43 protein-coding genes and 2 pseudogenes (1 of these 45 running past the window's edge) are annotated in these 57,671 nt (G+C 60.8%); 17 read left to right on the top strand and 28 right to left on the bottom strand.

The annotated features are described in order from the left end of the window. Both AC3WWR_RS10580 and AC3WWR_RS10575 read right to left on the bottom strand, forming a co-directional pair. Positions 1-492: the 5' portion of a hypothetical protein gene (locus AC3WWR_RS10580; RefSeq protein ID WP_033044955.1), read on the bottom strand. It extends 90 nt beyond the left edge of the window; only the first 492 of its 582 coding nucleotides appear in the window; its start codon is at positions 490-492; its stop codon lies beyond the left edge, outside the window. A 76-nt stretch (positions 493-568) separates the two neighbouring features. After that, positions 569-1,309: a Mut7-C RNAse domain-containing protein gene (locus tag AC3WWR_RS10575; protein WP_020798134.1), complete on the bottom strand. Its 741-nt coding sequence runs from the start codon at positions 1,307-1,309 to the stop codon at positions 569-571. 641 nt (positions 1,310-1,950) lie between these two features. On the opposite strand from AC3WWR_RS10575, the gene AC3WWR_RS10570 reads away from it, so the two are divergent. After that, a complete protein-coding gene (locus tag AC3WWR_RS10570; protein WP_020798135.1) occupies positions 1,951-2,883 on the top strand; it encodes a universal stress protein in 933 nt (310 codons plus the stop codon). Between the two features lie 24 nt (positions 2,884-2,907). Here AC3WWR_RS10570 and AC3WWR_RS10565 read toward each other — a convergent pair whose 3' ends face one another. The 4 genes and pseudogenes from AC3WWR_RS10565 to AC3WWR_RS10550 form a co-directional block, all read right to left on the bottom strand. Continuing rightward, complete coding sequence (locus AC3WWR_RS10565; RefSeq protein ID WP_033043536.1) at positions 2,908-4,308, bottom strand: amino acid permease; 1,401 nt, start codon at positions 4,306-4,308, stop codon at positions 2,908-2,910. A 228-nt stretch (positions 4,309-4,536) separates the two neighbouring features. After that, entirely contained in the window at positions 4,537-5,322 is a 786-nt protein-coding gene (locus tag AC3WWR_RS10560; RefSeq protein WP_432669661.1) for a methyl-accepting chemotaxis protein, read from the bottom strand. Between the two features lie 78 nt (positions 5,323-5,400). After that, a pseudogene (locus AC3WWR_RS10555) lies at positions 5,401-5,589 on the bottom strand (HAMP domain-containing protein); the annotation flags it as partial. A 1,229-nt stretch (positions 5,590-6,818) separates the two neighbouring features. After that, positions 6,819-7,289, bottom strand: coding sequence for a MarR family winged helix-turn-helix transcriptional regulator (locus tag AC3WWR_RS10550; protein WP_033043537.1), 471 nt, complete (start codon positions 7,287-7,289; stop codon positions 6,819-6,821). Positions 7,290-7,583: 294 nt separating this feature from the next. Between AC3WWR_RS10550 and AC3WWR_RS10545 the strand changes: the two genes are divergently transcribed. From AC3WWR_RS10545 to AC3WWR_RS10530, 4 genes are all read left to right on the top strand, one after another. Continuing rightward, entirely contained in the window at positions 7,584-8,537 is a 954-nt protein-coding gene (locus AC3WWR_RS10545) for a PDR/VanB family oxidoreductase (RefSeq protein ID WP_033043538.1), read from the top strand. 26 nt (positions 8,538-8,563) lie between these two features. Further along, positions 8,564-9,640, top strand: coding sequence for a Rieske 2Fe-2S domain-containing protein (locus AC3WWR_RS10540; RefSeq protein ID WP_033043539.1), 1,077 nt, complete (start codon positions 8,564-8,566; stop codon positions 9,638-9,640). A 249-nt stretch (positions 9,641-9,889) separates the two neighbouring features. Then, complete coding sequence (locus tag AC3WWR_RS10535) at positions 9,890-11,224, top strand: MFS transporter (RefSeq protein ID WP_033043540.1); 1,335 nt, start codon at positions 9,890-9,892, stop codon at positions 11,222-11,224. Between the two features lie 37 nt (positions 11,225-11,261). Beyond that, complete coding sequence (locus AC3WWR_RS10530) at positions 11,262-12,539, top strand: OprD family porin (RefSeq protein ID WP_033043541.1); 1,278 nt, start codon at positions 11,262-11,264, stop codon at positions 12,537-12,539. 60 nt (positions 12,540-12,599) lie between these two features. Here AC3WWR_RS10530 and AC3WWR_RS10525 read toward each other — a convergent pair whose 3' ends face one another. The 13 genes from AC3WWR_RS10525 to AC3WWR_RS10465 all read right to left on the bottom strand — a co-directional run bounded on the left by AC3WWR_RS10525 (position 12,600) and on the right by AC3WWR_RS10465 (position 28,259). After that, positions 12,600-14,234, bottom strand: coding sequence for an arylsulfatase (locus AC3WWR_RS10525; protein WP_033043542.1), 1,635 nt, complete (start codon positions 14,232-14,234; stop codon positions 12,600-12,602). A gap of 56 nt (positions 14,235-14,290) precedes the next feature. Beyond that, positions 14,291-15,085: a cyclase family protein gene (locus tag AC3WWR_RS10520; RefSeq protein ID WP_033043543.1), complete on the bottom strand. Its 795-nt coding sequence runs from the start codon at positions 15,083-15,085 to the stop codon at positions 14,291-14,293. Next, complete coding sequence (locus tag AC3WWR_RS10515; RefSeq protein WP_033043544.1) at positions 15,063-16,067, bottom strand: NAD-dependent epimerase/dehydratase family protein; 1,005 nt, start codon at positions 16,065-16,067, stop codon at positions 15,063-15,065. The genes AC3WWR_RS10520 and AC3WWR_RS10515 overlap by 23 nt, the downstream gene beginning before the upstream one ends. A gap of 10 nt (positions 16,068-16,077) precedes the next feature. Next, positions 16,078-17,061 (bottom strand): fumarylacetoacetate hydrolase family protein, encoded by a 984-nt coding sequence (locus AC3WWR_RS10510; RefSeq protein ID WP_033043545.1) that lies wholly within the window; start codon positions 17,059-17,061, stop codon positions 16,078-16,080. Further along, on the bottom strand, positions 17,058-17,639 hold the full coding sequence (locus AC3WWR_RS10505) for a cupin domain-containing protein (RefSeq protein WP_033043547.1): 582 nt from the start codon (positions 17,637-17,639) through the stop codon (positions 17,058-17,060). The genes AC3WWR_RS10510 and AC3WWR_RS10505 overlap by 4 nt, the downstream gene beginning before the upstream one ends. A 13-nt stretch (positions 17,640-17,652) precedes the next feature. Then, complete coding sequence (locus AC3WWR_RS10500; RefSeq protein ID WP_033043548.1) at positions 17,653-18,903, bottom strand: MFS transporter; 1,251 nt, start codon at positions 18,901-18,903, stop codon at positions 17,653-17,655. Next, on the bottom strand, positions 18,893-21,367 hold the full coding sequence (locus AC3WWR_RS10495) for an efflux RND transporter permease subunit (RefSeq protein ID WP_432669271.1): 2,475 nt from the start codon (positions 21,365-21,367) through the stop codon (positions 18,893-18,895). The genes AC3WWR_RS10500 and AC3WWR_RS10495 overlap by 11 nt, the downstream gene beginning before the upstream one ends. Positions 21,368-21,371: 4 nt before the next feature. Then, positions 21,372-22,466 carry a WD40/YVTN/BNR-like repeat-containing protein gene (locus AC3WWR_RS10490; RefSeq protein ID WP_033043550.1) on the bottom strand — a complete coding sequence of 365 codons (1,095 nt, stop codon included), beginning with the start codon at positions 22,464-22,466 and terminating at the stop codon, positions 21,372-21,374. Positions 22,467-22,539: 73 nt separating this feature from the next. Then, complete coding sequence (locus tag AC3WWR_RS10485) at positions 22,540-23,928, bottom strand: DUF1329 domain-containing protein (protein WP_492598675.1); 1,389 nt, start codon at positions 23,926-23,928, stop codon at positions 22,540-22,542. Between the two features lie 12 nt (positions 23,929-23,940). Continuing rightward, complete coding sequence (locus tag AC3WWR_RS10480; protein ID WP_432669268.1) at positions 23,941-25,638, bottom strand: DUF1302 domain-containing protein; 1,698 nt, start codon at positions 25,636-25,638, stop codon at positions 23,941-23,943. 44 nt (positions 25,639-25,682) lie between these two features. Next, positions 25,683-26,807, bottom strand: a complete 1,125-nt coding sequence (locus AC3WWR_RS10475) for an FAD-dependent oxidoreductase (RefSeq protein ID WP_033043553.1) — start codon at positions 26,805-26,807, stop codon at positions 25,683-25,685. A gap of 87 nt (positions 26,808-26,894) precedes the next feature. After that, positions 26,895-27,305: a Rieske (2Fe-2S) protein gene (locus tag AC3WWR_RS10470; protein WP_237750001.1), complete on the bottom strand. Its 411-nt coding sequence runs from the start codon at positions 27,303-27,305 to the stop codon at positions 26,895-26,897. 15 nt (positions 27,306-27,320) lie between these two features. After that, complete coding sequence (locus tag AC3WWR_RS10465) at positions 27,321-28,259, bottom strand: VOC family protein (protein WP_033043555.1); 939 nt, start codon at positions 28,257-28,259, stop codon at positions 27,321-27,323. A 278-nt stretch (positions 28,260-28,537) separates the two neighbouring features. Between AC3WWR_RS10465 and AC3WWR_RS10460 the strand changes: the two genes are divergently transcribed. Then, positions 28,538-29,500 (top strand): LysR family transcriptional regulator, encoded by a 963-nt coding sequence (locus AC3WWR_RS10460; protein ID WP_033043557.1) that lies wholly within the window; start codon positions 28,538-28,540, stop codon positions 29,498-29,500. Positions 29,501-29,560: 60 nt separating this feature from the next. After that, positions 29,561-30,718 (top strand): alpha/beta hydrolase family protein, encoded by a 1,158-nt coding sequence (locus AC3WWR_RS10455; RefSeq protein WP_033043558.1) that lies wholly within the window; start codon positions 29,561-29,563, stop codon positions 30,716-30,718. Positions 30,719-30,901: 183 nt separating this feature from the next. On the opposite strand, the gene AC3WWR_RS10450 is transcribed toward AC3WWR_RS10455, so the two are convergent. Continuing rightward, complete coding sequence (locus AC3WWR_RS10450) at positions 30,902-31,294, bottom strand: nuclear transport factor 2 family protein (protein ID WP_033043559.1); 393 nt, start codon at positions 31,292-31,294, stop codon at positions 30,902-30,904. A 491-nt stretch (positions 31,295-31,785) separates the two neighbouring features. On the opposite strand from AC3WWR_RS10450, the gene AC3WWR_RS10445 reads away from it, so the two are divergent. Beyond that, a complete protein-coding gene (locus AC3WWR_RS10445; RefSeq protein ID WP_033043742.1) occupies positions 31,786-33,135 on the top strand; it encodes a metal-dependent hydrolase family protein in 1,350 nt (449 codons plus the stop codon). Positions 33,136-33,146: 11 nt separating this feature from the next. After that, positions 33,147-33,593 (top strand): GlcG/HbpS family heme-binding protein, encoded by a 447-nt coding sequence (locus AC3WWR_RS10440; protein WP_033043740.1) that lies wholly within the window; start codon positions 33,147-33,149, stop codon positions 33,591-33,593. Here AC3WWR_RS10440 and AC3WWR_RS10435 read toward each other — a convergent pair. Next, entirely contained in the window at positions 33,578-34,510 is a 933-nt protein-coding gene (locus AC3WWR_RS10435) for a LysR family transcriptional regulator (RefSeq protein WP_033043739.1), read from the bottom strand. The genes AC3WWR_RS10440 and AC3WWR_RS10435 overlap by 16 nt on opposite strands. A gap of 321 nt (positions 34,511-34,831) precedes the next feature. Between AC3WWR_RS10435 and AC3WWR_RS10430 the strand changes: the two genes are divergently transcribed. The 3 genes from AC3WWR_RS10430 to ampC all read left to right on the top strand — a co-directional run bounded on the left by AC3WWR_RS10430 (position 34,832) and on the right by ampC (position 45,515). Then, on the top strand, positions 34,832-43,504 hold the full coding sequence (locus tag AC3WWR_RS10430; RefSeq protein ID WP_492598674.1) for a GH36-type glycosyl hydrolase domain-containing protein: 8,673 nt from the start codon (positions 34,832-34,834) through the stop codon (positions 43,502-43,504). A 113-nt stretch (positions 43,505-43,617) separates the two neighbouring features. Beyond that, a complete protein-coding gene (locus AC3WWR_RS10425; protein WP_492598673.1) occupies positions 43,618-44,352 on the top strand; it encodes a Crp/Fnr family transcriptional regulator in 735 nt (244 codons plus the stop codon). Between the two features lie 38 nt (positions 44,353-44,390). Then, positions 44,391-45,515 carry a class C beta-lactamase gene (ampC, locus tag AC3WWR_RS10420; protein WP_050511629.1) on the top strand — a complete coding sequence of 375 codons (1,125 nt, stop codon included), beginning with the start codon at positions 44,391-44,393 and terminating at the stop codon, positions 45,513-45,515. 191 nt (positions 45,516-45,706) lie between these two features. Here ampC and AC3WWR_RS10415 read toward each other — a convergent pair whose 3' ends face one another. The 4 genes from AC3WWR_RS10415 to AC3WWR_RS10400 are packed head-to-tail and all read right to left on the bottom strand — an operon-like array spanning position 45,707 to position 49,378. Next, positions 45,707-45,982, bottom strand: coding sequence for a phospholipase D-like domain-containing protein (locus AC3WWR_RS10415; protein ID WP_151141271.1), 276 nt, complete (start codon positions 45,980-45,982; stop codon positions 45,707-45,709). After that, positions 45,967-47,247, bottom strand: a complete 1,281-nt coding sequence (locus AC3WWR_RS10410; RefSeq protein WP_151141269.1) for an SEL1-like repeat protein — start codon at positions 47,245-47,247, stop codon at positions 45,967-45,969. The genes AC3WWR_RS10415 and AC3WWR_RS10410 overlap by 16 nt, the downstream gene beginning before the upstream one ends. Then, positions 47,247-49,076, bottom strand: a complete 1,830-nt coding sequence (locus AC3WWR_RS10405) for a phospholipase D-like domain-containing protein (protein WP_492598672.1) — start codon at positions 49,074-49,076, stop codon at positions 47,247-47,249. The genes AC3WWR_RS10410 and AC3WWR_RS10405 overlap by 1 nt, the downstream gene beginning before the upstream one ends. After that, on the bottom strand, positions 49,073-49,378 hold the full coding sequence (locus AC3WWR_RS10400) for a hypothetical protein (RefSeq protein WP_191994386.1): 306 nt from the start codon (positions 49,376-49,378) through the stop codon (positions 49,073-49,075). Before AC3WWR_RS10400 ends, AC3WWR_RS10405 begins: the two co-directional genes overlap by 4 nt. A 125-nt stretch (positions 49,379-49,503) precedes the next feature. Here AC3WWR_RS10400 and AC3WWR_RS10395 point away from each other — a divergent pair. Next, positions 49,504-49,982 (top strand): annotated as a pseudogene (locus AC3WWR_RS10395) (autotransporter outer membrane beta-barrel domain-containing protein). A gap of 12 nt (positions 49,983-49,994) precedes the next feature. Here the strand turns inward: AC3WWR_RS10395 and AC3WWR_RS10390 are convergent. Beyond that, positions 49,995-50,558 (bottom strand): DUF4174 domain-containing protein, encoded by a 564-nt coding sequence (locus AC3WWR_RS10390; RefSeq protein WP_020798141.1) that lies wholly within the window; start codon positions 50,556-50,558, stop codon positions 49,995-49,997. 169 nt (positions 50,559-50,727) lie between these two features. On the opposite strand from AC3WWR_RS10390, the gene AC3WWR_RS10385 reads away from it, so the two are divergent. Continuing rightward, positions 50,728-51,096 (top strand): VOC family protein, encoded by a 369-nt coding sequence (locus tag AC3WWR_RS10385; RefSeq protein ID WP_033041928.1) that lies wholly within the window; start codon positions 50,728-50,730, stop codon positions 51,094-51,096. A gap of 21 nt (positions 51,097-51,117) precedes the next feature. On the opposite strand, the gene AC3WWR_RS10380 is transcribed toward AC3WWR_RS10385, so the two are convergent. Then, on the bottom strand, positions 51,118-51,867 hold the full coding sequence (locus AC3WWR_RS10380) for a tetratricopeptide repeat protein (RefSeq protein WP_033041935.1): 750 nt from the start codon (positions 51,865-51,867) through the stop codon (positions 51,118-51,120). Between the two features lie 268 nt (positions 51,868-52,135). Between AC3WWR_RS10380 and speF the strand changes: the two genes are divergently transcribed. From speF to AC3WWR_RS10365, 3 genes are read left to right on the top strand one after another with little or no spacing between them, the layout of a single operon-like run. Continuing rightward, on the top strand, positions 52,136-54,322 hold the full coding sequence (gene speF, locus AC3WWR_RS10375) for an ornithine decarboxylase SpeF (RefSeq protein WP_168757562.1): 2,187 nt from the start codon (positions 52,136-52,138) through the stop codon (positions 54,320-54,322). A 33-nt stretch (positions 54,323-54,355) separates the two neighbouring features. Further along, positions 54,356-55,696, top strand: coding sequence for a putrescine-ornithine antiporter (gene potE / locus AC3WWR_RS10370; protein WP_020798144.1), 1,341 nt, complete (start codon positions 54,356-54,358; stop codon positions 55,694-55,696). Positions 55,697-55,744: 48 nt separating this feature from the next. Next, entirely contained in the window at positions 55,745-56,650 is a 906-nt protein-coding gene (locus AC3WWR_RS10365; protein WP_033041932.1) for an amino acid ABC transporter substrate-binding protein, read from the top strand. A gap of 47 nt (positions 56,651-56,697) precedes the next feature. Here AC3WWR_RS10365 and AC3WWR_RS10360 read toward each other — a convergent pair whose 3' ends face one another. Then, positions 56,698-57,483 (bottom strand): sulfite exporter TauE/SafE family protein, encoded by a 786-nt coding sequence (locus AC3WWR_RS10360; RefSeq protein ID WP_033041934.1) that lies wholly within the window; start codon positions 57,481-57,483, stop codon positions 56,698-56,700. Positions 57,484-57,671 lie beyond the last annotated feature (188 nt).

Raw genomic sequence — 57,671 nt, 5'->3', positions numbered from 1 at the left:
TTGCTTCACAAGACGTTTGGCCTGGAGTTGCTTCAGACCGGTTTCGACTTCCAGCGTGCTGAGGGAGACAAGCTTGCAGACGGAGTCTAAATTTGCGACTTTTCGAAAGTTCGCATGATAGGCCAAAGCTTCCATCAACAGCGTCTGGTTTTCCGTCAGCCGTGGGAACTGGGGATTGTTCTTTTTGTAAACTTTTCGCTCTATCTCGTGTAGCTCGCCGTCAATGCCATCGGTGATGCGGGCGTAGAAAATCGCGACAGACAGCGTACCGATTAAAATCGCGATAATCATCAGCAGCGACCAATTCGGCATTGGCGTTTCCAGTAAAAGCCAATCCCAAAAAAACAGCAGCCAGCCCGTGGTAACTGTCAGCAACGTCAGGTCGAAGTAAGTGTCGAGCAGCGTCATGGCAACCCCGGCGACCAGGAAAATTCCCGCCGGGTAGGCCATGGCCTTGAACATGAACGGAGAATGCTTGCCTTGTGCTGCCATGCTACTCGTCTCGAGTATGGAAACAGATGTAATCAGCATAGCAGCGCAAAAGTGCTCGTCTGGCTTGCAAGTTCAGTTATCGATCCAGCAAAGGTGCCAGCAGTGCACACATGCCCCGCCAGTGCGAACCCTCCCAGTAAATCCGTTGGCAGCCGTCGCAGCGCAGGAAGTGCGAATAGAGCGCGCCAACCCGTGGCGGCACCTGCAAGCGGGCCAGTTCCGCGCTGATCTCGTGCAGCGGCAGGTTGCAATGAAGGCACAGGCTGAACGGTCGAGCGCTACGCGCCAGGTCCAGGCGTTCGTAGATTTCACGCAGCTGCAACGACGGCTTCAAAGCGTGCACGTAACAGCCGTGGCTGATGATGCGCCGCTTGAGCAGCTCGCGGTCGCGGGTCAGCACGATGCGCCCTTGCGTTGCTGCGATCTCGGCGATCTCGCCATCCTCGAAGCCATTGTCGTAGAGCGTGTCGAAACCGCTCATGCGCAACAGGCTGGCCAGCCCACCCAGGTGCGCATCAGCGACGAAGCGCAACACCCGTAAAGGCTGCGCACGCACCTTCAGCAGCGGGCTGATGTCCAGCGCTTCGAACTTGGGATACACCGCCAGCCGGTCACCATCGATGATCACCCGATCCAGGCCCACCGACTCACCGTTGAGCAGCACCAACTCGACCTCCGTGTGCGGTATCCCGAGCGCCTCGATCATGTGCTTGACCGTCGCCCCTCGCGCGCACTCGCAGGTGAATGACTGCCGCCGCCGCTCGGCCGGCAGGAAATCGTTGAGCTCCTCGTAGAAGCGGAAGGTTGCGCTGGTCATGCTCAACAGTATGGCAGGACTGCAGGGTGAGCGAGTCCAGTGCGAACATTTGCAATACGGCGCGTTTTCATCAGATCGAATAGGGTTTGCCCGGAGGATCTTTAGGTGAAAATCAACTAACTCAAGCGACGGGCTAACTGAACTTTAAACAATATATCCCGCATACTTAGCAATCGAGTTGAGCGGGCAAGAAAACGCAATAAGGCAACTCGATTTACTTCACCAAGTTTGGAGGTATTCCTCTGCGCGTTACATTGGTGCGGACGGAAAGGCGCAGGCAGGCATGGCATTGAACGTGGCAGATGCTCACGCGTTTCATTGCCGGCAACGCAACCACCAGGAACTAACGCAGGTCATTCAACACGCAGTGTATCGGCCGCGTTACAACTTAATATAGATGCCATGGAAGAACAGCGCCAGTGATATGGAGTCAACTTACGCAGTTGCATGAGCGATCAGCAGCCGTTCCAGTAAGTAATGCCAGCGCGATCTAGCGTCAACAATCTGGCTGGCAGGATTCGCAATTAGCTGTCGCGTGCATGAAGTCGGTAAGTGAGCTTCCGGTTGACGGGCGGGTAAGGCCAAGAACGCCCTTGCCGCCGCCCCAATAAAAAACTGTACTCACGCACAGGAAGACTCTCATGCACACCATTCGCAACACCTTGGTGGTGGTGGATTGGCAGCAGTCCAGCGACCTGATCCTGAACCGGGCCAAAATGATTGCCAGCGCTACCCAGTCGCACCTGCACCTGCTGGCTTGCGACAAAGGCAATCAACATTCCTCCTACATGAACGACATGCAAGGCGCCCTGGTAAAGGAGGGTTACAGTGTAAGTACCCAGCAGGCCTGGCAAGGGAGTCCGTACAAGACCATCATCGCCGCCCAGCAAGCGCAAGGCTGCGGCCTGGTGATCAAGCAGCACCTGCCCGACAACCCGCTGATAAAGGCCCTGCTTACCCCCGAGGACTGGAAGCTGCTGCGATACTGCCCCAGCCCGGTGCTTATCGTAAAAACCACAAGGCCCTGGACCGGTGGCGCCATTCTCGCGGCCATCGATGCTGGCAGCAGTGACATGGAACATCGCGTCCTGCATTCCGGCATCGTCAGCCACGGCTATGACATCGCCACACTGGCCGGGGGCACGCTGCACATGTTGAGTGCCCACCCCTACCCCATGCTGTCGGCGGCCGACTCCGTATTCCAGCTCAAGGAAAGTATTCAGGCGCTCTATCGCGAACTGTGCAAGACATTCCAGGCCGAATTCGACGTCAGCGACGAACGCCTGCATATCGAGGAAGGTCCTGCCGAGGTTCTGATCCCGTACATCGCGCACAAGCTCGAAGCGGTGCTCACAGTGATCGGTAGTGTGGCCCGCACCGGACTGTCTGGCGCATTGATCGGCAACACCGCCGAGATGATCCTGGACACCCTGGACAGCGACGTACTGGTGCTCAAACCGGACGACATCATTACCCACCTGGAGGAACTGGCCGCCCCATCACACGGTACATCGGCAGACACTACGACATCCTCCTGGCCGTATCACCACCATAACCATCGGCCACATACTTAAGAGCCCGACAAGCAGTCTAGCCAGCTATCCCACCGACGTCGCCCTTGCAGCCCGTGCCGGTTCACGGGATGTCACCAGGCCGATGAAGGAAATCGCCAACGCCAGGCCGATGGTCGCGCTCACTTCGGTGCGGTGCTCGGGCGTGATCATCATCACCGCCAGCGCCGCACAGATGAACAGGATGACCAACCAGGTCAGCCCTGGGAACAACCACATGCGAAAGGCCAGTTCGACCTTCTGCCGACGCAACATCCGCCGCATGCGCAACTGCGACACGGCAATGGCCAGGTACACCAGCAAGGCGATGGCGCCGGAACTGGCGAGCAGGAACTCGAACAGGCCGGCGGGCATGAAGTAGCTCCAGACAGTGATCGCGGCGCCCAGCACCGTGCTGGCGATGACGGCGGCCCGCGGCACGCCTTCGGAGGAGGTCGCCTTGAGCGCCTTCGGTGCGTCGCCACGACGGCCCAGCGAGTACAGCATGCGCGAGGCAATGTAGATCGAGGAGTTCATGCAACTGGCCACGGCGATCAGTACCACCACGTCCACCATGAACTTGGCGTGGGGAATGTTCATCAGCTCAAGCGCGCGCTGGTAGGAACCCACGGAAGCCAACAGCGGATCATTCCAGGGCACCACGGAGATCACCACGAAAATCGACAACAGGTAGAACACCCCGATCCGCCAGATCACCGAGCGAGTGGCCTTGGCAATGTTTTGCGCGGGGTTATTCGATTCGGCAGCGGCGATGGTGACCGCCTCCGTACCGATGAAGCTGAACATGATGGTGATGAAAGCGCCGACCACCGCGGACAAGCCGTTGGGGGCAAAGCCGCCGTGCTGGGCCATCAGGCCGCTCAAGCCGCTGACCTGGCGATCGGGAACCCAGCCCATCAGCACGGCAAAACCCACACCGATGAAACCGATGATCGCCACGACCTTGGCCATGGCGAACCAGAATTCGAACTCCCCGTACTTGGACACACTGAACAGATTGGTCACCACCAGGGCGATGATCGAACCCAGGGCGAACAGCCAGGCATCGACCTGGGGAAACCACTGGTGCAGCACATGGCCGGCCGCCAGGGCTTCGATGGGAATCACCAGGACCCAGAACCACCAATAAAGCCAACCGATGGTAAACCCGGCCCAGCGCCCGATGGCCTGGTCGGCATAGGTAGAGAACGATCCGGTATCGGGATTGGCCACCGCCATTTCCCCGAGCATGCGCATGACCAGCACGACCAGCAGGCCGGAGAACAGATAGGCCAGCAAGACGGCCGGGCCAGCGGCGGCAATGGCATGCCCCGACCCGACGAACAGGCCGGCACCAATGATGCCGGCGATGGAAAGCATGGTGACGTGACGAGGCTTGAAGCCCTGCGCCAATTGGCCGTTCGAATCCTTGAAACTGGGGCTTGTCATTGTGGGCACCGCGGCAAAAGATGCGCCACCTTACCCGGCTTTTCCGCCAAATCAATTACCTGATCGCGTCGCCTCCGTACCTGATCTCGACACATATCAAGTATTCGTTCACAGCCAACACTCATCAGTCATCAACAGGGCGCCGTCGTTGGAGGATCACGCAAAAGATGACAAGGTCATTGGCCCAGTTGCTGGAAGAGCGTCTCCGATTTGCTCGGCACACTGCTTTCAGCTGCTTGCGTGAAATGCCCCTACTGCTTGACCAAGGCTTGCACTCAGGCGCTGCAGGTCGCCATTGGCCATTTCCAGGCGTTCACACTCCTCGGCATTTTGCTCCACCACCAAGTCCACCTGACCCAGGGCCGCATCGACACGGCAGACGATGTCGTGTTGGGTCGCTGCCGCTTGGGTGATGCTCTGTCCGGTTTGTTCGACACGCGAGATAGCCTCGGTAATCGCGTCCAGAACCTGGTTCGCCCGCGTAGTCAGATCAACGCCCTCAGCGGTCAGCCGCTGGCTGTCACACAGGCAGGCGGCGGTATCACCGGTCACCTGCCCGAGACGTTGAATCATGCTGTCGATCTCCCCCGTTGACGCTTGCGTGCGCCTGGCGAGTGCCCGTACTTCATCCGCGACTACTGCAAAACCACGACCATGTTCACCGGCACGGGCAGCCTCGATAGCAGCGTTCAAGGCCAGTAGATTTGTCTGCTCGGCGATGGCGCTGATCACGTCCAGCACACGGGTAATAGCCTTGCTCTGCTGTTCCAGCATTTGCATGGAGCTTGCACTGCTGGTCATTTCCCGCGCCAACCGCTGCAGGCTTTGACTGGCTTGTCGTACCAGATCGTCCCCCTGATGGATCAGCTCGCAGGTCTCACCCAGGGTTATCTGGTTGTCTGCGACTTGCCGGGTAACCTGCGCAGCAGCCAGTGTCATATGCTGCATGGCCTCGACCACCTGCGCGGTCTGTTCGCGCTGCGCACGTACTCCCTGCCCTGTGCGCTCGACCATTGAGTCCAGGGTGACGGCGGCAGAGTCGAGCTGTTGCACTTCGCTGCCGATCCGTCCCACAAGATTTCGCAGCGCCTGCAGCATCAGGTCGATCGCGTGGCCGAGCTGGCCCAACTCGTCGTGCCGACCAGGCAGTGCCGGACGCTCTTTCAGATCCCCCGCCGCCACACGTTGCGCCAGTTCAAGCATCGACCTCAGTGGAGTGACAATCGAGCGACGGATCAACAGGCACGCACCGACGCTGAGCACCACCGCCAGCAGCACCATCACCGCCAGTTGTAGCTCCAGACGTTGGCGAAGTAATTCATAAGCTTGCCCGGCCCTGACGCGCTCGTCTTCCAATAGCATCGTCACTTTCTCAGCCGAAATCGACATGCTCGCCTGTTGCGCCAGGGCCTGTTCACCACTGACGGCATATCCCAAAAATGCCTGGCGATATTCGGTCAACGCCGCGCTGGCCTCATCCAGAGCACGATGCCGATCGCCGTCGAGTTGCGCATTCAGGCTGCTCAACGCCGTGGCAAGCTCACTGATACGGTTGACCCAGTCGTCCCGATAACGCTTCTGCGGATCCAGGGTAAAATACAGCTCGCTGTCGCGCAGGTTGGCCAAGCGTTCGCGTAATACAACCGCCTCCTCCAGTTGCTGCATTGACTGGGCATCGGGCAGCCTGTGCTGCTCCAGATCCAGGTTGATATCGTCCAGTTGATCGAGGAACACCTCGCCGAAACGCTGTCCCGACGTTTGCGCCAGCACTTGCATGCATAGCCGCGCTTGTAACGCCTGCTGGCGCGCCTCGGCATAGGCTTGAAACGCCTTCAGGTATCGGTCGGATGAGTCCGCAAGCGTAAGAGCGAAGTCCTCGCCCAAGCGTGCAAGTGGTGATCCGGCTTGTAGCTGACGCAGTGCCTCCTCGACCTGCGCGGCCGTCTGCGGAGACGGCAGCAAACCGAAATCCTTCTCCGCAAGCCGCGCTTGGGCGAGATTGGCTTTGCGGCGATCCAGCTCGCGTAAATGTGTGGCGCTGGACTGCGTGGCCTGCACCGAATACCAGGCGGTGAGCGCCATGCCCAGCGTGCAGATCAGCACCAGACCGAAGCCGAGGGACAGCTTGCCGCCGACACTCAGGCGGCTGGGCAAAGCACCGAGGAAGTTGGTGGTCATGTGCAAGAAAGGCCTGACACCAACGCGCTGGCAAGCGTCAGCCTTGAAGACACACGCGGCAATGCGGCGATGTAGCGAATAGCCATCGAATGAACCCTCTTTTATTGTTTTTGTTGGCCATTGTTATCAGCCGGCTCCGGCCCGGTAAGGCAGCCGGAACCGGTACGCGTCACTTGGCGGGTCAGGCGGAGCGATGCGCACAGGTTGCCTGTGACAGAGGGGGGGTGACTAATCGCTTGTCGGGATGCGACCTATCGGCAAGCACAATACCTGAACGATCGGCGAGCGAGTCGATAAGGGCGCAAAGGGAGGTCAGGCATTGATACGCAGGTTCAAGCGTCTACGGGATCGTAGTCGTTCACATTGGATACCTGGGCATGCATGCGGCCCAACAAATCGATCAGGGTGTCCACTTCAGAAGCAGAGAGCCCGCTGAGCAAGCGCCGCTCTCGTTCCAGTGCAACCTTGAGCACCCGATCATGCAGTGCTTTTCCGCTGTCAGTCAGGCTGACGGTGTAGCGCCGCGCATCCTTCGGATCGACCTGGCTGCAAATGTGCCCTGCAACTTCCAACGATTGCAGTGAACGGCTGACCGCACTCTTGTCGAGTCCGATCGTCTGACAGATTCGATTGGCCGTGATGTCATTTTCCACGGCGAGCATCGAGAGCATTCGCCACTCGACCACACCGATGCCGAAATGCTTGCGATAACACTGCGATGCCCCCGAAGAGAGCTTGTTGGACAAGAAATTCAACAGTGCAGGGACATAACGCGTCAGGTTCAGTTGGGATTCTGCGGACATTGAACGAACACCTTGAATCGGCGAGGCCTTTGAATATTAGTTGACACCGCAACTAAATAATCGGAGGATTTCTCTACCGAACGTCACGGGGGATGAGCTGCATGATATGCCGTCGCCCTGACTCATAAAAATAATTATCAGGTCCTGGTCATGAACCCCTTCAATCTCACCTCCTTCGCCTTGATCAAGCAAACGATCGCCCACCACGCCCCAGCGCCCGGCTGACCCGTCCCCCAGCCAATGCTCTGACCAATGCTTTTTTTCAGCAGCCACTTCAGTGTGGAGGGATAAGTCATGCTTCAAGTCAACGTCACCCGCAAAGCAGAGGAAGCCGAAGGCATCTGCAGTTTCGAACTGTGTGCCGCGCACGGTAGTACGCTGCCGGCGTTCGAGGCCGGTGCCCACATCGACATCCACATTGCCGAGGGTCTTACCCGGCAGTACTCCTTGTGCAACGATCCCCGGGAACGCCACCGCTACCTGATCAGCGTGCTCAAGGACCCGGATTCCCGTGGCGGCTCCAAAGCCATGCATGAGCAGGTACGGTCTGGGCAAACGCTCACCATCAGCACTCCGCGCAACCTTTTTCCGCTTGATCGCTCAGCCAGCCGACACCTGCTGTTTGGCGGTGGCATCGGGATCACGCCCATGCTGGCCATGGCCTATGAGCTATCGCACCAGGGAGCCGATTTCGAGTTGCACTACTGCTTTCGATCAAGCAAACGCGCGGCGTTCGTTGCAATGCTTGCGCAAACTCCTTTCGCCGGGCGCATAAAGTTTCATGACGATAGCGGCCCCCAGATCCAGAAGCTGGATGCGTCAGCCTCGCTCGCGACACCAGACGCTGGCACCCATCTCTATGTGTGCGGGCCGGCGGGTTTCATGAAGTACATCCTCGATGCTGCGCAGCACGCCGGGTGGTCGCAGGACCGCGTCCATAAAGAATTCTTCGCCGCAGACCCGATCGATCAAAGCGCTAATGCACCCTTCGAAGTCGAGCTGGCAAGCAGTGGCCAGGTTTTTCAGATTCCTGCCGAACGCACGGTGTTCGAAGTGCTGGACGAGGCCGGCATAGCGATCGAGTCATCCTGCGAGCAAGGTGTCTGCGGCACCTGCGTAACCCGTGTACTCATGGGCATACCAGACCACCGGGACAAGTTTCTGACAGTGACCGAACACGCTGCAAACGACCGCTTTACCCCCTGCTGCTCTCGCGCCAGATCATCACGACTGGTACTTGATCTCTGAATTCGAACAACAACATGGAGAACACCATGAGTACATCCACTCTCCAAACGCTTGCCGTAGAAATTCCAGCGCCTGCCTTGCCTGACTTCCCCCTGAACCAGTGGTACGTCGCTGCCCTGGGTTGGGAGTTGAAGGACAAGCCCGTGGGCCGGACACTGCTCAACAAGCCTGTCGTGCTATTTCGCAAAGCCAACGGCGAGGTCGCTGCGCTGGAAGACCGCTGCTGCCATAGAGCGCTGCCATTGTCGAACGGCACGCTCGAAGAGTCCGGCATTCGTTGCGGCTACCACGGCCTGCTGTTCGATGAACGCGGTCAATGCGTCGAGATCCCTGGCCAGGACAAGATTCCGAGCAAGGCCCAAGTGCCCGCGTATCATGTACGTGAGCAGGACCAGATCGTCTGGATCTGGTTTGGCAGCGAGACTCAATCCGAACCGGCCTGCGAGCCGCCGACCTACCCTGTCCACAGCAATGGCAAATATTTGTTCGACGGTAGCGTGTACCACTACAACGCGCCTTATCAGTTGATTCACGACAACCTCATGGACTTGAGCCATCTGGGTTATGTCCACCTGCGCACCATCGGTGGCAACGCCAGCATCCACATGAATGCCCGGATGAGCGTGGAAAGTGAAGACAACGTGGTACGGGTCGTGCGCCACATGCCGGATTCTGTTCCACCCCCCACCTACACGGCCGCCTACCCGTTCAAAGGTACCGTGGACCGCTGGCAGGAAATCGAATTTCACGTCAGTCACCTGCGCATCTGGACCGGTGCGGTAGATGCCGGCACCGATGACCTCGATGACCCCGACCGCGGTGGTTTCCATATGCGCGGGTTCCACGGGGTAACGCCAGAGACCGAAACCACCAGTCACTACTTCTGGACCATCGCCACCAACCCCGAAAGCGATCCCGAAGCCATCAAGGCAAAGGTGATCGAGCAAACGGTACTGACCTTCGATGAAGACAAGGAAATTATCGAAGCCCAGTACCGGAACATGTGCCGGTTCGGCGTGCGCCCAATGATCGACATACATGTCGATGTCGGTGCCAATCGCGCCCGCCGCATCATCGAGCAGCTTCGCCAATCCACTTCTTGAGTACACGGCGCATGCGCTCTGAATGACTGTGCGTGCGCATTTTTCCCGGCCGACTCAGGCGTTCCTTCGTCCTGAGCGCGGTGCCGCCCCGGAGTCGAGTCGCGGCTGCGAGGCACCTTGCATGCTCCACTGACCTACAAAAACAAGAAGGTATCGACATGTACACACTGCAATCCCTGCTTGGCGGGGCGGTTTCGGCTGCCCGTCGTTCACATCAACTCTCAACCCATAACCTCGGAGCCTGACGCCATGAGCCAGTCGATTGGGCAACAGCTGGACGAAAAACCCATGGTCAGTTTCCAGTGGGGCGTGATTGCGCTCTGCTTTCTGATCAACATGCTGGATGGCTTCGATGTATTGGTGATGGCATTCACCGCGGCTTCCATTTCCGCCGACTGGGGCCTGAGCGGCACTCACCTAGGTTACCTGCTCAGCGCAGGACTTGTTGGAATGGCTATCGGCTCGTTGTTTATCGCTCCCTGGGCCGACCGCTTTGGGCGACGGCCGCTCATCTTGCTGTGTGTCGGCATTGCGGGGCTCGGCATGCTGGCGTCATCAAGGGCGACATCCCCAGAAATGCTGGCCGTATTGCGCCTGATCACCGGACTTGGCATTGGTGGCATTTTGGCCAGCAGCTACGTTATCGCTGGGGAGTACGCAAACAAGAAGTGGCGCAGTCTGGCCATCAGCCTGCAATCCACAGCCTACGCACTGGGCGCAACAATCGGCGGCCTGATCGCGGCGCAGATCATCCCGTCGCTGGGCTGGCGTTCGGTGTTCTTCTACGGTGGCGTAACGACGCTGCTGACCTTGCCGATCCTTGCATTCTGGTTGCCCGAGTCCCTGGCATTCCTGCTGTCTCGCCAACCCCGGCGCGCGCTGGAACGTAGCAATGCTCTGCTGCAACGAGTGGCGATCACCTCCCTCGAACGGTTGCCCGAGGCGTTGCGCGAATCCAGGAAACCGCTGCGTGCCACCTTTGCCGAGCTTTTCTCGCCAGCCTTGCTCCGTTCAACCTTGCTGGTGTGGATCGCCTTCTTTCTGGTGATGTTCGGTTTCTATTTCGTCATGAGCTGGACGCCGAGGCTGCTGGTTTCGGCCGGCCTGTCGAATACGCAGGGAATTACTGGTGGCGTGCTACTCAACGTCGGGGGCATTCTCGGCACCTCGCTGATCGGTTTGCTGGCGGCGCGCTTTCGTCTGTCGCGGGTGCTCATGGCCTACCTGCTGGTCAATGCGGTACTGCTGGCAGTCTTCGTGCAATTCACTGCCAACCTGAACCTGGCCTTCGCCCTGGTGCTGCTGATCGGAATCTTCGTCAACGGCTGCGTCGCCGGGCTCTATGCCCTTACTCCGAGCATCTACACCGCCACCCAGCGCGTCACCGGCCTGGGTTGGGGCATTGGCATCGGTCGCGCCGGTGCGATCCTCTCGCCATTGGTGGCGGGCCGGTTGATCGATGCGCAGTGGCAGCCCGCTGACCTTTACCTGTTATTTGCCCTGTCCTTCGTCCTCGCAGCCCTCGCCGTCCGGCTTTTGAAGCCGCAGCGGCTGCTCCAGCTGAACACCGTCGGCAATACCTGAATCAGGCGTCCATAACAATAAAAGCAGGACAAATCACATGCAAAAAACCATTGAATGCCCTTGGCGCTACGGCCTTGGCATGGCGATAGCCTGCGCCTCTACTACAGCCTGCGCAGGGTTCGTGGACGGCAGCAGCGCTTCCCTGACTGCACGCAATTTCTACCTGGATCGAGATTACAAAGGTACCAGTCCGTATTCGGCCGCTCGTGAGTGGGCCCAGGGGTTCATCCTCAAAGCCAATTCCGGCTTTACTGAAGGGACGGTGGGCTTCGGCCTGGACCTGACGGGCATGCTGGGGCTCAAGCTGGACTCATCGCCGGATCGGACCGGCACCCAACTCCTGCCTTACGACCCAACGACCCGAGAGGCGGCAGACGAGTATTCGGAGTTGGGCGTGGCGCTCAAGGCGAAGACCTCCAAGACCCGCCTGTCCATTGGCACGCAGTTCCCTGCCCTGCCAGTGATCACCGCAAGTCCTGCGCGTTTGCTGCCGCAATCCTTCCGAGGCGCCTATGCGGTTTCCGAAGACATCGACGACCTCACGTTGCACACGGGACGCATGGATAGAGTGAACCTGCGCGATTCCACCGACTATCAGCCAATATCACTGGCGTCGCCCAATGGCCGCTTCAAACCAGGTGCCAGCTCCGAACGGTTTGACTTCATCGGCGGCGACTATCGCCGGTCTGACACATTGACGCTTCGCTATTTTCACGCCGAACTGAAGGACATCTATACCCAGGACTTTGCAGGCGGCATCCATCTGCTGCCCCTCGGCCCCGGCAAACTGAAGACCGATGTGCGGGTCTACCGCAGTCGGGAGAACGGTCGGGCAGAAGCTGGCAAGGTGGACAACCTCAACGCCGGTGCGATGTTCAGCTACCAGATCGCCGCCCACACCCTGGGCATGGGTTACATGTACCAGACGGGCGACACGGCGATGGCCTACATTGCCGGTGGGGAGCCAATGGTGCTCAGCGATGGCACCATGAGCGCAGACTTCGTCAACCCGAAGGAGCGGACCTGGGTGGCGCGTTACGACTACAACTTTGCCGCCGTCGGCCTGCCGGGGCTAACCGGCATGGCCCGCTATTTGAGGGGAAGCCACATCGACCTGCCTCATCTGGGGGGCAGCGATCTGACGGAGTCCTCTAAAGATCTGGAGCTGGCCTATGTCATACAGTCAGGCCCGGCAAAGAACCTCGCTCTACGCTTACGCCACGCGTTGTATCGCAATGAGCAGAGTGCAGCCTCGACATTCCGAAGTGACAACGAAACCCGGATCAACATCGACTACACACTCAAGGTCTGGTGACTGACTGCAGGAAAAGTGTCTGCCCTCATGCATCCATGCTGTTGCATGAGGGCAACCCGGTCAATGCGTTGGAAACACCACGCCCACCCGCTCGGCATACTTCATCCAGGCCGCCTTGAGCCGTTGCACCGTCTCCGGTTGGGCGGCCGCCAGGTCGGTGGTTTCGCCGCGGTCCTGCACCAGATCGAACAATTGCCATTGCGGCGGCTGGGCGTTATCGCCAAACCCGCCCTGCGGGCGCATGCCAAGCAGCTTCAGGTTTCCCTCGCGGTAATAGGCATTGCCGAACAGCTCTCCGGCCAGGCTGTCGTCAATGTGCGGGCTGCCTTTACCGGCGAGCATTGGCAGCATTGATTTGCCGGTGATCGGGTGTTTATCGGCATCGGCTGGCAGTGCGATACCTGCCAGTTCCAGGAAGGTCGGCGCCAGGTCATCCACCCGCGCTACGGCGCGTTCCACCCCCTGACGACGCAATGCCTTGGGCAACTGGACGATCGCCGGCACGCTGATGCCGCCTTCTGCAGTGGTGCCTTTGAGCAGGTGGAAGGGAGCCGCGCTGACCTCGGCCCAGCGCAGGCCATAGTCGATCTGTGATCCCTTCTGCCCGAGGTTGGCATAGCTATTGTCGGTGCGCACGCCCGGTGGATAGAACTGGGCGTGGTTCTCCCCCGCCGCCCCGTTATCCGACATGAACACGATCAGGGTGTTGTCGTACTGGCCACTCTGGCGCAGGTAATCGATCAAGCGGCCGATGTTATGGTCGAGGTTATCGACCATGGCAGCATAGATTTCCATCTTCCGCGCCTCGACGCGTTGCTGCTCAGGGCTCAGTTGCTCCCAGCCCGGCAGTTTGGGATTGACCGGCAACGGCTGCGCCGGCCGGGCGTCGCTGGCCATGATGCCAAGGCTTTTCATTCGTTCGATCCGCGCCGAACGGACGCTGTCGTACCCTTGATCAAACCGCCCCTTGTACTTATCCAGGTACTCCTTGGGCGCTTGCAGCGGCCAGTGCGGCGACGTGAAGGCCGCGTAGGCGAAAAACGGCTTGCGGTCTTTCTGGCTGTTTTGCAGGTAGCCGATCAGCTTGTCGGTGTAGAAGTCCGAGGAATAGAAATTCTCCGGCAACTCCACGGCCTTGCCGTTTTCGCGGTAGTGCACCTGCTCGATTTTGGTCGGGTCGAGGCTGGAGGGTTTGAAGTGCGATGCACCGCCCTCCAGCAAGGTGAAAGACTGCTCGAATCCTCGTTGATCAGGTCCTTGATCCGCCTCCAGGCCCAGGTGCCATTTACCGACCATCAGGGTGCTGTAGCCGCCCTGTTGCAGCAGTTCGGCAATCGAGTAAGAACGCTGGTTCAGATACCCCTCGTAACCCGGCTTGCCCCGTTGAAACGGTTGCAAGGCTTCAGCCATGGTGCCGAGCCCGGCGAGGTGATTGTCGGTGCCGGACATCAGCATCGAGCGGGTGATCGAACAGGTCGGTGCAGCGTACAGGTTGGTGAACTGCAGGCCATCCCTGGCTAGTTGATCCAGGGTTGGCGTATTGATTTCGCCGCCGTAGCTGCCCAGGTCGGAATACCCCAGGTCATCGGCTACGATCAGCAGGATATTGGGCTGCGCGGGGCCGGCGCTGGCCGCCATGACCAGGCTGCTGCCCAGTGCCAGCACGGCCGTTAGAAACGTTTGAGGCAGACGCATGTGTTCTCTCTTATTGTGTTTTATCAAGGGCTGTTCCTGGCTTTTGCGCTGGCGGCTTACTCTTCGAAAATCGCCACCGCGCGAACAAACCCCGCCGATGCGTGCTTGATCTTGTAGGGAAAACACGACACCACGAATCCACTGGCCGGCAGGGATTCCAGGTTGGCGAGCTTTTCCATTTGCCCATAGCCGATATCGCGTCCGGCCTTGTGCCCTTCCCAAATGATCGAGGCATCGCCGTCGGCTGCAAAACGCTCTCGGGTGTACTTGAATGGTGCATCCCAACTCCAGGCATCGGTGCCGACCACCCGCACCCCACGCTCCAACAGATACAAGGTGGCTTCACGACCGATTCCGACACCGGCATCCAGATACCCCGGTTGACCGAATAACGCCCCGGCACGGGTGTTGACCAGCACGATATCCAGTGGCTGCAATTGATGGCCAATTCGCCCCAGCTCGGCTTCGAGCTCGTCGGCCGTCACCACATGACCGTCCGCCATATGCCGAAAGTCCAGCTTCACCCCCGGTTGCAGGCACCAATCCAGCGGTAACTCATCGATGCCAAACGCCGGCTGACCGCCGTCGGTGGTCGAGGCGTAATGCCAGGGCGCATCCATGTGCGTGCCGCTGTGGGTGGTGATGTGCAGTCGCTCGGCCGCCCAGGATTCGTTGCCTGGCATCTGCTCGAGCTGCAGCCCGGGGAACATCGCGGCCATTTCCGGCCAGCCTTGTTGGTGATCCATGTAATCGATCTTCGGCAGCAAGGGTGGCGGATCGGTATAGGGGTTGTTGTCGAGGGTGACCGAGAGGTCGACGAGACGACGCTTAGGCTTGTTTGGCTGTGACATGAAGGGTCTCTCCGGTCAGGGGCAAGTGTCGGGGGGTGGCGGGATTCAGTGAGTTGCGGACCAGCGCGGCAGCATTACGGTCATGGTTGAAACCGGCGGCTCGCGCTTGCGGGGTTTTCAGTGGTGGCATGCGCCCGAACAGCGCTTCGAGTCGGGCGTCTGGCGCATAGCTGATCAGGTTACGGCGCTCTTGCCCGTAGCGCTCGGCCAATGCGTCGATCACCTGGGCCATGGACAAATGCAGAACCGGCAACTGCCACACCCGTTGCGCGCCCAACGCGGCGCCATCGAGCTCTGCAGCGTGGATCAGGTTGTTCACACAGCAGCGCGCCGACATCCACCAGGCTGTCGCCTCTGGCGAGACCGGGCAGCGATAGGATTCGCCTTCGGCAAAGGCCCGCATCAGGTCGCTCATGAACGCCGAACGCAAGCCATTGGGCTCGCGGGGCCGAGCGACAATGCCCGGCAGGCGCAACACGCGACCATCCACGTCGCCGCGCCGGGCAAGGTCGCTCACGGCGCTTTCCACCATGGCCTTGTGCGTGCCATAGGACAGTTCGGGGTGCAGCTCGGCAGCCTCGTTCATCCGTTCCGGCAAATCACCGCCATACACCGCGACGCTGCTGGCATACACCAAAACGGGTGGCTGGCTGTTGTTGCGCAGCTGGTTGAGCAATTCCAGGCTGGCCAGCAGGTTCACCTGGTAACCGAGTTCATACTGCTCTTCTGCCGCGCCACCGGGAATGCTGACCAGATGGAACACCACGTCGATGCCGTCGGCCAACACCCGGCGCATCAAGGCCGGATCGGTCACGCTGCCGAAATGACGACGCAGGCGAGCGTCTTCCGGCAAGCCCTGCAAGTCCCTGTCCAGCACCAGCAACGAGCCAATGCGCTGGCCACGCAAGCTGCCCCGCGCCAGCAAGCAGCGCACCAGCTCTCGTCCGACAAAACCATTGGCACCGGTAATCAACACACGCATAAGCCGCTCCTCAGCCTTGGGCCTGGACCACGCATTGATCGATGCCGCCGAACAACGACTGGCCGTCGCTATCCAGGACATCCATGCGCACGCGGTCGCCAAAGCGCATGAAGCCCGTCTGTGCGGCACCGTGCTCGATCATTTCAATGGCGCGACGCTCGGCAATGCAGGCCGAACCCGCACTGCGTTCGGCATTCGAGACCGTACCGGAGCCGATCAGCGTGCCCGCGCGCAGCGAACGAGTGAGCGCCGCATGGGCGATCAACTGGCCGAAGCTGAAGTTCATCTGCCCGCCGTTCGGATGACCGAACCATTGGCCATTCCAGTGCACCTGCAACGGCAAGTGCACTCGCCCGTCGCGCCAGGCATCACCCAGTTCGTCCGGGGTGATGGCCAGCGCAGCGAAGCTGGATGAGGGCTTGGCCTGCAAGAACCCGAAGCCGGTACGCATTTCCCGCGGGGCCAGGGCGCGCAAACTGACGTCGTTGACCTGCAGGATCAACTTGATGTGCTGCAGCGCCCTTTGTGCGTCGCAACCCATTGGCACGTCATCCACCAGCACCACGAACTCGCCTTCGAAATCGATGCCCTGGCTCTCGCTCGGCAGCACGATATCGTCGCGCGGACCAATGAAATCGTCGCCAGCACCCTGGTACATCAGCGGCGTGTGTTCGACGCCGTCGATGGGATCGAGGTTGAACGCTTTCTGCATCAGCGCACCGTGACTGAGGAAGGCCGAGCCGTCGCACCACTGATAGGCACGCGGCAAGGGTGCCATGGCCTGGCTTGGGTCGAAGGCAAAGGCATCCGCCGCTTCGCCGGCATTCAATTGACGGGACAGCGCCTGCAAGCGCGGCTCGCTGCTGCTCCAGTTTTCTATGGCGTGCTGCAAGGTCGGCGCCACGCAACTGGCGTCCAGTGCCCAGGCGAGGTCCTGCGAGACCACGACGAGCTGACCGTCACGGCTGGCGTTTTTCAGGGTGGCGAGTTTCATACCGATGCTCCTTGCTCAGGGTTCAACTCAGCGGCGAAGCGCCCGTCGAGAAGAATGAAGACCATGCGCGCCATCGCTTCGGTGCGATTGCTCCAGGCGTGGTTGGTGCCGCGCTGTACCACGACGTCGCCGCGCTTGAGGTGCACCTCTTCCTGATCCAGTACCAGCCACACTTCCCCCTCGGTGACGATGCCGTAGTCGAGCGTCTCGGTGCGGTGCATCAATTTGTGCCGGGAGTCAGCTTTGCCGGTACCGGCGTGGGATTGGCCAATTTCGGCGAACGCTGCCGCGGCCTCTTCAGCGCTGACCTGGTTCTGCACGCTGTCCGGTGGAATATCCACCACCCGAATCACGCTGCCCTGTGGTCCGGGGCTCAGTTGCAACGGTTTGCTGCTGGGATCGCTGGCGTTGTCCAGCAACGCCGGGCTGGCGCTGCTGTTCCACAGTTCATGAAACACCGTGCCCGGCACGGACAACAGCGGGAACACGTTCGGCGTCGGCCCATTGCTGGCGACGATTGCCTGGCCATGTTGATCGTGACCGGTAACCACTCGTTTGAATTCAGGAAGCGCTTGCATGAAAAATCCTCGTTCAGTTTCCGTCGCCGGCGGTGGTGCCACCGACAACAACATTCGCATGAGGTGACAGGCCACCGAGCCGGGGCACGGCCAGGCAAACCGCCGCCACCAACAGTTGCAGCCCACCGACGATGGCCAACGCTTGGGGCAGCGCGGTGACGCCGCCACCGGTCACGCCGAGTACCACCAGGGGGCTAATGAATTCGCCGGCGAAGATGGCCGCGGTAAAACACCCCGCCGCCCGCCCGCGTTGATGGAAATTGACTTGCGCCATGATCCAGGTGATCAGCGTGGGCAGCATCAAGCCGATGCCCAGGCCGTTGATCGTCACGGCAACCACGACCTGCACGTGGGTCAAGGCGTCAGCCATCAACAGCCCGCCGATGCCCGCCAGTACGAAGGCGATCAACAGCATGTGTTGCCCCCGCATCCCGCTGAACAAACGGAAGCTCAACGCCCCGATGAGCACGCCCAGTTGATTGGCGCCCATGGTCATGCCGATCTGTTGCGGGGCATCCACGTGCAGCAGGTTGAGCAGGTAGCCGGCCTGTACCGGCACGATAAACAGGCTCATGCCCGCCAACAGCGACAACACATACATGGGCATAAGGGCGCGCCATGGAAATTTGCCTGCCGGCACCGGCGGAGTTGCTCGCTCTGGCTGCGCGCGAGGCTGCGGCTCCCACAGTTTCCAGGCCATCAACGGCAGGAAAACCAGGCCCACGGCGTACAAGCCAAACGGGGTACGCCAGTCGTTTTGTCCAAGAAAGCCACCCAGCGCGATGAACACCGCCGCCGACAACGACGTGGCGACCATCTGCAAGGCAAACAATCGCTCACGCCTGGCACCGCTGTAGTAGTCACCCATCAATGTGGTGCAGCAGGTCATGATCCCCGCCTCGGCCAATCCGATGCCCGCACGACTGAGCACGATTGCCGCAAGCGAGTCGAGCCAGAGCGGCAGCACGCCGCAGAGCACGTACAACAACATGCTGGCCAGCAACAATGGCTTGCGCCCCAGCCGATCGGCGATCAGCCCGGCGAACGGCGCCAGCAAGGCGATCATCAAAGCCGGCAAGGTCAACACCACAGGCACCAGCACGGCGCTGCCGGAGACGTCGGCAAAATGCGCCTGCATCCGCGGCAACACCGGGGCCAGCAACACCGCGCCCAGCACGGGCAGACAGCTGCCCAACAGCAACAACAGCGATTGCGCCAAGCCGGCTTGTCGGCTGGCGTTTTCTACGGGGGAATTAGCGACCATGGCAGAGCTCCTTGATTCGCAGCTGATGAACGTCGGCGATAACCGCCGACTCAGACCCCGCCACGTTGGCTGACGTCATTGGCACAACGGCACCCTGTGTCTCGCTGCGTGCGGGTAACAGGAAGTACGCCAGCGCCGGCAGCAACACCAAGGCACCGACCATGTTCCAGACGAACATGAACGCCAGCAGCACGCCCATGTCGGCCTGGAACTTGATCGGTGAAAACGTCCAGGTCGCGACGCCAATGGCCAGGGTGATACCGGTCAGCATCACCACCTTGCCGGTAGAAACCAGCGCGCGGTAATAGGCTTCGGACAGGCTTGCCCCCTGGCGCAGATGACCCAGGAGAATGCTCATCACGTACAACGCATAGTCGACACCGATACCGACGCCCAAGGCGATGACCGGCAGGGTGGCGACTTTTACGCCGATGTTCAGCCATACCATCAAGGCTTCGCAGAGGATCGACGTCAGCATCAACGGAATCACCGCGCACAGCGTGGCGCGCCAGGAGCGGAAGGTGATCAGGCACAGCAGAATCACCGCGCCGTAGACCCATACCAGCATCTCGCGGTTGGCTTGCTTGACCACGATATTGGTCGCCGCTTCGATGCCGGCATTACCGGCGGCCAGAAGGAATTGCACCTCGTCGGTGTTATTTGCCGCGGCAAATTTTTCCACGTGTTCGACCAGGCGCGTCAGCGTTTCGGCCTTGTGGTCGGTGAGGTAGGCATACAGGGTCAACAGGCTGCAGTCTTCGTTGTACAAGCCACGCGGTGCGCTGGCGGTGATCATGTTGAGCATCGCCTGGTTGTTCTGCAGTTCGTACCACTTCGGGTTGCCTTCACTGAGGCCGACCAGCATGCGTCGGTTCAGCAGCGCCAGCGAGTTGGTCGAATCCACGCCCGGCAAGGCACGCAGTTGCCAGTCCAGGGCGTCAACCTTGGCGAGAATGTCATAGCGCGCACAACTGCTGGGCGGGGTTTTCACCATCACCGCAAACAGGTCGCTGCTGGCGCCGTAATGACGGGTCAGGAAGGCATCGTCCTGGTTGTAGCGCGAGTCCGCACGGAGCTCCGGCGCACCGGCGTCGAGGTCACCGATTTTCAGTTGCAGGCTGACCAGAAAACCCATCGCCGCCAGCGCGAGGCTAATGGCAATGCACAGGCTGGCCCAGCGCCGATGGGTGAACAGGTCGAGAAAACGCCAGAAGGCATGGCGCGTCTGCCCGGTTTGCTCGGCCTGTTCGCTCTTGAGGCTCAGTTGTGCCGCGCGCGGGGTGACACCGACATACGAGAGCAACACCGGCAGCAGGATCAGGTTGGTGAAGATCAACACCGCCACACCGATGCTGGCGATCACCGCGAGGTCTTGAATGACCTGGATCTTGATCAGCATCAGCACCGCGAAACCCACGGCATCGCACAGTAGCGCCGTCAGCCCGGCGAGAAACAATCGGCGAAAGGTAAAGCGCGCGGCCACGACCCGGTGCATGCCGCGACCGATGTCCTGCATGATGCCGTTCATCTTCTGCGCACCGTGGCTCATGCCGATGGCAAACACCAGGAAGGGCACCAGCACCGAATACGGGTCCAGTTGGTAGTCCAGCAAGGGCAGCAAACCGAGCTGCCAGACCACCGCCACCAGCGAGCACAGCACCACCAGTACGGTGCTGCGCAGGCAACGGGTGTACCAGAAAAGCACAGCGGTGGTGATCAGGATCGCGACGGCAAAAAACAACAGGATCTGCTTCAGGCCGGCAATCAGGTCGCCGACCTTTTTCGCGAACCCGGTGATGTGAATGTCGATGTTGGCGCTTTGATACGTGCTACGCAGTGCCTCCAGTTGCTCGGACAACTCCGCGTAGTCAAGCGGTTTGCCGTCGGCGGTGGAGGCCAGCAAAGGCACGTAGATGATGCTCGAGGTCTGGTCGAACGCCACCAACTGCCCGATTTCATTGGAGCGCTGGACATTGCGCCGCAGCGCTTCGAGGTTGGCGGCGGTGCCGCTGTAGTCATCCGGTATCACCGGGCCGCCATCGAGGCCGTCTTCGGTCACGGCGACCCAGCGCGTGGCGGGTGTCCAGAGCGACTTCATGTAGGCCCGGTCGACACCCGGCGTCAGATAGAGTTTGTCACTCATGGCTTGCAGGGTTTTCAGGTACTCGGCGTCATAGATATCGCCATGTCGGTTGGCGACCACAATGCGCAGGGCATTGCCAAGGCCGGTGAGCTGTTTCTGGTGCTCAAGGTAGTTGGCGATGTAGGGCTGCTGGGTAGGAATCATCTTTTCGAAGCTGGCATTGAGCTCGATACGGGTGGCTTGATACCCAAGCACCAGGGTGGTCAACACACACACCAACAGCACCCACAGGCGGTGGTTGAACAATGTGCGTTCCACCACTGAACCGGAGCGCGGATCGAAATTCGCCAGGCTTGCCGTGGCGTTGTCGAGAGACGTCATAACCTCACTCCGAAGCGGTAGCGATTGACGGCGACAGGCGCGTCAACCCAGTAAAACCAGCCAGCGTCACGCTGCCGTCAGCGGCTTCGATGACACTGGCAACGGGCTTGCCGAGCGGTTTGCCATAAGGCTTGAGCAATGCGCCGGGCTGGTTGTTGGTGCGAAACAAGGCACCACTCTGATTGACCAGCAGTAGCTGGCCGTCAGCGGTGCGGACTGCGTCACTGAAAGACACCGGCATCGACACCGAGGCAGGCTGGAAACTTTCGCCCAGGTCACGGGAGGCAAATGCATTGCCCTTCAAACCGGCCACCAGCAACACGCCGTCGTCGCGCATCTGCAGGGTGAAGAAGCTCCCCGCGTAAGGGCTTTGCAGCTGGGTGAATGACAGGCCGGCATCGTCCGAACGAGCGAGATAACCCTGCTCGCCCGCCAGGAACCAGTGCTCGCCCTGTTGAACGATGGAAGACAAGTGCGCGCCCATCGGGTTATCTATTTGCCCCATGATGGAATGCCAGGTGGTGCCGCCATCGTCGGTGCGAAAGGCCAGGCCGTACGCGCCGACGATCAGGCCGTGCCGGGCATCGACGAATTGCAGGGCGAGAAACGGTTTGTCGGCTCCTTCGGCGCCAAGCCGTTCGGCCGTTTGCACACGTGCCGCTGCGGCATCCGGATCGCTCGCAGAAGGCAGTTGAGCAGTGGCGCCTACCAGCTCTAGCTGTGCGGCACGCAAGCCGTCCATTTGCACAACCCAGTGTTCCCCTCCGTCGCGGGAAGCCAGCACGACACCGGCATGCCCCACAGCCCAGCCGGTATTGGCGTCGACAAACTGCACGGCCGTCAGACTGACCGAAACCGGCACGACGGCTTGCCGCCAGTTGACGCCGTTGTCATCGGAAAGCAGCACGATGCCCCGCTCCCCCACCGCGACCAGCCGCGCACCCGCCCGGGCCAGGTCCAGCAGCACTGCGGATTTCGCTTGCGGTGCCTGCATGGCCGGCGTGTCGAGTGCCTCACCCACCGCCTCGGCGTGCGCCAGGCTAAACGGCATCGCCATCAGCCACACCAGCCGAACAATCACCTGACAGAATCTGTTCATACCGACCTCGAAATACCGTTTGAAACCGGATCACGCTGCGCAAGCCACGATCCGGCCGAACTCACCGTCCGTTTCAACGAACGCCAGCACCCGCCATCGCCGCCGGCGAGAACTCGGAGGCCTTGTAGCGATCGACCATGCCGTACTGCTCAGGCTGGCCGGTGTAGACGTTCTGGATAAACCAGGCGCCGGAAGTCAGGTCATAGAAACCCGAGGACAATTGCGCTTGCGCGGGCAGGTCCGGCAGGACCGCCGGCAACGACCACAGGGTCTTGGCCAGTTGACCGTTGGCGTCCCAGCGGTCGCCCAACATGGCTTGCCAGGTGTCTTCATCGAGGTAGTAGCGGCCCTTCGGCAACTGGTGACGCTTGCCCGGTGCAAGATCGGCCTCGACCACCCACACCCGGTGCAATTCCCAGCGCACGTAGTCCGGGTTCATGTGGTGGGCGAGAAACAGGTCTTCAGGTTTGCCGGCGGCTTGGACCTTGTTGGTGTTGTAGGGGATGTACATCTCCTGCTTGCCCACCAGTTTCCAGTTGAAGCGGTCCATGCGGCCCTGGAACACGCTCAACTCGTCGAACGACATCACCCCGGCAGTCGCCGGTGTCGGCGTATCGCAGCAGGCATTGGGCAGCTTGCGCACGCGGCGTTGCCCGGTCAGGTAGACGTGCGCCTGGGACAGGTCGCCATTGATGTTGGTGCGGCCCATGATCTGCTCGCCGGCGCGCAACGGCGGCCCGACGTTGAGCAGACGGAACAGCCAATAGTCACCGGCGAAGGATTCCGGCGTCCCTTCCTGGTAGTAATACGGCATCTCCTGGATAGCCTGGCCGTCGGTGGTCATGACCTGCTTGCCGTCGGCGGTCATCAGGTAATGACGGAAATGCATCGATAGCGAGGTACCGCGCCAGTTCAACAGATGGTTCCACATGGCTTCTGCGCCATTTTGCGGGATCGGGAACGGGATGCCGCCAAAGGCGCCTTCAGGCACGGGGCCGGCGCTGCTGTCGACCAGTCTGGCGCGGGTGGCGTTTTTAAGTGTGTTGTCATATACCCACTGCGGCGCCGCGGCTGTGCGACGGGTCGGGTACACATCGATGCGATAGGTGTCCGGGAAACGCTTGAACATTTCCTTGGTGCCATCGCTGAGTTTGCCGGCGTATTGCGCAAGGTTTTTCGAGGTGATGCTGAACAATGGCTTGTCTGCGGCAAACGGGTCGGAACGCTTGCCGCCTTCCTTGAACGCAGGATCGACCTTGGTGTAGCCACCGTCCCAGGCAGGAATGGAGCCGTCGGCATTACCGGCGCGCTCGGCCCCGAAAGGCGTCAGGTTTTTCGACAGTTTGGCGGCGTCTTCAGCCGATGCGGCACTCGCCATCTGGCTGCAAATGGCCAGGCTACCGAGCAGTGCCAAGCCAAGGGCCTTGAGCGTGAAGGCGCGGGTTTTCTTGTTGTGGGTCATGCGCAAGTCCTCTTAAAACGTGGTCTTGACGGAGAAAGCCAGGTAGTCCCGGTCTTTCAGCGATTGCTTGTAATTGAACTGGCTGAGCGCGTTGAGGTTGGTGTCCTCGGCGCCGTAGTAATGCGTGTAGGTCAGGCCGGCGGTGACGCGATCCAGGTAGGTCGCGGTGATGCCGATATTCATGTCGCCGCCGTTGTCCGGGCCGAAGGAGCTGACAACGGCCGATTTGCCCAGCGGGAAATAGCTGAGGCCGACGGGGATGCTGATATCGATGCCGGAGAAAAACTGGCGGTAGGTTGGTGTGTAGACCACCTTGAATCCCAGGCCGTCATCGGTGGCATTGGGGTCAAGGGCGGCACGGTTCTTGGTGACACTCAGCAGGCGGTTCCAGGCGATCTCACCGACCAGTCCCGATTCCCGGGCAAGGAAGTTCGGTCCGAACGAGGCCAGCACGTTGAGGTTGACGTGAGCGGTGCGGCCGACCGCGTACAGGGCATCGTCATCGTTGTCGGCGACCACGCCGGGCAGGACGGTCTGGCCGTTGGAAACCAGCGGCATGTTCCAGCGCATCGAGGCTTCGCCAGCGAAGCTGTATTCGTCCATCGTGGTGGAAAAACTGGCACCGAAAGCACGAATATCCTCGGGGTACACCCAGTAATACTCACCGATCTGGCCGGTGCTGAAGTTCGGCGTACCGGTCGACGGCTTGAGATACAGCTTGGGGGTCTTGTCGTGGTACTGGATCGCATACAGGCCGTACTCGACCGTCTCGGCGCTGTACTTCAACTGCAAGCCGCCCTGCCCCGAGCTTTTCGCTTCCTTGTCATTGCCATGGAAGAACGCCGCCGGGCTGCTGGCGTTGCCACCGAGAAACGCTGGAAACGGCGCCCCCACGATCAAGCGTTCGTTGCCTTCACCAATGGTGTCACTGGTGGAGAAGTAACTGCCGGCGCCCGGCAGGCGCGTCTCTTCCCATTCCAACTGGTAGAAGGCGCCGAGCGACACGTCGTCGGTCAGTTGAAAAGTCCCCGACAGCTGACTGACCGGCCGGGTGATTTCCTTGAACTGGGTGTTGGGTACGGACTGCGCCTTCACCACATCGACCGGCGCCATGCCACCGGCAATGCCGTTGGCCCCGAAGAACAGGCTCTCGCCCCAGATCAACCCGTGGCGACCGGCACGCAGGGACGTGGCGTGATCACCCAGCTCGCCGTTCCAGTACACGAACGCATCAAGCAATTCGCCTTTACCGCCATGCAGATGGCGAGTGTCGTCGGTGAATTCGTCGTAGGCCACGGAACGGGCGTTGGCCCTTGCCGGGTCGTCGTTATCGTTGTCCTGCTGGTATTCGGTGTCATACCAGGCGGCCCCACTGAGGCGCGCGCCGACATTTTTAAACGACATATCCAGTTCGGAAAGGATGTCCGTACGGTTGGAAATCAAGCCCTTTTTGAAGGCCCGGTCGCCGTCGTCCTGGTTGAGTGCCACTTGGCCCTCGGTCAGTTTGCTGCTGGGATTTTGCGTGCGCCAGGCAGCGCTGTACTTCACGGTGTTATCCCAACGCAGGTTGAAATCCGGATTGCCGGTATCCACCGAAAAGGCATGGGCCGCCTGGCTGCACAGCACCAGGGCCGCGGCCAGACTGAAAGCAAAGGGTGCAGACGTGCTGACCGGGCGGCGCGCAAGCGTCGCAGTCGTGGAACTAACCATCGCGTTAACCTCTTGTTTTTATAGTGGTAACTGCTGCGGGTGAATCAGATGGGCTCAGCCGTCCGCGCGAGCATCTGCTTGACCAGGCCAATGCGGTCGAACTCGCGGTCGTGTTGCATTTCCTTGTCACCGGCCAGCACCGAGCTTTCGCTGATGTATTTGCAGCGCTCGAAACGGCGTTCCATGAAGCGCTGCAGTTGTTGCTCGATGCTGCCGTCGCGGGTCAGTTCTTCACTGAGCACGATGGCATCTTCAATCGCCATGCCGGCTCCCTGACCGAGGTGCGGCGTGGTCGCGTGGGCGGCGTCGCCGATCAGCAGGACGCGGCCGCGATACCAGGGCTCGTCGACGAACACCACTTCCATCGGCTTGTAGACCACTTGGCTGCTGTCGGTGATTTGCTCACGCAGTTCGCCGATGAGGCCGGTAAAGCCCTGCAAGCGCTGACGCATCTGTTCGGCCAGGGTCGTAGGGTCCATCCACGGGTTGGACGGTTCGTGGGACGTGAGGAACAGGTACATCAGGTCACCGGCCAGCGGCACCAGGCCGGCATTGCCTTCGGCGCTCTGGTAGTTGGCGAGGTGGTCGATCTGCGGCGCGCGCGGGAAGTTATAGCGCCACACCGATTGGCCGGTGAAGCGTGGTGTGTAGGTGTCGCCGAACAGCAGATCGCGAACCTTGGAGAACAGACCGTCAGCGCCGACCACCAGGTCATAGACCGCACTGCTGCCATCGGTGAACAGCACATCCACGCTGTCGCCTGTGTCCTTCAAGGATTCCACGCTCAGCCCCAGGCGTACTTGAGCACCGAGCTCCAGCGCCGTTTCGCTGAGGACCTTGTGCAGCGCCAGGCGTGAAATACCGACGTTGGCCGGGTATGCAGGCCCTGCCAGGCGTTGACCCGGGATGCGCGCCAGCTGCTGACCGGCCGGGCCATAAATGGCGACGTCTTCAAAGGCGTACGCCGCATCGAGGTAACCGTCGAGCACGCCCAGCTTGGCCATCTCGCGGACCACGTTGCTTTGCTGGATGATCCCGACGCCGTACACCGTCCACTCTGACTTGAGCTCGATCAGATCGACTTCAATGCCCTTGCGCCGCAGTGCGATGGCCGCACACAAGCCACCAATGCCACCGCCCACGATCAGAACTTTGTTCACTGCACTCATGGTTTTCTCACTTGTTATTCTTGTGATTCGATGCAGCGTCGGGCACTGCGTCGTTGGGTCCAGCTTCCCGTCAAAGCAGGGATTTGACTAATCGCGAGTAGGGATGCGATGTATCTCCAAACGCGATACCTCGACGGCTGGCGGCGCGATCCGGATGCCGGGCATTTGCAGCACCAGCCAGCCCTCCTCCACACGCCACGCCAAGGCCTCCAGCTTCTGGCCCAGACAGGGGCCGTAGACGCATTCACCGCTGCTCGGCAGAAATTGCGCGCCGTGCGCGTAACAGACGATCAACTGGCCGTCGGCGGATAAAAAACGGTCTTTGCGGTACTCCAGGCGTACGTCCAGGTGCGGGCAACTGTTGCGATAAATCCGCAGCTGCCCCTCGTGCACCAAGGCAAAGACACTGTCCCTGCCGCGTTGCAATGGATCGAATCCGCGTGCTTGCCCTTCCACCAGTTCGTCTATCCGGCACAGGGGGAAATCGCTGCGGCTCATGGCTGACATCCGTATTCAACCCTGTTTGGGTGGCGGGCCGCCGGGTGCCCATTTTTCTTTCGAGTTGAACAGGAACAGCTGCGAGTTATCCGCTGATAACGGCGCGCGACGGGCCTCCCAGGCGTCATCGTGTTTGTCCATGTCGGCGTCGTACTCAATGTGGCAACCCAACGGACTGTTGAAGTACCAGAACCAGTTGGAGCCAAAGAGGTGGCGCCCAGGCCCCCAAAAACTGGTCCAACCCTTTTGCTCGAAACGTGTGCCGGCCAACAGCACTTCGGTGCCACTGCCCATGTGGAAGGTGAAGTGTTCGCAGCCCTTCATGTGTGGCGGGGTCTGGATCATGAACAGGCAGTGGTGATCATCGGAACCGGCCGGGCGCATGAACGGCCCGGCACCGATAAAGGTGTCCGTGGTCCGAAAGCCCAGGCGTTCGGCATAGAACGCTTCGGCCTTGGCCGCGTCGGGAACGAAATACACCACGTGGGACAAGGTGCGTGGCACCGCACTCATATCGAGCGTAATGCCCGGCTGGTTCAACGGCCGTTGCGGCGAGTGGCCGGCGGCGTTGGTCAGGTCATCCGGAGCGTTATAAGCCTTGCGCACGGTGACCTGGAAGGCGATTGCGAAGCCCATGTCGTCGACGCTGTGCAGCACGCCGTTTTCCCGAGAGACCTGGCGGTCGCGCGCCAATTCGTCTTCGATGGCGTCGAGGTCCGCCGCGCTGGCAACGCCGTAGACGGTTTCGCGAATCGACGGTGCCGGGCCAATCGCAACCGGCAGGTTCGGATCGTCCGCTCGACGAATGATCACGGCAGTGCCGTCCAGCGCTTCGAAGCGCCCGCCCTGGCTGTCGACGTCAACTGGCGCCAGGCCGTAGTCACGCAGGCAATCGGTACAGGCTTGGATGTCATCGACGCCAAAAATCAGGGCATCAAGGCCAATGATGTTCATGGCTACCACTCCATTGAAATTATGATCCGGAGACTGCTGCCGAGCGCTCGACAAGGCCGATAAGCGAGGCATGGAATCCGGTGGTGGTGTCGGCCAGAGGTCCGACTGCGGCGAAGATTGACGTGGGATTTGGCAGCTGACTAATCGCGAGTGGGGATGCGACCTATCGGCAAACGCGATACCTGAATGCGCAGGGGAACGGCGCACAAACGGGGTTGACGAGACGATGAATTCACCGGAATGTATCGTCAAAATAAATACAACAGCGGGCCTGCCTGATGCGTTTCAACCACCTGGATCTCAATCTGCTGGTGGCACTCGATGTGCTGCTCGAAGAGCAGAACATCACCCGTGCCGCCGAACGCCTGCACATGACGCAGTCCGCAACCAGTGGCGTGCTCGGGCGTTTGCGCAGTTATTTCGAAGACGAGCTGCTGGTGCAGGTGGGGCGCAAGATGCAACCCACGCCCTACGCCCAGGAGCTCGCCAAACCGATCCGCGAAGTACTGCTGACGATTCAATCCTCGATCACTGCCAAGCCGGTGTTCGACCCCACAACCAGCAAACGCCACTTCCGCCTGGTGACCTCGGATTACCTGATCAGCGTGCTGTTCGCCCAGGTGATTCAGAAGATCCATCAGGAAGCCCCGAACATCACGTTCGAGATGCTCGGCCCTGGCGACAATTCCGGTGAGTTGCTGATTCGCGGCGAGGTCGACCTGATGATCGTGCCTGAGCGCTACATCATCGACGGCCACCCCCACAAGCTGCTGTTCGAGGAAGAACACGTCTGCGTGGTGTGGGACGGCAATACCCAGGTCGGCGACAGCCTAAGCCTGGAGCAGTACATGGACATGGGCCACGTCTCCGTCGGTTTTGGTCGCACCCGGCACTTGAGCATCGAAGAATGGTTCATGAACCAGTATGGTTTCAACCGCCGTATCGAAGTCATCACCAACGACTTCAACACCCTGCCGCAACTGGTCGTCGGCACCCAACGCATCGCCACCATGCACCAGCGCCTGGCGCGGCTCTACGCCCAGCACCTGCCACTGCGCATCCTCAATCCTCCGGTGAAGATTCCGGTCATGCGCGAGGTCATGCTCTGGCACCGTAGCGTGGACGGCGATCCGATGCATCGCTGGCTGCGTGAGCGCATCAGCGAGTTCATCCAGCATCTGGAACGCGATCCTATCGCCGCTCGCGATACCTCTCATCCCGAGTCGCGATTGGTCAATTAGCCGGGGCGTCCTTAACGTGCCTTGTGAATGTTCAAGGCAACCACAAGGACAACAACCCTCATGTTCCGTTATTTCCCGACCAATTACGTGTGGAATCTCTCAGTCAACCTGGCCATCGAAATGGGTGCCCGCATGGGCGAAATCGAAGAGATGTGCGCGCCACTGCAGGAAGCCGCCCAGCAGCCTGACGCCGCTGGCACCAAGGCATTCCGCGAAACCTGGGCGAAGATGGCCGACAAACTCTGTGGCCTGGCCGAGGAAGATGAAAGCAAAGGCCGGCTGCTGTCCGCTGGCGAAAAATACAACCGCGCCGCCACCTACTACCTCACCTGCGAGCGCTTGCAGGCGCATGGCGCGCCGGGTCGCAGCGAGCTGTACCAGCGCTTTTTGCAGACTTTCAAACGCGGTATCGAACTGTCGCGGGAGAACTGCGAGCGCGTTGAAATCCCCTACGAGGGCAAACATATTTCCGGGTTGCTGGTGCGGGCCGAAGGCGTGACCGGCCCCGCGCCGATCCTGGTGCAGGTCAATGGACTGGATTCGACCAAGGAAATGAAATACCGCGTCGGCCTGCCCGCCTGGCTGGCAAAACGCGGCATCTCGTCGTTGATCATCGACCAACCCGGAACGGGGGAAGCGCTGCGCCTGCACAACCTGATCGCGCGTTACGACAGCGAACACTGGGCCAGCCGCGTGGTCGACTGGCTGGAAACCCGAAGCGACGTGGACGCCAAGCGCATCGGTCTGGAGGGCGTCTCTCTTGGCGGTTATTACTGCCCGCGCGCGGTGGCCTTCGAGCCACGGTTTGCCTGCGGTGTGGTGTGGGGCGCGAACCATGATTGGCGCGATGTGCAAAAGCGCCGCCTGGAAAAAGAAGGCAGCTTCCCGGTACCGCACTACTGGGCGCACGTGCAGTGGGTGTGGGGTGCAAAAGACATGGATGAGTTCATGGCCATCGCCGAAAACGTGCACCTGGACGGTGTGCTGGATCGTATCAAGGTGCCTTTCCTGGTGACGCATGGTGAAAAGGACTCACAGATTCCGCTGAAGTGGGCACACCGTACCTACGAGCAACTGGTCAACAGCCCCAAGCGTGAACTGAAGATCTTCACCGAACGTGAAGGGGGTGTGCAGCATTCCAGCTTTGATAACAGCATCAACGCCGGACAGTACATCGCCGACTGGATCGCCGAAACCCTGGGTGGGCACACGGCTTGACCGATCCTTTGTAGGTGATGGCGGCATCAGCTTCACAATCGCCATCGCCAGCAAGCCGGCTCCTACAGATTCAGGTCATGCCCACAATCACCCCCCCCCTGTAGGAGCTGGCTTGCCAGCGATAGCGACATCAGCATCGCCATCGCCAGCAAGCCGGCTCCTACAGTTTTGTGTGGTGCCAATCTATCCACATGTAGGTGCGCGTGTCCCATGAAACGAGCTGATCTGCCAGCCCTTGGCACCCAATGTCCAAACCTGCGTGGCAAACCCGTCACCGCGAATCGACTGATCGCCGACGCGCCTGCGTAACGTGTTGCATTGCGTGCCGGTCATCACCGCCAAGTGTTCGCCGTAGAAGCGGATCTGCAACTCGCCACGCTCAATCTCCAGGTACTGTACGGCGCTTTTTGCATATTCCAGATAGTCCGCCTTGCCTTGCACCAGTCCAGTGGTGTGCACATACACCAGGTCATCGGCGAAAAGCTCGGCGACGCGTGGGTAGTCTTCTTCAACCAATGCCCGGCGGCGTTCCCGCTCAAGTGCCAGGAGTTCGGTTCTTGCAGTTGCGATGGTCATGGGGATTGCTCTCTGTGGGTGACGAGCGCGCACCTTAGACTTGAGCACCGGCGCATAAAAAATCGTCGATCACGATGCCAGCCATCGTCACTCGCGATACCCGGCCCTTGATGTTCTTCCCGCGACCCGCAGGAGCTGCCACTGGCTGCGATCTTTTGATCTGGCTTGTGAACATCAAAAGATCGCAGCCTCGTTGCACTCGACAGCTCCTACAGGGGACCGCGGTCAATTGTGGGAGCGAGCCTGCTCGCGAAAAACGGCTGGGCGACGCGTTCATTCAGGCAACCCGCGTTATCGTTAACGACCATCGCGGGCCAGCCCGCTCCCACAGGGGGTTGGGGACATCTTCCAGAGCCAGGTGGCTGTCAGGCCACCGTGGATTGAGCACCTATCGACGCCATCAATACCCGAGCATTGATGCAAGTTGCTGGTCGCGACCATGGCCGCGCCCTAGCCTCGCGTTGCATAACCATCAGCAAAGTGAAAACGCCATGAATGCCCTGCACCTCAAATGCCAGACCTTGTTCGACGGCACTGGCCTGCACACCCGCCAACAGCAAACGCTGGTCGTGGAAAACGGCCTGCTGGCGTATGTCGGCCCGACGGCCCTGGCGCCGCAGCCACAACCGGGTGACACCGTTCTGGACGCGGGCGATGACTTTGTCATGCCGGGTCTGGTGGACGTGCATACCCACCTGGCGTTCGGCAACGCGCAGAGCGAAGAAGATATCGATATCTGGACCAGCGACGAATTCCGCGCGCTGCGCGGCATGTTCTTCGCCCAACATGTGTTGGCCGCTGGCGTGACCAGCATGGTCTGCCCGGGCGATAGTGGCCAGCTCAGTATCTCAGTGCGCAATGCGATTGCCGCTGGCCTGTTCGAGGGCCCGCGGATCGCGGCCAGCAGCCGGGTCATCACTAATCGGCAAAGTCTCAATGACTGGTTTCCCAGCCGCGTGGGCGCCCCGGAATATTTCACTGCGCGCCTGGTCACCAGCCGCAGCGAAGCCTTGGCAGAAATCCGCAAGCAGGCGAAGGATGGCGTGGACCTGATCAAGATTGCCATGGACGGCACCCACCGCCGCCCGAACGGCGAAATCATTGCCGCATTCACCGCTGAAGAAACCTATGAGATGGTTGAAGAAGCCCACCGCCTGGGCTGCAAAGTGGCGACGCATGCCTATGGCCGAGAAGCGGTGATGTATGCCGCACGCGCCGGCGTCGACCTGGTGTTCCACGCCTTCTACATGGACGACGACTGCATCGAGGCCTTGCTCGACGCGGGCAGTATCCTCGCGCCGACCATGACGTTCCCGCAAAACACCGTGGATTTTTGCCAGCCTCACGACCCGGCCATCAGCACCGGCTACGCCGGTTACTGCGCACGCACACTGGACATCGGCTCGGCGGTGCTCAAGCGTGCCAAGGCCGCCGGCGTGCCCTTCGCCTGTGGCAGTGACAGCGGTTTTGCCGTGACGCCGTACGGCGAATGGCACGCTCGCGAGCTGGAACTGCTGGTCACTCGGCTGGGCTTCACGCCCGCCGAAGCGTTGTATGCCGCCACCGCCGTGGGTGCGCGCTGCATGCCGCGCGGCGAAACCATTGGCACTCTGGAAGTGGGCAAACAAGCGGATTTCCTGTTGCTCGACGGCTCGCCTCTGCAGGACATCCGTATCCTTCAAGACCGCTCGCGCCTCAAAGCCGTGTACAAGGCCGGTCAACCGGTGCGTTTGGAACGCAGCCCGTACAACCCCAAGCAAGTGTCTGACTTCAACTCGCTGAAGTGGACGGACCTGTATACCCGCGACCGTGTTGCCCAACTGGGCAAGTGGGCCCTATGAGGATCGACGTCATGCACACACTTGATCTGCTCACCGCCACTCACATCGCGAGCAGCGCGATCCGGATCGCTCAAGAAACCGGGATCAAACCCTTGGCCGTCGTCGTGCTGGATGTGGCAGGTCATCCGTTGGCGGTCCTGCGCGACGAACAGGCCAGTTTCCTTCGCCCGCAAATCGCCACGGGCAAGGCGCGTGGCTGCCTGGGCATGGGTTTCGGCGGACGAGAACTGGCACGGCGCGCCCACGCCATGCCGGCGTTCTTCGATGCGATCAACAGCTTGACCGGCGGCGAAGTCATTCCGGTGGCGGGTGGTGTGCTGATTCGCAATGCTGCGGGGTTGATTCTCGGCGCCATCGGCGTCAGCGGTGACACCTCGGACAATGATGAGCGTTGCGCTGTGCAGGCCATCGACCAGGCCGGGTTGGTGGCCGATACCGGTGATCAGCCGGCGGGTTGATCAAGCGCCGCGGCCTGCTCCGACAACAGGCCGCGAAACCACATCAGCGCCGGATCTCGCTCCTGGTACGGGTGCCATTGCAGTACCTGCACCGCCTCGGGAAAGGCCAAAGGTGCAGGTTGAATACGCAGCGGATACCGCTGGGCGAAACGCTCTGCCTGCCGGCGAAACACCGTGGCGATTCGCGCGGTGCCGACGATGAACTCCGGCATCAACGCGAAGCTTTCAAGCGCCACCGCCACGCGTCGATGAATGCCCAACTCATGGAGATGCAGGGCATCCAGCGCCAGGTTTCGCCCGTCGGCAAACTCGCGCACCACATGGTCGGCAGCGCAATAGGCAGTCAGGCTCAAACCCTCGGCGAACGGCTGCTGCGCGCAGACGATGCAACACAACCGGTCGCTCATCAACGGCACATGGGGATAATCCGCGTTCAAGCGGCGCTGCGGCACGATCACACAGTCACTACGCCGATAATCGAGCGCTTCACTGACCACATCTCCGTCGCGTGGCACCGGCAAGTCGCGCAGGCTCAAACGCACGCCGGGCGCGACGCGCGCCAACTCAAGACTGACCGCTGGAAAAAGCACCCCGGCCACGTAGTCGGAAGCCACCAGGGTAAATTGCCGAGTACAGGTGGCTGGGTCGAAGTTCACCGGTGCATCGATGATCTGCCGTGTCAGGGCGAGTGCTTCATGCACCTTGGGCAACAGCTCCAGCCCCAGGGCAGTGGGTTCCAGGCGGCGCCCGACCTGAACCAGCAACGGGTCATTGAAATGCTCACGCAAGCGTCCCAGTGCCGAACTGGTCGCCGACTGGCCCAGGCACAATCGTTCAGCGGCCCTGCTGACGCTACATTCGCTCAACAAGGCGTCGAGGGCCACCAACAGGTTCAGGTCGAGACGGCGATACCGCATGCTGTTTCCGTTTCAGATTGATGAATTGGGCAGGTGGCAACTTTAATGACCGGTGTCTTGCTCACGCCAATCGCATGCCGCGTTAGCAGGTATCGCCATTGCAGATACCTGGCCTGCCGACTTTCTCTTGCGCCGACCCTACCGCTGCCTGCCTCCAACACTGCCTATGTTCGCTACCGAACAGACTTCGCGCCGCTGAACACCCCACACTCATCAGTGGAATGCTGCGCCCGGCAGCGCAACGCCCGCACACCTGGCCTGGCGTAGAACCGCCTTCATTCCATATGCGATCTGCGCTGCGCGGGTCGTACGAAGGATTTCATGCAAAATATCCTGACTCGCACGCTGTCCAGCCTGTGGCGCTCACCGGCCATCTGGCTCAGGTGGAGTGCCGCGCGACACAAGTTCGAGTACGAGCCCATCCTGCGCTCCGACCTGTTCAACGCGCAGCAGATGGCAGATCACGGTATCGTACTGGCCCGCCAACATGTGCTTGGGCGTCTTTCAAGAAAGGACGCCTTGCTGGGCCGCCTGACTGACAACCAGCTGCTGCTCGAACGCAGCTGCGCGGCGCTCAAGACCGTACAACTTTCCAGCCGACGCGCCACCCCTGCGGCGGAATGGCTGCTGGACAACTTCTACCTGATCGAAGAAAACATCCGTACCGCCAGGACCCACCTGCCCGACGGCTATAGCCGCGAGCTGCCCCGCCTGGCCGAAGGCCCTTCGACCGGCCTGCCGCGGGTCTACGACATCGCCCTGGAGACCATTGCTCATGGCGATGGCCGGGTCGACGCGCAAAGCCTCAATTGTTTCATCGCCTCTTATCAGACCATCACGCCGTTGGCCCTGGGCGAGCTCTGGGCAATCCCGATCATGCTACGACTGGCGCTGATCGAGAACTTGCGGCGCGTGGCATCCCGGGTAATGGCCAACCGGGAAGACCGCAACCTCGCCGATGACTGGGCCGATCGGTTGATCGAGATTGCCGAGCGCGACGCCAAGAGCGTGGTGTTGACCGTTGCCGACATGGCGCGCTCGGCACCGCCGATGACCCCCTCATTCGTTGCGGAACTGGCCCGCCGCCTGCAAGGGCAAAGCGCCGCGCTGATATTGCCCATGGCATGGATTGAACAAACGCTGAGCGAGTCCGGCTTCACCGTCGAACGCCTGGTGCAGATGGATGCCCAGCAGCAATCCGGTGACCAGGTGTCCATCAGCAACAGCATCGCCAGCCTGCGCTTGCTGGCAGCGACCGATTGGCGCGAGTTCGTCGAGCTGCTCAGTCATGTCGAACAGGTATTGTGCACGGACCCGGCAGGCGTCTACGCGAACATGGACTTCGCCACCCGCGATCGTTACCGCCATGTGGTCGAACGCCTCGCCCGGCATTGCGTGCAGTCAGAAACCATGGTGGCAGAAGCGGCCATCGAACTGGCCGCGACCCCACAGTCCACGGGCCACGTGACCGGGCATGTGGGTTATTACCTGGTGGCTGAAGGGTTGCCCCACCTTGAGCAGGCGCTGCACGCCAGCGTGTCGCTGCTCGAGCGCTGGAAGCGGCTGTTGCAGAGCGCCCCGCTGAAGTTCTACCTGGGCCCTGCACTGCTGCTGACACTGTTGCTGGCCTGGCCATTTCTCAGCAGCGCTTACTACAGCGGCACGCCCATCTGGTGCCTGGTGCTGCTCGCCGTGCCCGCGCTGTTGATGACCAGCCGTCTGGCGATCGGGTTGGTCAACTGGCTGGTGACCCTCACGGTAGCCCCGTCGCTACTGCCGCGCCTGGACTACAGCAAGGGCATACCGGTCGAGGCGCGAACGCTGGTCGTAGTGCCGACGCTGTTTGCCAACGCTGGCGACATCGAGGCCCTCGCGGAAGGCCTCGAAGTGCGGTTTCTGGCCAATCGCGATGCCAATCTGCATTTCGCCCTGCTCAGTGACTTAATGGACGCCCCTGCCCAAGTGATGCCCGAGGACGCCGAGCTGCTTGAACTGGCGCGTCAACTGATCGATGCGCTGAACCACAAGTATGCCGATGGCCAGGACGACCGGTTCTTCCTGCTGCACCGGCCCAGGCATTGGTGCGCCACCGAGCGGGTATGGATGGGGCATGAACGCAAGCGCGGCAAGCTCGCCGAGCTCAACGCCTTGCTGCGGGGCAAAGGGCAGGAGCGTTTTGCGTTGATCGTCGGGGATATCGCTCCGCTGAGTGCGGTGCGCTTCGTCATCACCCTGGACACCGATACCTTGCTGCCCCGGGATGTCGCGCGTCAGTGCATCGGTACCATGATGCACCCGTTGAACCATCCGGTTTTCGATGAACAAAGCGGCAAGATCGTCAGTGGCTACGCCATCCTCCAACCCCGCGTGGGAATCAGCCTGCCGAGCACGGCACGTTCCACCTATGCCCGCCTGTTTGGCAGCGATGCGGGTATCGACCCCTATACCCGTGCCGTCTCTGATGTTTATCAAGACCTGTTCCGCAACGGTTCCTTCATCGGCAAGGGCATCTATGCCGTCGACGCCTTCGAACAGGCACTCGAAGGCTGCCTGCCCGACAACCGCATCCTCAGCCATGACTTGATCGAAGGCTGCTACGCCCGCTGCGGGCTGCTCAGCGATGTTCAGCTGTATGAGGAGTACCCGTCGCGCTACAGCGCCGATGCCAAACGCCGCCATCGCTGGATTCGCGGAGACTGGCAAGTGCTGTACTGGGCCTTGCCGTGGGCACCGAAACCCCAGGGAGGCTTCGCACCCAACCGCCTGAGCAACCTTGCTCGCTGGAAGATCATTGACAACCTGCGCCGCAGCCTGGAACCAGCCGCCTTCCTGGCCATGTTGGCCTGGGGCTGGTTGGAAACCAACGAAGCCGCCTCCTGGACATTGGCGGTGGTCATCCTGGTCTTTCTCCAACCCTTGCTGCAATCGGTACTGGCGCTGGTACAGAAACCTGCCGATATTCCATTGGGACAACACCTGAGTGCGGCATTGCGGACCTCGGGCCAGCATTTCATGCGTGCGCTGCTGTCGATTGTCTGGTTGCCCTCCGATGCATTGTTGAGCCTGGATGCGATTGGCCGCTCACTGTGGCGCATGCTGGTCAGCAAACGCCGCCTGCTGCAATGGCAACCTTCTCGTGAAGTGGAGCGCTCCAGTGGCAATACTCTGCCGGGCATGTATAAAAGCATGTGGATTGCCCCGGCGCTGGCGCTGATCCTGTTCGCTGCCCTGCTCCCCTCCCTCGCCGTACTCGCACTGGCGGCACCCCTGCTGCTGGTGTGGTTGGCGAGCCCGGCAATTGCCTGGTGGATCAGCCTGCCGACTACACCGGTCGGCTTTAATCCGTCAGCACAGGACCTGCGATTCCTGCGCATGCTGTCACGCCAGACCTGGGCGTTCTTCGATCGCTATGTAGGCCCCGAGGACAACTGGTTACCGCCGGACAACGTCCAGGAGATCCCCAAGCCGACCATTGCCCATCGAACCTCACCGACCAACATGGGCATGGCCTTGCTCTCTCACCTGGCGGCCCACGATTTCGGCTATTTGAGTACCGGGCGCTTGCTTGAACGCATCACTGCCATGCTTGAAAGCATGACCGGTCTTGAGCGTCACCATGGGCATTTCTACAACTGGTACGACACCCAGACACTGCAGCCGCTGGCGCCTCGGTATGTGTCTACCGTAGACAGCGGCAACCTGGTGGGCCTGTTGCTGACCCTGCGACCGGGGCTGCTGGGGTTGGCCGACACGCCTCTGTTCGATCAGCGCACCCTTGGCGGTCTGGCCGACACCCTGGATGTGCTGCAACAGGCGCTACAAGACGCGAACCTCGACGACCGCACCGTGCTTGAACTGCGCGCGAAGGTGGAGTCGGCGATTGTCCAGGACACCCCGGACAGCTTCCTGCAAGTGCTCGATCTGGCAGATGCCTTGGCAATCGACCCTGCGCCCCCCTCTGCTGAAGAAGTCCACTACTGGCTCCAGGCATTACAGGCACAGTGCACTGAGCTGCGGGCAGAACGACTGCGCTTCACGCTGCCGCCGGCACCTGCCCAGGCCAAGGCAGCGAAACCGACACCGACGACATCAACCAGCAGCCTGCGGCAACTGGCCGAGCTCGATTGCACGCTGTGGCCGCCCGCTGATCAGGCGCAAGTGCAGGTGGTACAACGCCTGGCTCGCGCACGCATCATCCACCTTGAACAACTGGCCGAGTTGTCCGCGTCACTGGCCAGCATGGACTTTACGTTCCTCTACGATGCACAACGCGACCTCTTCTCGATAGGCTACAACGCCGACGAACGCCGGCTGGACAACGGCTACTACGACTTGCTCGCGTCAGAGGTGCGCCTGACCAATTTCGTGGTCATCGCCCAGGGCCAGTTGCCGCAACAGGCCTGGTTCACCCTTGGGCGCTTGCTCAGTAACAATCGAGGCGTGCCGGTACTGCTTTCCTGGTCCGGCTCGATGTTCGAGTACCTCATGCCTAACTTGATCATGCCCAGCTATGAAGGGACGCTGCTGGAGCAGACTTGCCGCGCGGCCGTCGCCTTGCAGATCGAACATGGCCACCAGTTGGGCATCCCCTGGGGCGTGTCCGAGTCGGGTTACAACACCCTCGATGCTCACTTCAATTATCAGTATCGGGCGTTCGGTGTTCCAGGCCTTGGCCTCAAGCGCGGGCTGGCCGAGGACACCGTGATTGCGCCGTACGCCAGCGCCCTGGCGCTGATGGTCGAGCCGCAAGCGGCCTGTCGCAACCTGCAACGCCTGGCGGCCCAGGGGTCGGCCGGCCGCTATGGCCTGTACGAGGCGGTGGACTACACCGAGGCACGTTTGCCACGCGGCCAGCGTTATGCGGTCGTGCGCTCGTTCATGGCGCACCATCAAGGCATGAGCCTGCTGGCCCTCACCAGCCTGTTGCTGGACCGGCCCATGCAGCGCCGTTTCGAATCGATCCCGGCCTTCCAGGCGACAGTCCTGCTGCTGCAGGAACGCGTACCGAAAACCGCCGCGCCGTACCTGCATGCGACCCAGGCGCCTGCCAACGGGGAAAACGGCACGCAGGAAACCCGGCTGCGCGTGTTCGCCGATCCCGGGCGCAAGCGCCCCGCCGTCCAGCTACTCTCCAACGGCCATTACCACGTCATGCTCAGCAGTGCCGGCGGCGGCTACAGCCGCTGCAACGACATCGCCGTGACCCGCTGGCATGAAGATGCGACCCGCGATAACTGGGGCATGTTCTGCTACCTGCGCGATGTCAGCAGCGGCGCATTCTGGTCTTCGGCCCACCAGCCGACCCTGCACCAGCCAGAAAGCCACGAGGCGATTTTCAGCGATGCCCGGGCGGAGTTTCGTGTGCGCGAGCTCGACTTCGATACGCACACCGAGATCGTCGTGTCTCCCGAAGACGATATCGAACTGCGCAGGCTGCACATCACCAACCACGCCCGCGTAAGGCGCAGCGTGGAGATCACCACCTACGCCGAGGTGGTACTGGCACCGGCCATCAGTGATGCCATGCACCCGGCCTTCAGCAACCTGTTCGTGCAGACCGAACTGGTGCCGGCGCTGCAGGCCATCGTGTGTACTCGCAGGCGGCGTTCCAGTGAGGAAGCCGTGCCTTGGATGTGCCACCTGCTGGCCGCCCATGGCGTGGACATCGACGCGATTTCCTACGAGACCGATCGAGCCCGGTTCATTGGTCGCGGACGCAACGTTGCCGCACCGGCGGCGCTCGATGGCAATGTCAAGACGTTGTCCGGCAGCGCAGGCTCGGTGCTTGACCCGATCGTGGCCATCCGCTGCCGTATCACCCTGGAACCCGGGCAAACAGCGACCATCGACCTGGTGACCGGCATCGCGGACAGCCGTGAGGGCTGTCTGTACCTGATCAATAAATACCGCGACCGGCACCTCGCCGATCGTGTTTTCGACCTGGCATGGACCCACAGCCAGGTGTTGCTGCGCCAACTCAATGTATCGCAGGAAGACGCCCGCCTGTTTGAACAGATGGCCGCGTCAATCCTTTACGCCAATGCCGCGTTGCGCGCAGAAAACAGCGTATTGATGGCCAATCGACGCAATCAATCGAGCCTCTGGGGCCAGGCGATCTCAGGCGATCTGCCCATCGTCCTGCTGCAGATCGCCACCGTCGAGAACATCGAGCTCGTCCACCAGTTGGTCAAGGCCCATGCCTACTGGCGGCAAAAGGGGCTGATAGTGGATCTGGTGATCTGGAACGAAGACCAGGCCGGCTATCGCCAGCAACTCCAGGACCTGATCATGGGCGTGGTGACATCCGGCAGCGAAGCCTCGCTGATCGACCATCCGGGGGGCATTTTCGTGCGTCCGGCCCAGCAGTTGTCCAATGAGGATCGCACGCTGATCCTGTCGGTGGCGCGCCTGGTGCTGAGTGAAGACAAAGGCGGCATTGCCGAACAGATTCAGCGGCGTCATGCCAGCCCGGTATACCCGGCGCTGGTCCCTCTCCTCAAGCGCCAGGCAAAGGCGGCCGCTGCCTTGCCCGTTGTCGAAGGTTTGCTCCTGGGCAATGCCTATGGCGGCTTCAGTGCCGATGGCAACGAGTACGTCATGACCTTGCAGCCTGGCAGGCCGACGCCAGCGCCATGGGCCAACGTGCTGGCCAACCCGCACTTCGGCACGGTCATTTCCGAAAGTGGTGGCGCTTACACCTGGATGGAAAACGCTCACGAATTTCGCCTGAGCCCCTGGCACAACGACCCGCTCACCGACGCCAGCGGCGAGGCGATCTATGTGCGTGATGAAGAAACCGGGCATTTCTGGTCCGTGACGCCACAGCCTTGTCCCGGCACTGGCGCGTACCGCACTCGACATGGCTTCAGCTACAGCGTCTTCGAGCACGATGAAGACGGTATCCACACCGAGTTGTGGGTGTATGTGGCGCTGGACGCATCGATCAAGTTCTCGCACTTGCAGGTTCGCAATCGCTCGGGCCGCGCCCGACGCCTGTCGACGACGTGTTATGTCGAGTGGGTGCTGGGCGACTTGCGCAGCAAATCGGCGATGCATGTGGTGACGGAAGCCGACCCCACAAGCGGCGCCTTATTCGCCAGGAACGCCTATTCGATCGAGTTTTGCGAACGGGTGGCGTTCCTTGATACCGACTCGACCGACACCACCATCAGCGGCGATCGCACCGAGTTCATCGGCCGCAACGGCAGCCTCAAGGCCCCTGCAGGACTGCAGCAGGCACGCTTGTCGGGCCGTACCGGTGGCGGCTTCGACCCTTGCGCGGCGATACAGGTTGCCGTGGACCTGGACAACGGTGACGACCAGGACGTGGTGTTCCGGCTCGGTGCAGCCAGGGACACGGCGTCAGCCCTGCGCCTGGTTCAACAGTACCGCGGCCTGGGAGCGGCAACCGCGCAACTCGAGGCGGTTCGCGAGCATTGGCGTTCGCAGCTGGGCGTGATCCAGGTCCAGACCCCCGACCCGAGCATCAACGTCATGGTCAATGGCTGGCTGATGTACCAGGTGATCGCCTGCCGCTTCCAGGCCCGCAGTGGCTACTATCAGTCCGGTGGGGCCATCGGCTTTCGCGATCAACTGCAAGACAGCATGGCGATGATCCATGCCGATCCCGCCAGCGTGCGCGGCCATTTGTTGCTATGTGCAGCCCATCAATATGCCGAAGGCGACGTGCAACACTGGTGGCACCCGCCGCTCGATCGGGGCGTGCGCAGCGGCTGTTCGGACGACTATCTGTGGCTGGCGCTGGCGACCAGCCACTATGTCAGCGTCACTGCCGACCTCAGCGTGCTGGCTGAACCGGTGGGTTACCTTGAAGGCCGCCCGCTCAATGCCGGGGAGGAGTCGTATTACGACCTGCCGGGCAAGTCGCACCTCGAAGAAAGCCTTTACCAGCATTGTGTACGCGCCATCGAACACAGCCTGCAGCGCGGCAGCCACGGCCTGCCCTTGATTGGCACGGGCGACTGGAACGACGGGATGAACCGGGTCGGCCATCTGGGCCGTGGGGAAAGCGTGTGGCTGGGCTTCTTCGGCTTCGAGGTGCTGCAACAGTTCGCCATCACCGCCCAACTGCATGGCGACCCTGTTTTCGCACAGCGTTGCACCCAGCAGGCTGCCTTGCTGCAGGCCAGCCTGGAAGAGCATGCCTGGGACGGTTCATGGTATCGGCGCGCCTGGTTTGACGACGGCCAGGTTCTGGGCTCGGCCAACAATGACGAATGCCGCATCGACTCGATCTCGCAAAGCTGGTCGGTACTCTCGGGGGCAGCCTCGCAAACGCGGCGCCGCACGGCCATGGCATCACTGGAGCAGCACTTGGTACGCCCCGATACAGGCGCGGTACTGCTGCTCGATCCGCCCTTCGACGCAGGCGTGCTGGAGCCCGGCTATATCAAGGGCTATGTGCCGGGCGTACGGGAAAATGGTGGCCAGTACACCCACGCCGCAGTCTGGGCCGGCATGGCTTTCGCCGAACTTGGCGACAACACCAGGGCCTGGCGATTGCTCGACATGATCAACCCCGCGGGCCATGAAATCGCCAAGCGGATCGATACCTACAAGGTCGAGCCCTACGTCATGGCGGCCGACGTCTACGGCACCCCGCCCCATGCGGGCCGCGGGGGCTGGACCTGGTATACCGGTTCCGCCGGCTGGACGTACCGCTTCATCGTCGAGTCATTGCTCGGTTTGCAGCGGGTCGGGACTTCATTGCATATCGAGCCGTTGCTGGCGCCGGGCTGGGCGGGCTACACGCTGCACTACCGCCATGGGGTGACGACTTACCATATTGAAGTGCGACCCGGCACGACCACCACGCTTGCGATCATGCTGGACGGCGAGTTGCTGGGCCAGGACGCGCTGCAATTGTCAGATGACGGCAGGGAGCACCAGGTGCTGGTGACCTGCCCGGTCAAAGCGCATCAGCCGCCATTGCCAGGGTACGACAGAACCGTCGAAGCCGATCTGGAGCGCTGAGGTGCCGCGCGCTTGACCCACCCGGGTTCAGGTATCAACGCCTGGGCCCTGATGGCGCGCGCTTTGGAGTAACCTGCCCCCCTCAGGGAATTCTCCCTCGAAGGGTGGCTGATATGTTTGTCGTACCCAAGCCACAACAGAACTACCTCCTGGCAGCCCTTCCGGCGCCAGCGCTGGAACGCCTGCTCCCCCACCTGGAGCCTGTCGAACTGTCACTGGGCGAAGTGCTCTATGAGTCCGGTGGCGCCCTTCGGCATGTCTACTTCCCCACTGATGCCATCGTGTCGCTGTTGTACGTGATGGAGAACGGCGCCTCCGCCGAGATTTCGGTGGTCGGCAACGAAGGCCTGATCGGCGTTGCCGTGTTCATGGGCGGCGAAAGCACACCCAGTCGAGCCGTTGTGCAAAGTGCCGGGCAAGCTTTCCGGCTACCCGGCCAGCAACTCAAGGACGAGTTCAACCGCCATGAAGAAATGCTGCTGATGCTGCGCTACACCCAGGCACTGATCACGCAGATGGCCCAGACGGCGGTGTGCAATCGTCACCACGCCATCGACCAGCAGCTGTGTCGCTGGTTGCTGCTGTCGCTCGACCGCCTGCCGGGCAATGAACTGACCATGACCCAGGAACTGATCGCCAACATGCTTGGCGTACGCCGCGAAGGCGTGACCGACTCCGCCGGCAAGCTACAGCGCCTGGGCGTCATCGAATATACTCGGGGACACATCAAGGTCCTGGACAGGGCTCGTCTGGAGGAGCTGAGTTGCGAATGTTACGCCGTGGTCAAGAGAGAAACCGAACGCTTGCTGCCCTACTTTCCGATACGGCGCGACAAACCAAAGGAGTGAAACCCGTGACGGACACCCTCAATCCAGGCAGATTGAAGATGTTAGCGGTTTGTGCCGCGATGCTGGCGGCAGGCCAGTCGCTCGCGCAGGATCACCTAGAATCGATCGTCAGCGACGCCGTGCGCCCCGTCATGCACGCCCAGGGCATTGCCGGCATGGCCGTGGCCGTCACCGTCAACGGCAAACAGCAATATTTCAACTATGGCATAGCGTCAAAAGAGACCGGCAAGCCGGTGACGCAAGACACCCTGTTCGAGATTGGCTCGGTCAGCAAAACCTACACCGCCACCCTCATCGCCTACGCCCAGGCCACCGGCAAACTGGCCTTGACCGATAAGGCCAGCAAGGTGCTGCCGGCTTTGCGCGGCAGCGCGTTCGACCACATCAGTGTGTTGCAGCTAGCCACCTACACCGCCGGCGGGTTGCCCCTGCAATTTCCTGCCGAGGCGGATTCGGCCGATAAGATGCTCGGCTACTACCAGCAATGGAAACCGGTATATCCCGTCGGCAGCCAACGGCTGTATTCGAATCCCAGCATCGGGTTGTCCGGCTACCTCGCCGCCCAGGCCATGGGGCAACCCTTCGATGACGCCATGGAAAACACCCTGCTGCCCAAGCTCGGGCTGAAACACACCTGGCTCAAGGTGCCGCAGGAGCAGATGGCGCTGTATGCCCAGGGCTACGACAAGGCGGACAAACCCGTGCGGGTCGGACCGGGAGCGCTGGATGCCGAAGCCTACGGGGTGAAAACCAGCGCTGCGGATTTGATTGGTTTTGTCCAGGCCAACCTGCAACCGGCAAGCCTGGACACTCCGCTGCAACAGGCGATTGCCTTGACCCATACCGGTTACTACAGTGTGGGCGACATGACCCAGGGGCTGGGTTGGGAGATGTATCGCTATCCGGTCACTCTTGATCGTCTGCTGGCGGGTAACTCGACGGCGATAGCCATGCAGGCGCACCCCGTCCAGTGGCTGAAACCGCCGCAATCGCAGCCTAAAGATGTGTTACTCAACAAGACCGGTTCAACCGGTGGGTTTGGGGCTTATGTTGCGTATGTGCCATCGAAGGATATGGGTATTGTGATTCTGGCCAATAAAAACTATCCGAATGAAGAGCGGGTCAGGATTGCTCATCAGATACTGAGTGCAATGGCCCTGTAGGAGCCGGCTTGCTGGCGAACGCGGACGTACAGTCGACGAAGTTGTCGCCTGACCAACCGCTATCGTCGGACGCCGCCCGCAACAAGCCCACGGAATCAGGAAGCAAGCTCAAAGCAATACATTCAAACGCTCCGAGTCAATGCACCGGACCAAAGTGCGCACAAACGAACCATATGATCCGCCTGGTACCACTAGCGGACGTAAAAACCGCTACTTGCGCGCTGACGCCGTTCCAATTCATCGATGATCATCAACTTGGAGTGGACGTACACCGGCATCCACCGCTGGCCCGCGGGCGAGTCGGGGGCGACCAGCGAACACAGGTGCACCTTCAGTCCGGGACGTTCCTCCTGTTGAACCGTGCTGTCTGGTTTCACCTTGGCCTTCGGTAACTCGCCGATGCACGGCGCGTCGCCAGCCAATGGCATAAATTTACGAAATTGATTTTTTATCAGAGCAGGCGCCATTCAACCGCTTGCTCAGATCGCGTGATCTTGTCGGAGAAGGGCCAGGTGCGCAGGTGGTAACGCTCGACCAGTTGCATCGGCAAGATCTCGCCCTGCTTGAAGTACCGGGTTTCGCTCCAGTCCTTTACTGAATGGAGGCGAGGGAGCCAACCAACCCTCCAGTACCCACTCACCGGGCAGACTTGCCCGCTATAGCAGTACGGCGCAGATAAGTGAGCCTGGCTGAATGCAGGGGATCCCGGAAGACCACGGCCGGTGGCCGGGTCCAGGAGTTTGGCCTTGGACAGTTGGTTGATCAGAGCAGTGCTGGGCTTTTCTGGCGGGACATTGGCCAGGCGTTCTTCGAGCCATTGCAGCTTGCCGTCCCAGGCGGGCAACTTCGCCGGAGGCAGGGGGAGGATTTCGTTGATTTCGGGGACTTTGGGCTTAGCGTAGGAATAGTTGGCGAGTATTCGCCAGATTTTTTTGTAACGTTCGGCGCGCTCCAGGTCTTCTTCTTGGCCTAAGTAATTCAGCTCATCCGAAGGGGGAGGGTTGCGAAATGCATCTCCCAGCCACCCGGCTGAGGTTTCGTCGCCAGCAGCGACTCCAAGTTGGAAGGCTTCGAGTGCTCCCTGGTATTGCCCTTTTCCCTGAAGATTTACTCCCAATGCATTAGCAGCTTCACCATTGCCTTGCTCAGCAGCGCAGCGGCGCATTTGCCGGGCGATATCCGGCGCCATATCGCTGGGTGCCAGTTTTTGGCCTACATACCCCTGGGCTTGAGCACTCCCATTATCAGCGGCCTTGCGAAAATAGCGCAGGGCCATTTCCGAGTCCTGCTTCAGCCCCGCCGAACCCTGTTGCAAAAAAATCCCGACGAAGTAATAGCCCGTGGCTACGCCCTCGCTGATCAGTCGCTCACTCAAACGCAAATGCTCGTCCCCCCGAAGCTGGAAATGGCCGCGCATGGCACCGTTCTGCAGGTTAATGTTGGCCTTGTAATGACCGTTTTCGGCGGCAATGCGGTACAGCCTTTCGATTTCCACATCGACGCTTTTGTCTTCTTTGAGCTGATTGTTTTTTTGCAGCCAGCGTGCGTACTGGAACAGCACATCGGACTCGGCGGAGGGCGTGGGGAATTGCTCGTGCACACAGCTAAACGCCAGATCGGCCTTGATCTCGTTAAGTGATTTCACCTGAGGGTCCTTCTTCATATAGGTAAAAGTGCTGCGGCTGTCGCAAGCAGTCAGCAGCAGGCATGACAACAAAAGAGCGAGACGCATCAGTCGATGTCCTTCAGCGTGGCCTTGTCGTAGTAAAATTCGACAAGGGGGGCGTACGGCGCTCCCACAACCTTTTCATCCTGGCGATCTCTATTTTTGTTAATGATTTTCTGCCACTCATTGAACGCCGCCCCCGGATCATCCTGCGCCCCCATCCCCCCCGTATGCATCTCCCACAGCCTTCGCCTCAACCCCTGCGTCACACTCGCCCACTCATGGGCAATGTTCAGTTCACTGTCGACCTGCATGCTGCGGGTGTTGATATTGGCCGAGCCCTGGGTGGTGAACACATCGTCGATGATCATCAACTTGGAGTGGACGTACACCGGCATCCACCGTTGGCCCGCGGGCGAGTCGGGGGCGACCAGCGAGCACAGGTGCACCTTCAGGCCGGGACGTTCCTCCTGTTGAACCGTGCTGTCCTTGATCGCCCGGGTTTGCCGTTCAAGCTCAGCCTCCCACCTGGCCAGTTCCTGCTGCCCGACGCGGTCGTGAGGTTCGAAGGTCGGCCGGGGCGGTGCGTTTTGTTTCACCGCTTCGATGCGCTGTAACTTGGTGACTGCGGGAATGAGCTCACCCCGGCCGAGGCTCTGGAGCATGCGCTGGGTGTTAACCGCGCCAGACCCAACGCTGTCTTCGCTGGCATTGGTGATCACGAACAAGTGCAACGGACCGTGTATGCCGGGGTCGCGCCCGGCCTTGGTCTGGCCCGCTGCCACGGCCTTGATCAGCTCGGCCAGAGGGGGCCAGCGAAAGTACTGGTTTTCGATGTAGATGAACTGGGTCGCGTTGTTGACGGCTTGCAGGTAGAGCTGCTCGATGTCGCGCTTGCCCTCCTGGGCCTGGGTGCGGAGGATCTGCGCGATTTGTCGGGTGGCGTCCGGGATACATTGCAGTTGCGGTCCGACCTGCATGGACTGCCGTGAAGCGATCAGGTCCTCGCCGGTTTCCTTGCGCCAGGCCTTGGCGAAATTGTTGTGCAGGGCTTCCAGGATCGGCCCACTGACGCGGCTGGAAATGTCCTGACGCGGGGTCATGCCGCGCGGGCCTTGATGGGGGAGTGGTTTGCGCTCCTCGGAACGGTTCAGCGCCGAATGGGCATTGGTGTCCCAGTACTCATCGAGCATGTTGTGGCCCATGACGAAACCGACGGCACAATCCGGCAGTTCGAAGTCGACCAGCACGGTTTTTTGATGATGCGTGGGGGTCGCTTTCAGGAAGAAGCGCGTAGCCCCACTGACCTGCGGATCGAGACTCGCGCGTTGCACTTGATGGGCGATTTCCGCTCGTTCGTTAACATCGAAACCACGACTGACAAACACTGGCCGCTTGAGTCCACCACGTTCCACCGCCTGGTCACCCTGGACTGCAAATTCGGCAAACCATTGGCGGTCATAGTCGTATTGCGCCTGGGTGGAGCTCTGCAAGGCCCGGTCGTTGACGGGGAACGTGCCTTTGCCGGGCAAGTTGGCTTCACCCGACAGGCCGGCAGCATTGAAAGGCGCCTCCCACCCCAGTATCCGCACCTTGACGTCCGCTTGCGCCTTGGCCTTGAGTAGCTCACCGATGCTCGGCGCCTTGGGATCTCGATCTCGATCGCGAATGAAATACATCGACGGCTGGAAGCCCCAGCAGATGATATCGACCGTTTTCGTGGCGTTGAAAATAGCCTCGTAAACCGCCTTGAAGGTGTCTTCACCATTGATCAACGGTTCATAGGTCGCCATGGCGGGCGGATATTCGGTGTCCTGTACATACCAGGGCGGGGTGCAGGTCACCTCTTGGCTGTGCTGGAATGCAACCGGTGAGACGAACTCATAGCGGCTCATGACGTCTTCCCTGTCTGATCGTTGATTGCATGTAGCGCCGCGTCGTACAGCGCGCGATGATCGGTGTGCGAGCTGGGTTGGCTCATCTCTGAATCGGCCTGCGCGGTGTGGTTGTGCAAGCCGCGATTGGCCATATGGGCCTGATCGGCATTGCGGTATTCGCCAGGCACTGGGATGTGATGGAAGAACCGGCAGATCGTGAAAATGTGGCGACTGTGGTTGAAAAAAATGCGCGATCGGGTACTCATGGGCAGTCCTTCCTGGTCTGCGGGGGGAACGGGCAGGAAGGGATTGGCGCTCACCCGAGTCCTGATGGGTGAAAGCTTTGGCGATTTTGAAGGATCTCGAAAATAGGACGTTTCTGAGAAGGGTGTAGGGCATTTCTGTATTGGAATATCGGGCTAACCGTGTCGGATAACCCAAGGAGCTGCCGCAGGCTCGGGCCGCATTCGGACGATCTTTTGCGATCGACAGCCAGACGGTCGGCGGTTATGCCAGCTATCTGCATCGAAACGGGCTGTACGTCGACGGCGTGCTGAACACAGCCGACTGGACAACGAGGTCAAGATCACCAGCAACCTCGGCGACAAGGTCAAGGCCGACTACCAGACCCATGCCGTGAGTGCTGACGTGCAAGTGGGCAAACATATCGAGCTGGGCCGGGACTGGTTTGTCGAGCCGCAGGTGGGGCTGCAAATGGCGCGTGTCAGTGGCGGCCACTACACCGCGAGCAACGGCCTGAAGGTTGAGCAAAATGCGATGCTCTCGGTGCAGAGCCGGGTCGGTGGCGGGGTCATGGTTTCAACGGTTCAGGGACACAACATGTTTGTCGAGGGTGGCTACACCCAGGGTAACGACATCGAGCAGCCCTGGGCGCTGACCGCGGGCTATCGCTACCAATGGTAAAGCTGTGCCCACTCAATCATCCGGCATCTCCGGTGGCTTGGCCGGTTTTGCCGGCTTGGCGTTTTTGGCGGCCTTGGCAGCCCCTTTGGGCGGTGGGGTTTCGGCAACCGGCGGAGGCGTGGGGGCCGCGGCTTCCTTCTCGGTCGCCGGCAAGGCATCGATGGTGGCGAAGATTTTCTTCAGGTCGACCGACTTGGATTCTTCCCCTGAGCTTTCAAGTTTCTTCTCGCCGTCCTTGCCCACCAGGATCACTTTGGGCAAGGCGCCGGCCCCCAGTTTCAGCGCACGGATCAACGCCATGGTGTCCTGTTGGCCGAGGTCCTTGCCGTCCAGTTGGCCGGACATGTTCAGCACGCTGTACACCCTGATGTTGCGGTCAGCGACACCCTGTTTGTTGGCGGGATCTTCCAGCGATTTTTTCAGGTTGACCCAGACGGGGTCGACGGTGCTCGGGGCAATCACGATCAGCGGCCGGGCCCTGCCCTTGTCGATATCCAGAGGTGAATCGCCATCGGCGGCGAACAAGGGGCCGGCAATCGCCAGCAAGGTAGCCAGGGTCAGTGACCTGATGAGCATGCGCATCTCCTTTTGATATCCACGCTCTAATGATTGCGCATCGCGGCGTTCGTTCCGGTGACGCTCGGCAAATGTGTTTCGTCTTGCTCCAAGCTTAGGCGAGGGCGGTCATTGCGCAACAGGCTGGACTAATCTGAAAACATATCCTGGCTCGTTGCGAGAGACCGCCATGAGTGCCCAGTTGAACCACACCATTGTCTGGTGCCGCGACAAGCACAGGTCGGCACATTTTCTGGTCGAACTCCTCGGCTTGCCGCCTCCAGAACCTTTCGGGCCGATGCTGATCGTCAGGCTCGACAACCAGGTGTCGCTGGACTTCTACGACAACGATCCGCCGATCGCCTCCCAGCATTACGCGTTCCTGCTCGGCGACGACGATTTCGACCGGGCGTTCATTCGCCTGCAGGTAAACGGGCAGCCATGGTGGGCCGATCCGGGCAAGCGGCGGCCAAATGAAATCAATGACCATGGCGGAGGACGGCGGGTGTATTTCGACGACCCGGATGGGCATCTACTGGAGATCTTCACCCGCGAATGAGGCCCCTTCCCTGACGGCCACTCAACCCTGCATCAGAAAGGCGCCTGGCGGAACCCGTTTTCGCAGCTTCTTGCAGCTACCGGCGGGGGGCTGGTGCCCCGGTGGGCGATCAGGAAACCAGATGCGGCATTGACCCGGCGGTGGCCAATGGCCGCGTGGAATCGCGATCTCATCGGACACAGGGTCTGGCTCGGCGGCAGCCACCTGAAATTGTCCTTCTGGCCGTGGCGTGGCAGTCGCCGCAGAGTCGGCCACCCGGGCGAAATTGCCGGCAAGCGGCCCCGTGTTCGCCAAAGCGGGTCCAGCCGCGGCGAGTTCTGCTTCGCGCCGACTTTGCGCCTCCTCCTCGCGTGCCTTCTGCAAGGCGAGCAGGTCCTCCTGGGCCTTGGGTGGGGTCCCCGAAGCCTGGGCCTGCTGCGCCGCCTGGATCAGTTGGAAGTTGCGGTTGCGCAACTGGACATTGCCACCAACCCGCATGTTCGAGCGCATCGCCAGGGTTTCAGCTTGCTGATATTGCCCCTGTTGCAGGCGCAGCACACCGAGGTAATGCAGGGTCGCGGGATTGTTCGGCTGGATATGCAGGGCACGCTCCAGCGTGGCTGCGGCCTGGTCCAACTGGCCATTTTCGTACTGGCGAGAGGCGGTTTCGATCAGGGTAGTGGATGCGCTGTTACTTTGCGCGGGCGCTGTTCGCTCGCCAGCCTGCGAGTAAAGCGACGCGATGGCGCAGCACGCCAGGATGAGGCTCGGCAGAAAACGCTTGGTTGGCATCAGGGGCAGACTCGGCTGATCTCGGACGGCACTGCCTTGAAAGCAGGCCACCAGCACTGCTCGGAAACTCCGATACAGGGCCCCTGTTGACCCGGTTATCGCCATGAAGTTCCCGAGACAACGACCCCTTCACGCCGTATTCGACTCGTCAAGCCACGGACCTATAAAGATCATTAAAATTTCCAGCTTAAAAAAAAATGAACTATACCCAACTGGGCAAGTTTGCCTGTCATGACAGATCGTCAAAACAGACCAGGAGCCACTGGGCATGAATGTTTTGAAAGTTGCTGCAAGCGATGCCGTCCTGAATTGTTTCCATACCTCTCGCCCGATTGTTGCCCTGGATCAGACCGACTTTACCGATGTCGCCGCCGCGGTGCTGACCGTAGACGATGTCATGGGCGGCGCGCTGGATGCCATTCAACGAACAGGCTTCGACATCCCGCTGTTTCTGGTGGTGCCTCGCGGCGGTGCCGGCAATCGGGCACTGGATGTCTACAAGCGCCTGCACGAGGTAATCCTGCTGGTCAACGGTGTGTTCGACCTCTCCAGCTACAACGCCGAGTACTACGGCAACCAACTCGAAACCGCCGCCAAGGCTTACGAAGAAAATTTGTTGCCGCCCTTCTTCGACGCCCTCAAGCACTACACCGAGGCCGCCAATGCGACCTTCGCCTGCCCCGGTCACCAGGGCGGCCAGTTTTTTCGCAAGCACCCCGCCGGCCGCCAGTTCTTCGATTTCTTTGGCGAAACCCTGTTCCGTGCCGACATGTGCAACGCCGACGTCAAGCTCGGCGACCTGCTGATCCACGAAGGCCCGGCCCTGCAGGCGCAGAAGCATGCCGCGACAGTGTTCAACGCGGACAAGACCTACTTCGTGCTCAACGGCACATCGGCGTCGAACAAGGTGGTCACCAATGCCCTGCTGACGCCTGGCGACCTGGTGCTGTTCGATCGCAACAACCATAAATCCAACCACCAGGGCGCATTGATCCAGGCCGGTGCCACGCCGGTGTACCTGGAAACCGCGCGCAACCCCTACGGCTTTATCGGCGGCATCGACGCCCACTGCTTTGAGGAAAACTACCTGCGCGAACTGATCAATGAAGTCGCCCCGGACAAGGCCCGGCTGCCGCGGCCATTTCGCCTGGCGATCATCCAGTTGGGCACCTATGACGGCACCATCTACAACGCTCGCCAGGTGGTCGACCGCATCGGCAAGTTGTGCGACTACATCCTGTTCGACTCGGCGTGGGTGGGCTACGAACAGTTCATCCCAATGATGAAGGATTGCTCGCCCATGCTGCTCGAACTGGGTGAAGACGACCCGGGTATTTTCGTCACTCAATCGGTGCACAAACAGCAGGCCGGCTTCTCCCAGGCGTCGCAGATCCACAAGAAGGACCGCCACATCAAGGGCCAGCCGCGCTATTGCAATCACGCGCGGTTGAACAACGCGTTCATGGCCCAGGCCTCCACCAGCCCGTTCTACCCGCTGTTCGCCTCGCTGGATGTGAACGCGCGTATCCACGCCGGGCGCAGTGGCTTGCGCCTGTGGGAAGACTGCGTGAAGTTCGGCATCAACGCGCGCAAGTTGATCCTGGAAGCCTGCACCCTGGTGCGCCCGTTCGTGCCGGAAACCATCGACGGGCGCCCATGGCAGGATCACCCCACCGACGCCATCGCCAGCGACCTGCGCTTCTTCGAATTCCATCCCAAGGATCGCTGGCACGCCTTCCCCGGCTATGCCGACAAGCAATACTTCATCGACCCTTGCAAGCTGCTGTTTACCACTCCCGGCATTGACCCGATTGACGGCAGCTACACCGACTTCGGCATTCACGCCGGCATCCTCGCCAACTTCCTGCGCCAGAACGGCATCGTTCCGGAAAAGTGCGACCTCAACTCGATCCTGTTCCTGCTCACGCCCGCCGAAGACTGGGCGAAGATGAGCCATCTGGCCGCGCAACTGGCCCGCTTCGAGCAATTCCTCAGCGATGACGCGCCCATGAGCCGGGTACTGCCGGCCATCTATGCACGCTTTGAAGACCGCTATCGCAACTACACGATTCGCCAGCTCTGCCAGGAAATGCACGATCTCTACCGCAGCCATAACGTGCAGCAATTGCAGAAGGACATGTTCCGCAAGGAGCACTTCCCGAAAAAAGCCATGAACCCGCAACAGGCTCAAATCGAATTCATCCGTGGCAATGTCGAGCTGGTCGCGCTGGCCGATGCCGATGGCCGAGTCGCTGCCGAAGGCGCGCTGCCCTACCCGCCCGGCGTGTTGTGCGTGGTGCCGGGGGAAATCTGGGGGGGTGCGGTCCTGAAGTATTTCCTGGCGCTGGAAGAAGGCATCAACGCTTTGCCCGGGTTCACCCCGGAACTGCAAGGCGTGTATCTGCAAGAGCAAGGTGGCCGTACCCGTGCCTATGGGTATGTGCTCAAGACCTGATCCGCGACACTTGAACAGGGCAAGGAGTGTGCGATGGCTGATTCAAGCAAGAAAATGAGCCTGATGGGGCTCACCACGCTGGTCACGGTCAACATGATGGGTTCAGGCATCATCATGCTCCCCACCAACATGGCCCAACTCGGTGCAGTCTCGCTATTGTCGTGGATTTTCACGGCGATCGGCTCGATGGCCATCGCTTATTGCTTCGCCCAGTGCGGGGTGTTCTGCTCACGGTCCGGCGGGTTGTCCGCCTACACCGAGGAAGCCCATGCGAAGTCGGGGTTCTTCCTCTGCTCGTACCTGTACTTCCTGTCCCTGGCGATTGCCAACGTCGCCGTCGCGATCTCGGCGGTGGGCTACATGAGCGCCTTCCTGCCCTGGCTCAGCGGTGGTGCCATCCCGCTGTTCGTCGGCACGGTCGCGCTGATCTGGATCACCATCATCGCCAACTTCGGCGGCCCGAGCATCACCGGCAAGATCGGTGCTTTCACCGTGTGGGGCGTGATCATTCCGGTGGCGGGCCTGAGTATCATCGGCTGGTTCTGGTTCGACGCCAAACTGTTGGAAGCCGCCTGGAACCCCAACGACCTGGCCATCTCCGAAGCCATCGGCAAGGCCATCCCCCTGACCCTGTGGGCCTTCCTGGGCATGGAGTCGGCAGCCCAGGCCACCGATGCGGTGGAAGACCCCAAGCGCAACGTACCGCTGGCCTGCCTGTTCGGCACCCTGGGCGCCGCCACGGTCTATGTGCTGTCGACCACCGTCATCCAGGGCATCATTCCCAATGCCGAGCTGGCCAATTCCTCGGCACCATTCGCGCTGGTCTACGCCAAGATGTTCAACCCGTTGGTGGGTAACATCGTCATGGCCCTGGCGATCATGGCCTGCGTTGGCTCGCTGCTGGGCTGGCAATTCACCCTGGCACAAACGGCGAAGATGACCGCCGACCAGAACCTGTTCCTGAAGCTGTTCAGCAAGGTCAACGCCAGCAACGCACCGGTGATCGGCATGATCGTCTGCGGCGTGTTGCAGACAGTCATGGCCGTGTCGACCATCTCACCCGATGCCGCTGCGCAGTTCAGCAAACTGGTCAGCCTGGCGGCGGTGACCAACCTGATCCCCTACATAACGGCGCTGACCGGCTTGCTGGTGATCATGCACAAAGCCCAAGTGGGGCCCGCGGTGTACTCGCGCAACCTGGTGGTGCTGCTGGTGGCGGTGGCCTACTCGTTGTACGCCCTGTATGCCTGCGGCAAGGATGCGGTATTTGGCGGCACACTGGTGCTCGCCTTGGGTTACCTGCTCTATGGTTTCCTCGCCAAGCGTTTCGTCGACGTGCCAGCCGCCGTCCAGGCCAGGACCGGCAATGTTTAGGCATCGCAACCAGGATTGCACCGACATTCCTACACGGGGGAACCGGACATGAACGCACCCTTTGCAAAAACCACACGCCTGCTGCTCGCCCTGGTGTTTACCGCGCTGCCCATGGTGGCGGGTGCCAACACCCTGGAGCGCATACGCGCCAGCAACGCCTTTATCCTGGGCTACGTGCCTGATTTGGCGCCCTTCAGCGTTGCGCAGGGCGACAAGGCCAGCGGCTATGCCATCGACCTGTGCCTGAAGATCGCCGACAAGCTCAAGACCGAACTCGACCTGCCCAACCTGCAGGTGCGCTACCAGCCCGTCACGTCTGCCGAGGAGACCAGCGCGGTGAAACTGGCCAAGGTCGACATCCTCTGCACCCCCACCCCGCCTACCCTCGAACGGCGCAAGACCATCAGTTACTCGATACCGGTATACACCGCCGGCCTCTCGGTGCTGGTGCGCAAGGATGCCGCCGAACCGCTGCTCAACGCGCTCAACGGCAAGGAAGCTATCCCCGGCCCGACCTGGCGGGCGACAATCAACCGCGGCCTGGCCAACCAGACCTTTGCCACCATCGAGGGCGGTGTAGTCGAAGACTGGATTCGCGAACAGATGCGCATGCTCGGCGTGATCGCTTCGCTGGTGACCGTGGCCAATACCGAAGAAGGGGCCGGGCTGGTGGCCGCGCGCAAGGCCGATGCGTTCTTCGCCGAACGCATGTTTCTGAAAAACCAGGTGGAAAAAGGCGGCGCCAACAATGACCTGATGGTCCTGGACCGCATCTTCGAGTACGCCCCGGTAGCCATGATCGTCGAACGCGGTGACGAGGACTTCCGCCTGCTGGTGGATATGGCACTGAGCGAGGCCTATCGTTCCGGCGCCATTGAGCAGGCTTACGACAAGTACTTGGGCGGGATCAACGAGACGATGAAAAAGCTGTTCAAGGTGTATGCATTGCCTTGAACTGCATGGTTTTTTTGTGGGAGCGAGCCTGCTCGCTCCTACATTGATTAGAACGCCAGTTTGTAGCCGATCAGTACCAGCATCGTCGCCAGGCAAGGGCGCAACCATTCATCGGAGATGCGCCCGGTCAGGTGGCTGCCCAGGTAAATCCCCGGCAACGAACCGACCAGCAAGTAACCAAGCACGTGCCAGTCCATATTGCCCATGCTCGCATGGCCAAGGCCGGCGACCAGGGTCAGGGGCACGGCGTGGGCGATTTCCGTGCCGACCAGGCGGCGGGTCGGCAACAACGGATAGAGGATAAACAACGCCACGGTGCCCAGGGCACCCGCGCCGATCGAGGTCAGCGCGACCATGGTGCCCAGCACCAGGCCGGTGATTACGGTCAGGACATTCAGGCGCGAGCCGCTGGGCTTGTAGTTGCCTCCGGCGCGCTTGTGGGCGAAGTCGAGCAGGCGCTTCTTGAACAGGATCGCCAGCGCCGTGGCGAACAGGACAAAACCCAAGGCCTGCTTGATGATCGCGTTCATCGCGTCGGGTGCTTCGTTCAGGCTGCTGAGGAACCACAACGTCAACATCACCGCCGGCACGCTGCCGAGGGTCAACCATCCGGTGATCGACCAGTCGATATTGTTGTTCTTCCTGTGGACCAGCACGCCACTGGACTTGGTGATGGCCGCGTACAGCAAATCGGTGCCGACCGCGGTGGCCGGGTTGATGCCGAACCACAGCAGGATGGGCGTCATCAATGAACCGCCACCCACGCCGGTCATGCCGACGATGAAGCCGACCACCAGCCCGGCCACGACCAACCCGATATTCAACAAATCCATTGAGACATCCACAAAAACTGCAGGAAATAACTGGCCCGCAGCATAGCGATATTTCTTATAACCAGTTATATCGATGCGATCTATCTTTATGCCCTGTTCGCATCCCGCCCTGTTTGCATCCTGCATCCCGCCCCTGTAGGAGCTGCCGCAGGCTGCGATCTTTTGATCTTCAAAAACAAGATCAAAAG

It is taken from the genome of Pseudomonas sp. EB271-G4-1, assembly GCF_058791355.1.
This window is presented reverse-complemented; position numbering and strand designations above follow the sequence as displayed.

Excerpts from the sequence above, each read along its gene's own strand:
- AC3WWR_RS10575 (WP_020798134.1), bottom strand. The coding sequence starts at position 1,309 with ATGACCAGCGCAACCTTCCGCTTCTACGAGGAGCTCAACGATTTCCTG.
- AC3WWR_RS10570 (WP_020798135.1), top strand. The coding sequence starts at position 1,951 with ATGCACACCATTCGCAACACCTTGGTGGTGGTGGATTGGCAGCAGTCC.
- AC3WWR_RS10565 (WP_033043536.1), bottom strand. The coding sequence starts at position 4,308 with ATGACAAGCCCCAGTTTCAAGGATTCGAACGGCCAATTGGCGCAGGGC.
- AC3WWR_RS10560 (WP_432669661.1), bottom strand. The coding sequence starts at position 5,322 with ATGGTCGAGCGCACAGGGCAGGGAGTACGTGCGCAGCGCGAACAGACC.
- AC3WWR_RS10550 (WP_033043537.1), bottom strand. The coding sequence starts at position 7,289 with ATGTCCGCAGAATCCCAACTGAACCTGACGCGTTATGTCCCTGCACTG.
- AC3WWR_RS10545 (WP_033043538.1), top strand. The coding sequence starts at position 7,584 with ATGCTTCAAGTCAACGTCACCCGCAAAGCAGAGGAAGCCGAAGGCATC.
- AC3WWR_RS10540 (WP_033043539.1), top strand. The coding sequence starts at position 8,564 with ATGAGTACATCCACTCTCCAAACGCTTGCCGTAGAAATTCCAGCGCCT.
- AC3WWR_RS10535 (WP_033043540.1), top strand. The coding sequence starts at position 9,890 with ATGAGCCAGTCGATTGGGCAACAGCTGGACGAAAAACCCATGGTCAGT.
- AC3WWR_RS10530 (WP_033043541.1), top strand. The coding sequence starts at position 11,262 with ATGCAAAAAACCATTGAATGCCCTTGGCGCTACGGCCTTGGCATGGCG.
- AC3WWR_RS10525 (WP_033043542.1), bottom strand. The coding sequence starts at position 14,234 with ATGCGTCTGCCTCAAACGTTTCTAACGGCCGTGCTGGCACTGGGCAGC.
- AC3WWR_RS10520 (WP_033043543.1), bottom strand. The coding sequence starts at position 15,085 with ATGTCACAGCCAAACAAGCCTAAGCGTCGTCTCGTCGACCTCTCGGTC.
- AC3WWR_RS10515 (WP_033043544.1), bottom strand. The coding sequence starts at position 16,067 with ATGCGTGTGTTGATTACCGGTGCCAATGGTTTTGTCGGACGAGAGCTG.
- AC3WWR_RS10510 (WP_033043545.1), bottom strand. The coding sequence starts at position 17,061 with ATGAAACTCGCCACCCTGAAAAACGCCAGCCGTGACGGTCAGCTCGTC.
- AC3WWR_RS10505 (WP_033043547.1), bottom strand. The coding sequence starts at position 17,639 with ATGCAAGCGCTTCCTGAATTCAAACGAGTGGTTACCGGTCACGATCAA.
- AC3WWR_RS10500 (WP_033043548.1), bottom strand. The coding sequence starts at position 18,903 with ATGGTCGCTAATTCCCCCGTAGAAAACGCCAGCCGACAAGCCGGCTTG.
- AC3WWR_RS10495 (WP_432669271.1), bottom strand. The coding sequence starts at position 21,367 with ATGACGTCTCTCGACAACGCCACGGCAAGCCTGGCGAATTTCGATCCG.
- AC3WWR_RS10490 (WP_033043550.1), bottom strand. The coding sequence starts at position 22,466 with ATGAACAGATTCTGTCAGGTGATTGTTCGGCTGGTGTGGCTGATGGCG.
- AC3WWR_RS10485 (WP_492598675.1), bottom strand. The coding sequence starts at position 23,928 with ATGACCCACAACAAGAAAACCCGCGCCTTCACGCTCAAGGCCCTTGGC.
- AC3WWR_RS10480 (WP_432669268.1), bottom strand. The coding sequence starts at position 25,638 with ATGGTTAGTTCCACGACTGCGACGCTTGCGCGCCGCCCGGTCAGCACG.
- AC3WWR_RS10475 (WP_033043553.1), bottom strand. The coding sequence starts at position 26,807 with ATGAGTGCAGTGAACAAAGTTCTGATCGTGGGCGGTGGCATTGGTGGC.
- AC3WWR_RS10470 (WP_237750001.1), bottom strand. The coding sequence starts at position 27,305 with ATGAGCCGCAGCGATTTCCCCCTGTGCCGGATAGACGAACTGGTGGAA.
- AC3WWR_RS10465 (WP_033043555.1), bottom strand. The coding sequence starts at position 28,259 with ATGAACATCATTGGCCTTGATGCCCTGATTTTTGGCGTCGATGACATC.
- AC3WWR_RS10460 (WP_033043557.1), top strand. The coding sequence starts at position 28,538 with ATGCGTTTCAACCACCTGGATCTCAATCTGCTGGTGGCACTCGATGTG.
- AC3WWR_RS10455 (WP_033043558.1), top strand. The coding sequence starts at position 29,561 with ATGTTCCGTTATTTCCCGACCAATTACGTGTGGAATCTCTCAGTCAAC.
- AC3WWR_RS10450 (WP_033043559.1), bottom strand. The coding sequence starts at position 31,294 with ATGACCATCGCAACTGCAAGAACCGAACTCCTGGCACTTGAGCGGGAA.
- AC3WWR_RS10445 (WP_033043742.1), top strand. The coding sequence starts at position 31,786 with ATGAATGCCCTGCACCTCAAATGCCAGACCTTGTTCGACGGCACTGGC.
- AC3WWR_RS10440 (WP_033043740.1), top strand. The coding sequence starts at position 33,147 with ATGCACACACTTGATCTGCTCACCGCCACTCACATCGCGAGCAGCGCG.
- AC3WWR_RS10435 (WP_033043739.1), bottom strand. The coding sequence starts at position 34,510 with ATGCGGTATCGCCGTCTCGACCTGAACCTGTTGGTGGCCCTCGACGCC.
- AC3WWR_RS10430 (WP_492598674.1), top strand. The coding sequence starts at position 34,832 with ATGCAAAATATCCTGACTCGCACGCTGTCCAGCCTGTGGCGCTCACCG.
- AC3WWR_RS10425 (WP_492598673.1), top strand. The coding sequence starts at position 43,618 with ATGTTTGTCGTACCCAAGCCACAACAGAACTACCTCCTGGCAGCCCTT.
- ampC (WP_050511629.1), top strand. The coding sequence starts at position 44,391 with ATGTTAGCGGTTTGTGCCGCGATGCTGGCGGCAGGCCAGTCGCTCGCG.
- AC3WWR_RS10415 (WP_151141271.1), bottom strand. The coding sequence starts at position 45,982 with ATGGCGCCTGCTCTGATAAAAAATCAATTTCGTAAATTTATGCCATTG.
- AC3WWR_RS10410 (WP_151141269.1), bottom strand. The coding sequence starts at position 47,247 with ATGCGTCTCGCTCTTTTGTTGTCATGCCTGCTGCTGACTGCTTGCGAC.
- AC3WWR_RS10405 (WP_492598672.1), bottom strand. The coding sequence starts at position 49,076 with ATGAGCCGCTATGAGTTCGTCTCACCGGTTGCATTCCAGCACAGCCAA.
- AC3WWR_RS10390 (WP_020798141.1), bottom strand. The coding sequence starts at position 50,558 with ATGCTCATCAGGTCACTGACCCTGGCTACCTTGCTGGCGATTGCCGGC.
- AC3WWR_RS10385 (WP_033041928.1), top strand. The coding sequence starts at position 50,728 with ATGAGTGCCCAGTTGAACCACACCATTGTCTGGTGCCGCGACAAGCAC.
- AC3WWR_RS10380 (WP_033041935.1), bottom strand. The coding sequence starts at position 51,867 with ATGCCAACCAAGCGTTTTCTGCCGAGCCTCATCCTGGCGTGCTGCGCC.
- speF (WP_168757562.1), top strand. The coding sequence starts at position 52,136 with ATGAATGTTTTGAAAGTTGCTGCAAGCGATGCCGTCCTGAATTGTTTC.
- potE (WP_020798144.1), top strand. The coding sequence starts at position 54,356 with ATGGCTGATTCAAGCAAGAAAATGAGCCTGATGGGGCTCACCACGCTG.
- AC3WWR_RS10365 (WP_033041932.1), top strand. The coding sequence starts at position 55,745 with ATGAACGCACCCTTTGCAAAAACCACACGCCTGCTGCTCGCCCTGGTG.
- AC3WWR_RS10360 (WP_033041934.1), bottom strand. The coding sequence starts at position 57,483 with ATGGATTTGTTGAATATCGGGTTGGTCGTGGCCGGGCTGGTGGTCGGC.